A 57,671-nucleotide genomic window follows, 5' to 3' on the forward strand; every position below is an offset into this window, starting at 1 on the left:
CGATCCGCCCTATTACGTGATGGACTTCCTGGAATTCGGGAGTCTCGACGATCTGCTTCGGCAGAAGGGGACGCTTACCGCGGCGGAAGCGCTGGAGCAGTTTCGCGAGATCGCCGTCGCGTTGATGCATCTGCACGGTCGCGGCGTGCTGCACTGCGATCTCAAGCCGGCGAACGTCCTGCTGGACGAGGACCATCACCCGCGGCTCGCCGATTTCGGCCAGGCCCGGCTGCATAACGAACAAAATCCGGCGCTCGGAACGCTCTTCTTCATGGCGCCCGAGCAGGCCGATCTGAAGGCGATCCCTGATGCGCGGTGGGACGTCTACGCGCTCGGGGCCATCTTCTACGTTCTGGTGACGGGTTCGCCCCCGTTTCGGACCGAGCGAACGCTTTCGGAAATCGATTCGGCGGGATCGCTGCCGGCGAGGCTGCGCGCGTACCGGCAAGCCATTGCCCAGTCCCCCCCTCCGCAGGAGCACCGCCAGGTCGAAGGCGTCGACTCGGCGCTGGCGACGATCATCGATCAGTGTCTGGCCGTCGATCCCAGGAAGCGACTCGCCAGCGCTCAGAGCGTGCTGGAGAGCCTGCGTCTGCGGGAACTCAATCGTCAGCGGCGCCCACTGCTGGCGCTGGGGCTGTTCGGACCGGCGATTCTGCTGGGGATCCTGGCTTTCTTCGCCTGGGTCGGCTATCGCGAGGCGACGAGCCGCTCGCGCGAGGCGATCGTGCAGCGGGCGCAGGAATCGAATCGCTTCGCCGCCAGCTACATCGCCGCGAACGTCGCGCGCGGATTGGACGAGTACCTCGTATCGATCGAAAACGCGGCCGTCGATCCGGCGCTGATGCAGCACCTGAAGTCGGTGCAGGAAGATCCCGGGTTCGCGGAACTGCTGGCTGCCGCGCGCGAACCGGGGATCTCGCCGGAAGAGGCGAAGGCTGTCCAGGCGAAGATCATCGCGCACCCGGCGCGTCAGGAGTTTCAGCGCTATATCGAATCGTGGGGCGAGGATGCCGCGCGACCCCCGGCGGCGAGCTGGATCACCATCGATCCGAGCGGCACGCACGTGGCGGACTGGTTTTCCGCCGAGGATTCGGTCAACGTCGTCGGGCGGAATTACGCCTATCGCACGTATTTCAACGGCGGCGACCGCGATCTCGACGATAGCGCACGCCCCTCTTGCGGCGTCGGCCCGGGAGAGACCTATCTCTCGCCCGTCTTCTACAGCACCGCGGACGGGTCATGGAAAGTCATGATCACTCGCCGGGTCGTGGAGGGCGAACGGTTCCTGGGACTGGTCGGCGTCTCGGTCGAGATGGGCGGGTTTCCCCTGGCGCTGAACCGCGCGGCGAAGCGACAGCCCGAGGAAAAGCTTCCGCCGCAGTTCGCGACGCTCCTGGGCGAGCGATCGACGAACGAGGATTTCGCCGTCCTTCAGCATCCGACGCTGAAACAGATTTTCGAGCGAGACGGACGGCTGCCGCTGAAGCTGCGCGAGGCGAATTTGAGCTTCAGCTCGTCGACGATCGATGAACTGAAGCGCGAGAGCGTCCATCCGCATGTCGATCCGCTCGCGAAAGTCGCTTCGCAGATCGATCTGAGCAACGAGGAAGCGGAGGCCCTTCGAGGCGAATGGATCGGCGGCGTCGCCGACGTCGTGTTGGAGCGCGGAAGCGATGCCGAGAAAGCGTCGCGTTCGAAGGTCGTCGACAAGTCGGGACTCGTCGTCCTGGTTCAGGAAAAGGTATCGCACGTCGCCGAGCCGATCGAGGATCTGACCGGCGAACTTCGGGCCCAGGTCCGCAACGCGATCATCTTCGTCGTGCTGGTCATCGTCGCGATGTGGCTCTACGTCGTACGCATGAATCGCGACGTCCGGCGGTCGCTCGTGTCGACCCTTCGGGGCAATCGCCCAGGCGGGTCGGTCGGAGCCGCGACGCCGATGGCGGAGACGCCCGCCTCCGGCGTTCCCACCGGTCAGGCCACCGAGGCCAAGTAGCTGCGTCGGACGACGGAATCACCCGCCAGGATCTTATGACCCTTCTCTCTGCACGCGGCGGTTTTCCCAATCAGGCTTGGACGCGAGAGCTGCCGCCTGATCGACCGGTAGAGGTCGGACGCGCGGCCGGCGAGTGGTCCGCCTCCTGGGATCCGAAGATCTCGCGCGTGCATTTTCGCCTGCGCCTCCATCGCGGCCTGCTGGAGGTCGAGCAACTTCCCGATACGGCCAATCCGATGTTCCATCGGGGGCGCCGCCGAAGGCGGTTCGACCTGAAGCCGGGCGAGAGCTTCGTCGTCGGCGAGACCGTCTTCACGTTCGAGGACGGACGGGCTGCCCTGACCATGCACATGCCGGCGCCCCATCGCGAACTGACGGTCGGCGCGCATGAGTTGCGGCGGATGAACCTCAAGCCGGTCGAGCGCCGCATCGAGGCGTTGTCGCGTCTGCCGGAACTGATTTCGCGATCGGTCTCCGACGTAGAACTCTGCAAGCGCCTGACCCAGTTCCTGATCGCCAACTTTCCGCTCGCCGACGAGGCGATCGTGCTGGAAGCGCCGGTCTCGATGACGGAGGATCAGGATCCGGACGCCGACCCCAGCGAGCCGATTCGCGAACTGGCGTCCATGAAACGAAGCGGGGACGCCCCCGAACGCGGGGCGAGCCCGCGATTGATTCGCCAGGCTCTGCGAACGGGCGAGCCGGCCCTTCATCGCTGGCGGGGAGAGAGCGCGAAGAACGACGGCGAAGGCTCCTGGGCGCTGGCCGCTCCGTTCGATCGCGAAGCCTTTCCCGGCCGGCTGGCCTATCTCCGCGGTCGCGAGCCGCGCGAGGCCGACGATTTCGGCATGGAGGACGCCGCGCAGGATATGAAGCTGGCCGAGCTCGCCGTGCGGCAGATCGAAAGCGCGGCGCTCATCCTGCGGCTGCAGAAGCGGGACGGCGAGTTCCGGCGCTTCTTTTCACCGGTCGTCGTCGAAGCCCTCAAGCAGGAAGATCCGGAACAAGCCCTGGCGCCGCGCGAGGCGACGCTGACCGTGCTGTTCTGCGATCTTCGCGGCTTCACGCGCCGCACGGACGAACGGGCGGACGAGCTTCTGTCGTTTCTGGAAGACGTCAGCGACGCGCTGGGCCTGGTGACGAGCGCCGTGCTCGATCAGGAGGGCGTCGTCGGCGACTTCCACGGCGACGCCGTGATGGGCTTCTGGGGCTGGCCGATCGCGCGACCGGACGATGCGCTTCGTGCCTGTCGCGCGGCGCTCTCGGTCGCTGCGGCGTTCGAGCAGCGTGGAGCGTCGTCGGACGCGCCTCTCAACGCCGGCATCGGCATCGCGACGGGAAAGGGAGTCGCGGGTCGGATCGGGACGAGCGATCAGGCGAAGGTCACCGTCTTCGGACCGCCAGCGAATCGCGCGGCCAGGCTCGAACATTTGAACAAGCCGCTCAGCGCGACCATTCTGCTGGACGAAGCGACCGCCGCGTCGTTGCCCAAGGAGATTGCCGAGTTCGACGTGCGTAAGGTGGCGATGGTTCGACCCGCCGGAGCCCTTCGTCCCGTCTGGACGTACGAGCTGCGCACTCTGCAGCAGCGAAGCGACCTGTCCGTCGACGACCTGCGCGCGTACGAGCGCGGCGTCGAAGCGTTCACCGCGGGGAACTGGGAAGCGGCTCTCTCGGAGCTTCAACGCGTTCCGGCGACGGATCGCGTGAAGGACGTCGTCGTACGCTTCATTCTGGAGCGCCGACGCGTTCCGCCGCCGGGCTGGGACGGCGTGCTGCCCGTGGAGTAGAGCGCTTCGAGTCGGATACGTCGCACGTCGCCTCCTCCACGGAGGGCTCACGCCCTCCGCTCGCCTAGGAGGAACGCCCGACGTCGCGAGCGTCGCCGATCAGCCGCAGACGGCGGTCGAGATCCGGCTCATCATCCAGCGATTCAGCTCGCCGAACATCGGCGTGGCGAGCTCGTCGCCCTGCGGGAAGTGAGCGACCTGCAGCTTCATGCCGGCGGAGTGCAGCAACCGCAGATCGTCGGAGAAGGCGCCGTCCTCGTAACGGGTCGAGCCTTCGCAGCGGGCGATGAACATCGGAAGTTCGCGCGCTTCGAGCCAGCGACCCAGGGGCGCGCCGGAGCGGGGAAAGCGGCCCAGCAGCGACGCGGCGCCGGCGAACCGTTCGGGAGCGGCGAGCGCGACCCGCAGAGCCAACTCGCCCGCTTCATGAGCGCCGGCGAGGAAGATGCGATCCCGCGAGACTTCGCACTCTTCTTCCAAGCGCTCGACGGCGTCCAGGACCCGATCGAGGGTCTCGTACACGTCCGCGGGCGAACCCCAGGAGAAACCGCGACCTCGTTCGAGCGTTCCTCGCGGAGCGGCGCCGACGAAATTGCGGTCGCTGATCAGCGGCATCGCCGTCGTCAGTTCGCGTTCGCTCGATCCTGATCCATGAAGCCAGATCACCGCCGGATAGGCGTAGTTCGTCTCGAACCCGGTCGGCAGGAAGATCTCGCAGGGCGCCGTGTCGGAGTCGTTTCGCGAGAAGCGACCGACGTCGAACGGGCTGGACTGCGGAAAGTAGGACCGTCGGGCTTCGAGAAGAGACAGACGTCGCATCGTTCGCCTACGTCGAGCGGGAATGAAGTCGAGAGACTGCGGCGAGGTCGCAAGCTGCGGGGGCTAAATAGCCGCGGCGTCTCGTGGGCGTCAACCCAGGTTTTCACGCCGGAAGGATCTTCCGGCGGCGACTGCGATACCTGCCGGCTCGTCCGCGAAAACGAACGGGCCGACGCTTCGCAAGGCAAGCGAATCAGGCAGGCGCGGCGGCCAGGAGCTGATCCATCGAGGCGACGAGGCTCTTCACCGCGTCGACGCTCTTCTGGAACGCGGCCTTCTCGGTGTCCGTCAGCTTCAGCTCGATGACCTTCTTCACGCCGCCGTCGCCGAGGACGACGGGAACGCCGACGTAATAGCCGCCGACGCCGTACTCCTTGTCGCAGTAGGCCGCGCAGGGAATGAGGCGATTCTTGTCGCGCACGATCGCTTCGACCATCTGCGTCGAAGCCGCGGCGGGAGCGTAGTAGGCGCTTCCCGTCTTGAGCAGCTTGACGATCTCGGCGCCGCCGTCGCGGGTGCGCTGCACGATCTCTTCCAGACGCGCGGGCTCGATGAGCTGCGTCACGGGGATGCCGCCGACCGAGGTGCAACTCGGCATCGGCACCATGGTGTCGCCGTGGCCGCCCATGAGCAGGGCGGAGACGTCTTCGACGCTGACGCCCAGTTCCATGGCGAGGAACGTGCGGTAGCGCGCCGTGTCGAGCACGCCCGCCTGGCCGATGACGCGTCGCGGGTCGAAGCCGGTGACGCGCTGCATCTGCTGCACCATCGCGTCGAGCGGGTTCGACACGACGATCACGACCGCGTCGGGGCAGGACTTCTTCAGGTTCTCCGCGACCGACGAGACGATCCGGGCGTTGGTCGCCAGAAGGTCGTCGCGGCTCATGCCGGGCTTGCGGGGGATGCCGGCGGTGACGACCACGACGTCGCTCCCTGCGGCGTCGGCGTAATCGGTCGTGCCGACGATGTTCGAGTCGAACCCGACGATCGGCGAGGCCTGCATCAGATCGAGGCCCTTGCCGCTGGGCATGGTCTCGGTCATCGGAATGTCGAGCAGGACGATGTCGCCCAGTTCGGCGGCAGCGCACCAGTGAGCCGTGGTGGCGCCCACGTTGCCTGCGCCGACGATCGTGATCTTCGCTCGCTTCATGAGATTCCTCTTGGGGATCTTTCGTCGATATCGTTCGGGCTCGCTGCGACTTCGCTGGCTGCGAACAGCGTCAGCGACTTCGCGTCCTCATATTGGGCCCGTTCGTTCGCTGTCGTTCGTCGCATGAAGGCGCGACGCGCGAAACGCGAGTTCGACTTCCCTGAAGAACCGCGGCAATGAATATCGTCTTCCGGAGAACATTTTCAAGTAGGGCGTTCGCTGGAACAGCCCTTGAGTTTCTCCCTGCGATGCGCAGCGCTCGAACAAGTCGACATGCATCGCACGAACCTTGCCGTTCACCGCGGATCGAACGCGTCGCGCAGCGCGTCGCCGAGCAGGTTGAAGCCGAGCGCGGAGAGCGTGATCGCGAGGCCGGGACCGATCGCCGGCCAGAGGCTCGCGGTCAGATGTTCCTTCGCCTGATTGAGCATGCTGCCCCACTCAGGATCGCCCGCGTCGCCTCCGATGCCGAGGAACGCGAGGCCCGCGACTTCGAGGATCGCGTTCCCCAGGCCGAGCGTCGTGAGCACGATGATCGGCGACGTCGCCGCGGGGAGCATGACCTTCCGCAGGATGTAGAAGCGACTGGCGCCGATGGCCCGGCAGGCTTCGACGTAGTCGAGATGCTTCGCCACCATCGCGGAGATGCGGACCTGCCGCGCGAAGATCGGCACGTTGATCAGCGCGACCGCGGCGATCACCGGCGCCCAGCCGTTGCGGAACGCGGCGAGCACGAGGAACGCGATCAGCACGCCCGGGAACGCCAGGAAGACGTCCACGCCGCGCATCAGCAGCGAATCGACCCAGCCGCCGCGATAACCGGCCCAGAGGCCGATCGGCACGCCGATCAGCATGGCCGCGAGAATCGACAGACCGCCGGCGAAGAGCGAGAGCTTCGCGCCGTAGATCACGCGCGAGAAGACGTCGTACTCGTTCGCGTCCGTGCCGAGCCAGTGCGCCGAAGAGGGCGGCAGGTTCGAGTCGATGGCGCCGCTCTCGGAGCGAGCCGGCTTCTCGTTGGGTCCGTAGGGCGCGACCAGTCCCGAGAAGAGTGCGAAGCCCAAGAAGATCGCGACGAGTCCCCCGCCGACCCAGGCCTTGACGTTGCGACGCAGCTTGACGAGCGTGCGCAGCCAGGGCGACTCCGGCGCCGCGGGGCGTTCGATCGGCTGTGCAGATACGAGCGCGCTCATGAGCCCGATCCTCGCAGTCGGGGATCGAGCCAGACGGCGAACGCGTCGACCGCGAAGTTGACGATCACGAACGTCCCTGCGACCGCCATCGCCCCCGCCTGCACGACGGAGTAATCGCTCGCCTGCACGCCGTCGACCATCAGCCTGCCGAGGCCCGGCCAGGAGAAGACCGTCTCGGTCAGCACCGCGCCGGAGAGCAGCATGCCGAGTTGAAAGCCGGCGATGTTCGCGACCGGGATCGCGGCGTTCGGAAACGCATGCCCGAGGACCGTTCGGATCTGAGACGCGCCCTTCGCGCGAGCGGTGCGGACGTAGTCCTGCGACAGGACGTCGATCATGCCGCTGCGCGCGATGCGGGAGATGATCGCCGCGGGAATCGTCGACAGGGCGACCGCCGGCAGAAGAATCTGTTTCAGCGCGGCGAAGAATACCTCGAACTGGCCGCGGAACGGCGCTTCCAGCAGGACGAAGCCGGTCGCCGATTCGTAGTCCATCGAGATCGGCAGTCGGAACCCCGCGGGCAGCGACGTGAAGATCGACATCAGCAGGATGCCGAGAAAGAAGACCGGCACGCAGACGCCCAGCAGAGAGCCGATCATTACGACAATGTCCGGCAATCGGTTCCGCCAGACCGCGGCGACGATGCCGGCGGCGATGCCGAGGGGAACCGCGATGAGCGACGCGGCGAGCGCCAGTTCGATCGTCGCGGGGATGCGCTCGCCCAGCAGATCGACGATCGATCGTCCCGGTTCGACCGCGAACGACTTGCCCAGGTCGCCTCGCATGAAGACGCCGGTTAGAAAGGCGCCGACCTGCTCCAGGATTGGGCGGTCCCAGCCTTGCTCCGCCATCTCGCGGGCGACGCGCTCAGGCGACGCGTGCTGACCGAAGCGCGCGAGCACGGGGTTGTTCGGCAGCGTCCGGATCGCGATGAACACGGCGAGAAACGCCACGAACATCGTCAATGCGGCCTGCAGCGATCGGCGGAGCAGAAAGCTCACGGAGCGCTCGCCTCGGTCGCGAAGCGGGCGTGACGCAGCTTCGTCAGCCCCGTCGGATGCAGGTCGAAGCCGTCGACCTCCTTACGCTGGGCGGTGCGAACCTCCGTGTAGACCAGCGGCACGAGCGGCGCCTGGTCGTACACCAGTCGCTGAGCGTCGCGGTAATACGTCTCGCGCTTCGCCTGGTCCATCTCCGTCTGCGCGGCGATCAGCCAGCCGTGCATCTCTTCGTTCCGGAAGCGGCTGAGGTTGTTGCCGCCGTCGTCGTGGATGTGGTCGTAGTCGAGCAGGTTGTAGAGAAAGTTTTCCGGGTCGTTGTTGTCGCTGGTCCAGCCCGCCAGCGCCAGGTCGTGCTCGCCCCGCTGCAGACGCTGCCAGTACTGACGCAGATCGATCGGGACGATCTCCACCTCGATGCCGATCGGCTGCAACGCGTCGCGAATGAAGTTCGCCGTCTCGAGCGGCTGCTGCATGTAGGGTCGCGGCTGATTCATCTGAAACAGACGCAGCTTCACGGGGAGTTCGAATCCGCCTGCCTTCGCCGCCGCTTCCATCCGCTCGCGCGCGGCTTTGGGGTCGAAGGGGCGTTCGGCTTCGGAGAGCGAGGCGATCTCCGTCTCGTGCGCCGTGACGGTCGGCGGAACCAGCGTGTACGCCGGCGCCGCGTGCCCCGCATAGACCACGTCGACCAGTCGCTGCCGGTCGATCGCCTGCCAGATCGCGCGGCGGACTTCGACGTCGTTCAGCGGAGCCTTCTCGGTGTTGATCGAGAGGTAGCCGACGTTCTGCCCCGGATCGGACAGAATCTCGATCGCAGGGTTCTTCGCCAGTTCGTCGAGCGCCGAGGGAGGCAGGTTGTCCGCGATATGAATCTCGCCCCGCTCGAGCATCTGGATCCGCGAGGCGTTCTGATCGACGGGCACGATCACCACGCGGTCCGCGCCGGGCGGTCCGCGCCAGTGCTCTTCGTTGGCCGCAAGCGTCAGCTTCTGCTTCGGCTGCCAGGAGACGAAGCGAAAGGGGCCCGTACCGACGGGGTTCTGCGCGAAGCCGTCTTCGTCTTCCTGGATCGCGGTCGGGCTACCGATCGACGCGGCGAAAAGCGCGAGGTTGTTCAGCAGGATCGGAGTCGGCTTCGACAGCCGGAGCGTGATCTCGTGCTCGCCCGTCTTTTCGATCGACTCGATAGCCGCAAAGTTCGCCGCGTAGGCGACCCCTTCGTCGCGGCAGCGCAGCAGGTTGAAGACCGCGGCGTCGGCGTCGAACGGCGTCCCGTCGTGAAACTCGACCCCTTCGCGGAGCTTGAACGTCCAGACCAGGCCGTCGTCGCTGGTCGTCCAGCTTTCCGCGAGCGCGGGGACGATCTTCAGCTTCTCCTGCGGCGACAGCCCGGGCGTATCGTCGTACGTGACGAGCGTGTCGAAGACGTTGGTCAGGACGGTGACCGACTCGCCGCTGGATGTCTTGACCGGGTCCAGACTGTCGGCGTCGCCGCCCCGTCCGTAGACGAGCGTCTTGCCGGAACCGCCGCCGGAAGAGGACGACGATCCGCCGAAACAACCGGCGAACAGAACGAGCGGAGCGAGCGCCGCGGCAAGCGCGAGCGACAGCGCAGAGGGACGGAGCATGCGCGACGACTTCTCGATGGCTTAGGGCAGAAGCGACGATCGCGAGAGGATGTGCCCCATCGTAAGGCTCGCGCGGCGAACGCACAACGCGAGCGAGGCATCGCGGAACCGTTCGACTCGCGATCAGCGGTTCAGCGATCGGCCAGAAAATACGCCCTTCGCGGAGTCGGCGACGTGGTGTGCCATGGCTGGCTTGTCCAGCCGTGCGCAGCGGGATCCGACCCCGACTTCGCCGAAACGCCCGCTCGAACCAGCGTTTCGAAATCGTCAGATCGACGGGGAAGCTCTCGCCTGACCGGACGACGGTTGCCGGCGCCCGGCACGGCTGGACAAGCCAGCCATGGCAAACGGGCCGAACGAGCATATTGCGAGGCAGCGCGCGGACCGGGCCGGCTAGCCGTCGGTCAAGTGTTCGGCGTCATGCTTCGACTTCTGTGTGCCATGCCCACATCGCCGAAGGCAGGGTGGGCATGCAAAGGGCAGCCCGAACCTAACATGCCCATGTTGCTGCGCGACGTGGGCATGGCACCCATGCCTGACGTCGGACGACAGTCGAGCCACTAGGTGACGCAGTCGAACCGTCTCCGGATCCGGCTTACGGCGAACGCTTCTTGAGCTTCCGCTGCAGCGAACGGCGATGAATGCCGAGCCGTCGCGCGGCTTCGGAGATGTTGTTGTTGCAGTCGGTCAGGACGCGGTGGATGTGCTCCCACTCCGCTTGGGCGAGCGAAGGCGTCTGGGCCGCGTCGTCCTCAGGCGCTGAAACGCGAATCGGCTGCGGCTGGTCGGCCCGTTCGAAGGCCGCGAGAATCTCGTCGGCGTCGGCTGGCTTGGGGAGATAGTTCACCGCCCCGCGCCTGACGGCATCGACGGCCGTGGAGATGCTGCCGAACCCGGTTAAAACGAGCACTTCGACCTGAGGATGGAGTTCCTTCAGATCGTCGATCAACTCCAGCCCCGACTTGCCCGGCATCTTCTGATCGACCACCGCCCGGTCGAGCGTGCGACGCTCGCGGTTGAGCCGGGTCGCGGTCTCCATCGCCTCGTCATAGTTCGACGCGGCGAGCGTCTCCCAGCCGCGAGTGCGGAACGCCCGGGCAAGGCGCTCTCGAAACATGTCGTGGTCGTCGACCACCATCATGGTGCCGACGGCGGCTTCGCCGGAGAACGGATCGCTCATCGCTTCGGACCGCCTGACGTCATGTGCGGGGGCTGACGCCGAAAAGAAGTCGCGAGTCGCCGGGAGAGCGGCTCGACCGACGTCGCCGAAAGTCGTGTGCAGGGATGCGTTCATATTAACACGACCGCGTCCGCCGCCCCGCCCTAACGCTTCCGCATGCGGCGTTTCGCCGCGAGGCTGGGCGGAAGCGGATCGAGACTCCACCGCCGGTATCGCTTGCCTGAATGCCACGGCTGGCTTGTCCAGCCGTGCAAGCGACTTTCACGATTCGGCACGGCTGGACAAGCCAGCCATGGCACACGATCGCCTCATGCGACGGCCCTACAGGACGATCTCGTCGGCGACCGGCGGTTCCGCCGTTTTAGAATCCCAGACGTCGTCTCGTTCGATCGGCAGTTCGATCGTGGCGATCGTGCCGCGGTCCGTCGCCGGCGCCAGCGTGAGCGTCCCGCCCATGCGTTCCAGAACGGAGCGAGCGAGGTAGACGCCCAGACCCATTCCGGAACCGGGTTCCTTGGTGGTGAAGAAGGGCTCGCCGACGCGCGGGAGGTTCTCCCGCGAGATTCCCCGACCCCGGTCGCGAACCTCGAATCGAATCCGCATCCCCGCGCGGCCAACGACGACCTCGACTCGTTCGCCGGACGGCGTGGCGTCGAGCGCGTTCTGCAACGGAACGCGCAGCGCCTGCGCCGTCGCGACCAGCGGCACGCACAAACGCGACGTTTCCGCTCTCCCTTCCCAGACCAGGTCGATCGATTCCCGGGCGAAATCGGGAACCTCCGCCAGAGCTCGGGAGACCAGTTCCGCCGCCGTGAGCAGCCGCTCGGTCTCGCCCACCTGCTGACCGACGCGACCGCTCATGCGGTCCAGAATCGTCCGGCAGCGCCCCAGTTCGGTGCGTATCAGGTCGACGTCAGCGAGCACGTCCTGCGAGGCGTTCTCGCGCTCCAGCGTCATGGCGAGTTCCTTCGCGACGACCGCGATCGTCGACAGGGGCGATGCCAGCTCGTGACCCGCGCCGGCGGCAAGCGTGGCGAGCGACTCCAGGCGGTGCATCCTCTCTTCGCGTGCGCCGGCCTCCCGCAGTTCGTCGTCGATGCGTTGCAGTTCGACGTGCAGCCGCGTCACGAAGTAAACCACGATGCCCGATCCGACCGCGAACGAGGCCAGCAGACCGACCTGGTACAGCGTCAGCGGCGAGTGCTGCAGCAGGCCGCCGGCGCGGGCGGGCTCTCGCAGTTCCTCGACCGGAACGTGGACGAGAAAGAGGGACGAAAACCCGAGAACGGTCGCCCCCAGCACGGCCCAGACGTATCGGGAAGGCAACGCCACCGCCGAGAGCGCCAGATTCACGAAATAGAAGAGCGCGCAGGGATTGCTCGGGCCGCCGGAAAAGAACAGCAGCGCCGTCAGGCTGAAGACGTCGAACAGCATGACCGCGAACAGAATGCCGGGGTCGGTCGACGCTTCTTCGTCGGTCGCGCCGCCGGTGGAGTACCAGCGATGCAGGGCCCATAGAAAGGCGTTGCTGCCCGCGGTCAGCCCCGCGATCGAGAGCAACGCCCCGGTCGGAAGCTCGACGCCCAGCACGCCTGCGGCGAAGGCGATGGTCGTGACCTGGCCGAACACGGCGACCCACCGCAGGCGGATCAGCCAGTTCAGATTCACCTCGTGTTTCCCGTGCATGTACGGGTCGAAGGTGAATTTGGCGATTCCGGAACTGCCGGTGCGGGCCATAACTTCGAGCAAAACAGGATCCGAAGGGCGATCCGTCCATTCTACTCCCCGCCCGCTCCCCGCGAGGAATCGGGTTTTTCGGACGGGTCATGCAATAATCGGTCGCCGAGGTGCATTGATCTATTCGTACCGAACGCAGGAGTCGCATGTCCGCGAGCGAAGCGTCACTCGAAACGGCAGACGGCAAGACCGTCCTCGCCGATTGGATCGAGAGACACGGACCATCCGTGTACGGATTCCTTCGTGCGCGGGTCCGCGACCCGAACCAGACCGACGACCTTTTTCAGGAAACCTTCACCCGCGCGCTGCGTGCGTTTCGTTCCTACCGCGACGAGGGCAAGCCGAGGGCGTTCCTTCTCAAGATCGCCGACCGGCTGATCGCGGAGAAATTTCGCAAGCGGAAGCGGGAAGGGGCTCTCGACACGGCAGCCGAACTGGAACTCGCCGCCGCGGAATCGGGACCGGTCCGGAAGGCTTCCCGTTCGGAGGCGCGTCTGCGACTGGAACAGGAACTGGACGCTCTGACCGAAGATCAGCGCCGCGTGCTGTTGCTGCGGTTCTACGGAGATATGACGTTCGCGGAGATCAGCCGACTTCTGGAACAGCCGCTCGGCACGGTGCTGAGCCATTCCCGGCGCGGGCTGGCCGCTCTCAAGAAACGTATGGCGGAGAATCCGCTATGACTCGAAAACCTGATCGCGGCGAACGCGAGTCCGGCGTGCTGTCGCGAACGGCGCCGCATGTTACCGGTCCGTCAGTCGACGAAACGCAGTCGACGCGACAGGGCGCGACCGCGCCGCAGCCGAAGGTGGGCTTCGACGACGAACTCGACGACGTCACGGGCGACGAACTGGACGAAGCCTGGGCCGGCCTGACGCTCGCGCTGAAAGCGGCAGACGAAGACTTCGATTCGACCGCCGCGTTTCTGCGTCTGTCGCGATCGCTACCGGCGGATCTGGTTGCGATGCCGCTCGTGGAGCGGGCGGCGGCGGTCGATGCGGGAGGCGCGCGTCGGGAACTCCGCAATCTGGCGCTCGGTCTGGTCGCGATGGGCGCCGTCTGCGCGGGGCTCGCGGGCATCGCCTTCTTCGGGCCCGGACTGGAGAAGCTCTCCCGACCCGAACAGGAAGTCGCCGAACGACCGATCGAAGCGTCGCAAGTCACCGAACCGTCGCCCGGTGCGGGAGAGGTCTGGAACGACCGGCGTTGGGAAGAGGACCTGCTGGCGTTCGCGCACGAATTGGAATCCGAACGCCGGCGACTGCGCGATCTCGATCGCGGTCCGTTCGAAGGGCCTCGCGATGGAATCGCACGACTGGAACATGACTTCGCTCGAGCAATGCAGGAATTCGGCGACCGCGCCGAGTTTTGAGCGACGCCGCGAAGCAGTGACGTATTAACGAGGAACTGACGATGACCTGTCGATTCGCGCCGTGGATGCTGGCCGGGGCTCTTGCATGCAGCGGAGCCTCGAATCTGTTCGGTATGCAGCCGCCGGGCGAAGGGCCCCCCCGCGATGGTCGCGGCGGCGGCGGTCCGCCCCAGGGGCCGCCGGCAGGCGAGCGCTTCCGCCCGAACGACGGTCCTCCACCGCGCGGTCCGGGGTTCGACGATGGCCAGGGTCCTCCGCGCGGGCCGGGCATGCGTCCGGAAGGACCTCCAGGACCGGGCGCCCCGCATGGCCCAGGCGGACGTCCGGGACCTGACGGTCCGCCGCCGCTGACGCCGCTGGAGGAGCGGGACGAGACGCTCCGAAAGCTGCTTGACGAGGAGGCGCAGCTTCGGGGCGACTGCGACCGCACGGCGGAGGAAGCCCGACGCGATCAAGCGAAGGTGGAAGACCTCCGCACGCTGGTCGAGCGCCACTTCGAAGTTCGTCACGAGATCCGGGCGCGCAAGGTCGAACTGCTCGAGCAGGAACTTGCTGCGCTCAAGGAATCGCTCGCACAGCGGCAAGAGCGTAAGCAACTTCTGGTGGACGACCGGGTTTCTGAACTGTTGGGCAAGCCGTCGCCGCTCGACTTTTAGCGAGTCGAACCGACGGGCTTAGAAGCCCCTGAAATCGTTCCGCTGCCCGACGCTCGTCGCCGCGGAATCTAACCTCGCGAGACGCCTGCATCACGAAGGTCAGGCGAAGCTCCTCGCACTCGTGCCCCCGTGACTTGACGCGGTTCGGAAACAGATCCGAATCGCCGGCGCAGAGCGTACGCGCGGACCTCTCGCCGATCGCCCCTTGCAACGACTGACCCGTACAACGACGACCTTACCCCTCTCTCTCAAGCAGGAAGACGAAGCGATGCGAACTTCACTTTTCGGAAGCCGAGCAGGCTGGACAGCGACCGCGGTCGCCCTGCTGCTCGGCGCTCACGGCGCTGCCCAGGCTCAGGACGGACCGGAGCGTCCCGAGGGCGATCGCCCGCGAGACGAACGTCCCGATGACGACGGACCCCGCGGACCGCGGGTCGATGGCGACGATCCCCGCGATCGTCCTCCCGGCGGTCCGCCTCCGCACCGTCGCGGCGAATTCGAAGGCCGGGGCCCCGGAGGATTCGGCCCCCCGCCTCGTCCGCACGGATTCGATCCTCAGGGCGAAGGTCGTCCCGGCCCCGGTCGTCCGCCGGGACCTCGCGACGGCGAGCGACCGCAACACGGACCGCGCGACATGCAGGGACCTCCGCATCGCGGCCCCGAACAGGGACCTCCGCATCGCGGACCGGAACAGGGACCTCCGCATCGCGGACCGGAACAGGGACCTCCGCATCGCGGACCGGAACAGGGACCTCCGCACCATGGACCTCGTGACATGCAGGGACCTCCGCATCGCGGACCGGAGCAGGGACCTCCGCATCGCGGACCGGAGCAGGGGCCTCCGCGTCGCGGACCGGAGCAGGGACCGCCGCATCGCGGACCTCGAGACATGCAGGGACCTCCGCACCGGGACAGGGCGATGGGGCCTCCTCCCGGCCCTCGGGATGGTCGCGGTTCTGAAGGACGTCCGGGAGGCGAGTTTCGCCCGGGACCTCGTCCGCCGATGGGACCTCCCTCGTTCGCAGATCGCCATCACGGCCAACGAAGTCCCGGCTTCCGCGGCCCGCACGGTCCCGGATTCGGCGGACCCGCGCCGGGGCGGTTCGCTTCGGAAATCGAGCGACGACTGGAAGAGATCGAACGGAAAATCGATCGAATCCTCGACGAACTGGAGGAAAGCGACGGCGAACAGGAGGATGGGGACGACGATCGCGAAGAGGAGACGGACGCTCCCGTCTATGAAGAACTGACGCTGGACGAGGCGGCCTTCGAGTCCTACTGAACCGCGAACGGATCGAGCTGCTGCAGGGGCGGGGCTTTCGGGTCTCGCCCCTTTTTCGTGCCGGAGCGCGAGCGCCGCATTACTCGTCTGGCGGGTTGATCGGGATTTCAGTAGAGTTCGCCGCGCAGAGAGGGCGAAGCTCTTCGTTTCGCGCATGCGCCCGCACTTCGGATCGTGGCAGATCGTCGGTCCTGAACCCGGCGATTCGTCCGCTTCGGCATGCGGGGGAGTCAGGCTTTCGAACGCGTTCGTGAGAGGCGTCGGCGATTCAGGATGAATGCCGTCCGGACCATCGCATCTCGCCGACGAATCGCGGCCCCCCTCTGCGCCGTCGTCGCGGTCCTGTCGGCGCTCGGGAGCGCCGCGACCCGCGCGGCCGATCCGGTTCGCGTGCAGGTCCTCTGGTCCTCCGCTTCGCCGACGATCTGGCAGGGAACGATCGCGTCCGACGGAGCGTCGATCTCGGACTTTCGACCGCTGGGCGTGTCCCCGGACGAGTCGAACGTTTTTCGCGTCGAGGGGGGGCGTATCGAAGCGCTCCCCGGCGTCGCGAGGCGAAGCGACGGCTGCGAATTTCTCGTCGATGCCGATGCGAACCTCGTCGTCGAGATAACGCCTGCCAGGGCGTCTGGCGAAGAGGCGCTGGCCGCTGAAATTCCCGTCGCTGAACTTGTCGAGCAGCTCGACGGCATGAGCGTCGACGGCGGCGAGAGTTCGTTGACCATCCGCCGTGCTCCGCAGGATCGCCTGAACGTCGAGCCGCTGGAGCCGAAGGCGATCTACGGCGCAGGCGACGTGATCGCCTTCGCATCGCGCCATCGCATCGAAGCAGCGACGGCGCTGCCGCTCGACTGGAAGGCGTCGCTGATTTCGCTTCGCGACGGCGCCGTCGTATGGTCCGAAGATCGCACGACCGAGCCACAGGACGAAGGCTCCGAATCGCGGCTCGAATGGGAGGTTCCGCTTTCCGAGACGGAAGGCGTCTACCGGCTCGCGATCGAGGCCTTTCCCCGAAAATTCGGCTCCCGGTGGTATCGCGGCGAGGCCGTGCTGAGCGGCAGCTACGATCTGGTCGCGTTGGCGGAGGCGCCCCCGGTGTCCGCTTCGGACGGCGCGCCCGCGCTGGTCATCCGGCCGGGCGATCGCTCCTGGAGAGAACGCGTCAGTTCCGTTTCGCCCGTCCGCTGGTTCGGTTTCTCGGCGGAAAAGGCGCCGGGCGACGAAGGCGAAGCCAGCGCCGAGCAGCAGGGCGAGCGCTCGTGGCTCGTCCTGGAGCCGGGCGCGGTCCGGAACTTTCCGCTGCCCGCGAATCCCGCACGCAAGGGACGGGCCGTCGAGATCGACGTAGCGTCGGGAGAGCCAGGCACGATCGAAGTCGCCTGCGGTCCAGGCGTCTCAGGCGGCGGAATGACTGCGGAGCTTCAGGCCGATTCTTGGCGCGTGGCGCTCGTCATTCCCGACCTTCCCGCGCCGGCGCCGGCTTCATCGCCGGTCGAGACGCTCCGCGTTCTATTGCCGGTCGCGGCCGAGGATCAGACGCTTCTCGTGCGTGCCGCCGATCCGAAGCGGCCCGTTCGCCTTGCAGAGATTCGCGTCGTCGACGAAGCGCTGGTCTCAGCCGCGTCGACCGAACGCGAACTCGCTTCGTCGTCTACGTCTCGCCGCGCGACGCTCCTGATCGAAGACGTGAACTGGCCGAGCCGCCTGTCCGACGGCATCGTTCCGGCGAACCTTTCGCCGCGGCGATCGATGCGGTTGCGATGGTACGAGGCGACGCTGCGACTGGCCCGCTACGCGAAGGCGGAAGGCTACGACACCGTTTGCCTGCCCGCGATCGGCGAAGGGAGCGCGCTCTTTCCGGCTTCGGACGCTTCCCCGCGCCTGATCGAAGGCGCAGGCGTCGCTCCGTCCGACGTCGGACCGCCGATCGACGCGCTGGAGATTCTGCTCGCCGTGTTCGATCGCGAACGGATCGACGTCACGCTCGCCTACGCGCCTGCCGAGGATGAAGCTTTCGATCCGGCGACCCTGTCCCATCGCTGGCAACACCTGCTCGACCGCGGCGCCCGGCATTCGTCGTTTCGCGGCTGCGTCCTCCGCCTGCCGGAGAGTCGATTCGACGCACGCGCCTCGGCGCAGAAGGCATCGTTGGAAGACTTTCAGGCGTTCGAGCGCGATCTGGGACTGACTCTGCCGACGGATCGAGCGCTGCGGGAGAGCTTCCTGTCGCGGAACCGCGGGCTCTGGCGCGAATGGCAGGCGGTTCAGGCGGCGGACGATCTGGAGGAACTTCGTCTCGCGGCAGAGGCTCGCAAGGCAGACCTCGCGATCGCGATCGGATCGGGTGCGAACTCCTCGGACGGCGACGAGCCGCCGGCGTCGCTTTCGGTTCTGGAGCAGTCCGGATGGACGCTCTGGCGACGGGGAGAGATCCATCCGACCGCGCCCGTCGCGATCGCGACCCGGACCGTTCGCTTCGCAGGTCCCGCTCCTGCGTTCGACGCGCCGCCTCCTGCGCTCTGGCTGCGACGCGTTTCGTCAGAAGACGCTGCGTCGGAGTTCTGCGCCGCTCGCGTCGACTTCGCTGGCGAACGCGGCCTGCTGCACGAGTTCGCGCTTCGCGACTCCCGAGGATCAGTCGAGAGCGATCGAACCTTCGCCCCGACGATCGATCCGGAACTTGCACAACTGCGCAGGACGCTTTCATCGCTGCCGACGAAGACCTCCGCGCCGGTGTCGCGTCGTACGCCGCTGGGCGACGAACCGTTGCGAGTTCGTGCCGTGCGATCCGAGGCAGGCCTCTTCGTCAGCGCGACCAATCTGGCCCCCTGGCCGATTCGCGCAGCCATCGAATTCGGCGCCGGCGAAGTCGGCACGATGCGCAGCCTGACCGACCGGTCGCTCGCACCTCCTGCTTCTACCGGTGGCGTCAGGATCTGGACGATCGATCTGGCGCCCTACGACATCGCGGCTGCACGGTTCGAGGGAGGAGCGGCCGAAGTCGCTGACTGGAAGCTGATCGAGCCTCCCCCGCCCGGCATCGAGCCGGCGACCGTGCGCGCGGCGATCGACGATCTTTCGCGGCGGCTGACGGTGGCGAGCGATCCTGCCGCGCGGCCCTCGCTCTTTCGCGATTCGTTCGACCGACCCTCCATCGAAAGCGCCGGCTGGCGAATCGCGCAGACGGAGTCGGCGAAGTTACGCGCCGAGTCAGGGCAGGGGAGCGAGGACGGGCTCATCGGCATCGCCCCGGGCGGAGGCTCGCTGCGACTGACCACGCCCGCGCTATCGGCGCCGACGACTCGCTCCGCGACGGTTTCGATCGTTGCGCGGGTCGATTCATCTTCGAGCGAAACACCCTCGGTTCGGCTGGTCGCGCTCTCGGGCGCACCTTCGGTCACGACGCACATTTCCGCGCGGGTCGATCTGGCCGCATCCGCGCCGACCGGTCGACTGTCCGACGATTTGGAGTGGCGCCAGATCTACGTTCCGATCGAGAACCTGCCCGAGGCGTTCTGGCAGGACTGGACGGTGACTCTGGAGGTCGTAGGCGACGGGAAGGCGCTCATCGACGAGTTCGCGATCCTCGACGGTTATCCTTCGCCCGAGCGTCTGAGCGCCTGGCGGAAGCAACTGGCGATCGCGGAGTACGCGTTGCGGGAAAAGCGTCTGTTCGCGGCGTACGAGGCGCTGAACTCTCCCTCGATGCGTCTCATCCGAAGCAGCTTCGATTTGGAGAAGACCGCCGTCGCCTCCGCAGCGCCTTCTTCCGTCGCGCAGGAGGTCCCTGAACCGGAAGCCCCTTCGCCGGCCATGCCGCAGGACGACCGCGGTATGTGGGAGCGGCTCTGGAACTGGGCGCCCGAGCCGGTCTTTCGGTGATCGTTCACGCGAGCAGATCGTCTATCACGCGTCCGCCGACGTCGGTCAGACGATAGTCGCGACCCTCCCGGCGATAGAGCAGCTTCAGGTGGTCGACGCCCAGGGCGTGCAGCATCGTCGCCTGCAAGTCGTGAACGTGGACCGGGTTCTCCGCGACGTTGCACGAGAAGTCGTCCGTCTGTCCGTAGACGAAACCGGACTTGAAGCCGCCGCCCGCGATCCAGGCGGAGAAGCATCGCGGATGGTGATCGCGGGCGAAATCGTCCTGCGTGAGTTCGCCCTGGCAGTAGGCCGTGCGCCCGAACTCGCCCGCCCAGACGACGAGCGTCTCGTCCAGCAGCCCCCGCCGCTTCAGGTCGGTCACCAGCGCCGCGGAGGCCTGATCGGTCAGTTCGCACTTCTCGCGGAGGCGTGCCGGCAGGTTCTCATGGTGGTCCCAGCCGCGGTGGTACAGCTGCACGAAGCGAACGCCGCGCTCGATTGCACGTCGCGCGAGCAGGCATTGCCCCGCGTAGGAACCCGGCTCCCTTACATCGCGGCCGTAGAGCGCGAGCGTCTCCTCGCTCTCGTCCGAAAAGTCGACGAGGTCGGGGATCGACGCCTGCATCTTGAAGGCCAGTTCGTACGGCGCGAGTTTCTCGAGCGATGCGGCATCGTCCTTCGCGGCCGCGACGCGCGCGATGCCGGCATGCAGGCGAGCTTCGAGGTCGCGCGACAGACTGCCCGGGCGCGACAGGTAGGGGACCGGATCGCCGCTCGACTGAAACCGCAGGCCGTCATACCGCGAGGGAAGAAAGGCCGAACTCCAGAGTCGCTGGTACAGCGGCTGGTCGCCCGGCTTACCGCCCGAGACGAGGACCAGAAACGCGGGCAGGTTTTCCGCCTCGCTCCCCAGGCCGTACGTCACCCACGATCCGATCGAAGGGCGGCCCGGTTGCTGATGGCCCGTCTGCATCAGCGTGACGCCGGGGTCGTGATTGATCGCCTCGGTATGCAGCGACCGGATCAGGCACAGGTCGTCGGCGACCTTCCGAAGATGGGGCATCAGTTCGCTGATCTCGAGCCCCGACTGACCGCAGCGCTCGAACTTCCAGGGCGAACCGACGATCGGCTTGGCCGACTGCTCTGCCGTCATCGTGGTCAGGCGCTGTCCCGCGATCGCCTCGGCAGGGATCTCCTGGCCGTTGCGGCGCACCAGTTCGGGCTTCGGATCGAACAGGTCGATCTGCGAAGGTCCGCCCGACTGGAAGAGATAGATGACCCGCTTCGCCCTCGGGCGGAAGTGCGGAAGTCCCTGCAGCGTCGGATACGACGAACTCGCAGGCGACGGGTTCGCGCGCAGTTCGCTGCCGGAAAGCTGCGCGAACGCCAGCGAACCGAGCGCGATGCCGCCCGCCTGGAGAAAGCTTCTTCTTCCCTGCTTCGGGTCCACGATCAGTACTCCAGCCCTTCGGGAAGATTCATGACGAGCGCGGCGATCAATGACCAGGCGGCTCGCTCCGCTTTTCGTTCCCGTTCCGGAAGCGGCGCGAATCCGCCAGCCAGAGTCGCCTCGACGTCGGACGAGTTCGCGGCCAGCGCATCGCGGAAGGATTCAAGCTCGCCTTGAAGCGCCGCGACCTCCGCGGTCGAAGGCGTGCGGGACGTGGCGAGTCGAAAGAGTTCGACTAGGCGATCGGCGTCAGCACGCACATCTTCATCGGCCAGTCGACCGCCCAGCGCGCGGTAGGCATCGAGCGCGGCAGGATCGTTCAACGTCGCGAGCGCCTGCAACGCTGATCGCGATTCCCCGCGAACGAGCTGGCACGTCTCGCGCGCCGTGACGTCGAACAGCGACAGCGTCACGGGCGGCGAAGCGCGCTTCCAGAACGTGTAGAGCGCCCGGCGGTAGAGATCTTCGCCGATGCCGCTGCGGTAGGTCTGGGCCGAGAGTTCGCCCGGCTGGTAGGAGAGTTCCTTCCAGCGATCGCCCGGTTCGAGACCGAAGACGGATCGTCCGCCGATCGGTGCGTGCAGCGTGCCGGCGACGAACCGGGGTCGATCGACGATCATCTCCGCTTCGAGCCGCCGCGCCGGGAAGCGGGCGAAGAGGCGGTTGTCCGGATCGCTCCCCAGCGTCGCGGAAGGAGCGTCACCTGATAACGCGAACGCTCGCGACAGGACGATCCGCCGGAGGAGGGCCTTCACGTCCCAGCCCGAGTCGACGAACTCGACGGAGAGCCGATCGAGCAGTTCGCGATGGACCGGAGGCTGACCCCGCAGTCCGAAATCCTCAGGCGTCGCGACGAGTCCCTGGCCGAACGCGATCCGCCACAGGCGATCGACGGCGACTCGTGCCGTTCGCGGATGATCGGGACGGACCAGATTCTCCGCCAGGCCGATCCGATCAGGCCGCGAGACGTCGCCCGAGAACGATCCGAAGTCGAGCGAACGCGGAGACACGAGCGCCCCGGGCGAATCGTAACGCCCGCGAAGCAGGACGTGCGTCGCGCGCGGCTGGGGCAGGTCCCGCGCCACCATCGCCTGCGGGATCGCCGCAATCGCCGAGGACAACTTGGCGCCCGCCTCTTCTCGACGCTTCAGCAGATCGCGCGCGATCGGATCGACGTTGCGGCGGTACCAGTCGGATAGCGAGCGACGCTGCGCGTCGGAGCGGGAAGCCTTCTCGACCGCGAGCGCGTCTGCGATCGCGTTTCCGCCTGTGACTGCATCAAGTTCGGCGAGAGACAGCGCGCGGTCGAAAAGCGCCGCATCGTCCACGATTCCCGCAACGCCGGTCGCTTCCTTCGCCCCGCCGAAGCTGAAGCGGGAGAAGCCGAAGTCGCGGAGTTGGGACCGTTCGAGAGTCTCAGCTTTCCGCGGCGCTTCTTCGACGCTCGCCGCTGCCGCGTCGGATTTCGCTTCGACTTCGAAAGGGCTGAGCCGCTTCCCTCCGGCGAAGGCCTCGATCGCGGGCTCTCCCTCCGAATATCCGAAGCGAAGCGCCATCGGCGTCCTGGCGTTGCGCTCGACCGTCAGCTTCCACGCGAGCTCGGCTTGTTCCTTTTCACCTTCCAGAAGAACCAGCCGCAGCCGCTGCGTTCGGGGAGAAGCGACCAGTCGGAGGCGCTGCGTCGTCGAGCCGCCGTCCGCGCTGGCGCCGATTTCCCAGAGCGTTGCCTCCTCGTCGCCGGTGAACTGAAAGTCGCCGCAGACCGTGGCTCCGCCCGTAAGTTCGATCTGAGCTGACAACGTCCAGGCGAGGTACGAATTGCCGTCGACGAGCAGTTCGCCCCCTTCGCGTCCGGGCAACAGCAGCGGCGATCCCACGACTTCGAGCACTGGTCGCGCTGCCGTGGCATGGCTCATCTCTTCCAGGCTCGCTTCGTCGAACGTCAGCCGCACGAGCGCGTCGTTCGGCGTCGCGACGAACGTTCCCGCCGCTCGAGTACGGCGCTCCCACACGAGCTGCCCCTGGACGAAGTCTTCTTCGCGAGCCTCCAGGGCGCGGTCGATCTCGGCACGATGACGTTCCAGTTCGGCGATCCGTTCACGTCGCTGACGCGTCGGCGCAGTCCCGATCGGTTCCGCGTTGCCGCGATCTCCGGCGAGCCCCTGTTCGTCGATCGAGTTGAAGAAGGCGAAGAACTGGTAGTACTGCTCGGTCGTGATCGGGTCGTACGGATGATCGTGACACCGCGCGCAGGAGAGCGTCGTCCCGAGAAATGCCTGGGCGACGGTATGCACCCGGTCGGCGACGTACTCCGCCCGGTACTCCTCCGCGAAGGCGCCGTTCTCGAAGTTGATCATGTGGTTGCGCAGGAATCCTGTCGCGAGCCGGCGGTCCGCCGCGTCGCCGAGAACGTCCGATTCCTGCGCCGCTCCCGTCAGGTCGCCGGCAATTTGATCGCTGACGAACCGATCGTACGGCAACCCGGCGTTGAACGCGTCGATGACCCAGTCCCGCCAGCGCCATTGGTCGCGATGAGCGTCGGCGTGGTAGCCGTGCGTGTCCGCGTACCTAGCCGCGTCGAGCCAGAGCGCGGCCATGCGCTCGCCGAAACGAGGCGAGGCCAGCAGCCGATCGACCGCCCGCGCACTAGCATCGACCGAGTCGTCGGCGAGGAACCGGTCGAGTTCTTCGATGGTGGGCGGAAGCCCTGTCAGCGTGAACGTCACGCGGCGAAGCCAGGCCTCGGGAGAAATCTCCGTTGCCGGCATCGCTCCCGCTTCCATCCAGGCGCGTGCCAGCAGGGCATCGATGACGGGGTCGGCGGCCGCGTCAGGTCGACGCGGGTCAGGCGTCGAAGAACTCTTCGACCCATAAACCTGCGGGGGAACGTCTGCCCAGAAGGGTTCCGCCTTCGCGCCTTGTTCGATCCAGCGTTTCAGCCGCGCGAGGTCCTCTTCCGACAGCGCCGGCCCGTGATCGACCGGCGGCATGCGAAGGTCGGCATCGGTCGAGGCGACGCGTCGCCAGATTTCGCTCGCCTCCGGATCGTTCGGCGCGATCCAGCGGCGGTCGACGTCGCCGGAAAGCCCTGTCGCCAATCGATCGGCCCGAAACCGCGGCGCCTCGGCGGAGGGTTGTGGCTCTCCTGCGGCCGCCTGCGAATGGCATTCCAGGCAACGCTCCGCGAGCAGCGGCTGCACGAAGCGCCGGTACTCGTCGGCGTCCGGAGTCTGGCCGTACGCCGTTCCCGACCAGCCGATCACGAACGCGAGGGCCGCCCCGACCGACGGTTCGACCCGGCGCAAGAATTCGATCAGCGACCAGGAGGCCAAAGCGCAGAACCGGAGGCAAGTGGCGACAGAACGACGAAGGAGACGCTTCGTCCATCTTATTCATCGGGCGTTTCCGCGGACAAACCGTCAGCCCAGTTCGTGCGCCTCCGGAAACAGCGCCGGACAAGTCTTCTGCGCCTGCGCATTTCGTGGGCGAAAGCGCACGCGTCCGGCGCTCTTGCTATGAGCTGCAAGTCGCGGCTGCGTAATCGTTACGACCGTTTCTGCCAGCGCCGCATCTGACCTTGCTGCTTTGGTTTGCGCTACGGTACTCTCCGCCGCCCGGTCGAATTGTTATCTCGAGACCGCACTCGATTTTGTTTATGGATTGATGCTTAGTACGGCCAGATTCTTCCCTGCTGAGCGAAATTCCTGTCGGCATGTCGCAAGATCGCAGACGAGCTGAAGGATTCCTTGCCGCCTGCGGGATGCATGCGCAACGGTTCCTGGCCTATCGAAGAGGATCGCTGCACCGTCAGGCCCTCGCTGCCGTCGCGCTGGCGCCGGTTTTCGCCGTTTCGCTGCTGGCCGCGTTCTGGGCCAGGTACGAGAACGAATTCGACGCTTCGGCGTGGGACGCTTTTCGGCAGCTTCTTCCCTATGCGGTGGCGGCGAAGGTCGCCTGCTTCGCCGGGGCCGGGTTGCTGCGCGGGTGGAATCGATTCGTCGCGTTTCAGGACGTCCTCGCGATCTGCAAGGCGGCGGCCCTGGCGTCGCTGACCCTCGCGGCAGCGAAGTACGCGATCGCTCAGGACGTGGCCGTTCCGCGAACCGTGTTCGTCCTGGACTTTCTGTTCACCGTCGCCGCGATCGGCGGCCTGCGTTCGATCGCGCGCCTGCTCACGGAGCGGCAGAGCCTCGGCATCGGCGGTCATCGTCGCATTCCGACGATCATCGTAGGCGCGAACGATTCGGGCGAGGCGTTGCTCCGGGCCATTCGCAAAAATCCGCGATCGCCGTACCGGGTGGTCGGTTTCACGACCGAGAACCGATCGCTTCTGGATACGTCGATCTCCGGCGTGCCGGTGCTGGGGCCGATCGAACGAACCTGTCAAATCGCCCGGCGACTGGACGTGCGGGAATGCCTGATCGCCGGCGAGCTTCCGGGCAAGAAGGTCCGCGCTCTGATGGAGGAGGGGGGGCGCTGCGGCGTCAGCCTGAAGGTCATGCCGAGTTGGGGGCAGATGCTCTCCGGTCAGCTTCACCTTCAGCCGCGTAAGGTCGAAATCGACGATCTACTCCGCCGCGAGCCGGTGCAACTCGATCAGACCGCGCTGCGCGGCTGGCTGGCGGGGCGAACGGTGCTGGTGACCGGATCGTCGGGGAGCATCGGATCGGAGCTCTGCCGGCAGTTGCTCGCTTTTCAGCCGGCGAAGCTGGTGCTGGTCGACCGGTCGGAGACAGGACAGTTCTTTCTCGAACGCGAACTCGCGGCACGCGCGGGCGACGTGCGGATCGAGGTCGCGCTCGCCGATCTGAACGATCGCCGCCGGATGCGCTCCGTCTTCGAAGAGCACCGTCCCGATGTGGTGCTCCATGCCGCCGCGTACAAGCACGTGCCGCTGATGGAGCGTCATTCGGGGGAGGCGCTGAAGAACATCGTCTTCGCAACGCAGGGGGTGGCCGATCTGGCCGAGGAGTACGGCGTCGATTCGTTCGTGATGATCTCGACCGACAAGGCGGTCAATCCGACGAACGTCATGGGCTGCTGCAAGCGCGTCGCCGAACTCTACGTCCAGAGCCTGGCCGGCGCCTCGTCGACGCGGTTCGTCACGGTGCGATTCGGCAACGTGCTCGACTCCGCCGGCAGCGTCGTCCCGATCTTTCGCGATCAGATCGCGGCAGGCGGACCGGTGACGGTGACCCATCCCGACATCGTCCGCTACTTCATGACGATCCCCGAGGCGTCGCAACTCGTGCTGCAGGCCGGCGCGATGGGCCGCGGCGGCGAGATCTTCGTGCTCGACATGGGCGAGCCGGTTCGCATCGTCGAACTCGCCCGCGACATGATCCGCCTTTCTGGCCTCGTCGAAGGCGAAGATATCGAGATCGCATTCTCCGGGCTGCGACCGGGCGAAAAGCTGTACGAGGAACTCCTCGTCGAAGGGGAGCGCCACCTGCCGACGACCCACGGAAAGATCCTGGTCGCGGAAGGGGCCGTCGCCGACGAGGCGACGCTGCAACGCATCGAGGAGTTGCGACTTCTCATCGACGCGACGCGGCCCGAGGTCGTCGAAGCGCTGAACCGGATCGTTCCGCAGTTCGCGCCGTCCGACCTGATTCTCAGGCGGGCCGCCTACCGTCAGGCCGCGTAGTCGATGATCCGCTGTGCCGCGGGCTAGTAAAACAGGCCGCGGCCAACTCCCGTCAAGACGATCAGCAGCCAGGCCGAGAAGGCCAGCGCGAACGTCGCCAGCAGGCCCCAGACCGCGTTGAGGGCCAACCACGCGTACCACCCCAGCGACGTCCATCGTTCGGACGCGATTCCCGGGGATTCGCCGGGAGCCTGATAGGGATTCGTCATAAGGCGCAGTATAGCGTCGCTAGCGGCGACTTTCGAATCAGGCGGCTGGCTGCTCCCGAGGCGGGTTGTCCATTCGCGGGCATGCGTGCGATATTGGCGGATCGGCGAGGTCGGTCGTCTCCTCGCTTATGGAGTTCTGTTCCGCCGCGTCCTGCCGCCTGCCCTCTGCCATGGTCGAAGCGTTCGTCGAGTGGGGACTGCCGGTCGAAGCGGCGCACGTGACCGCGGCGCTGGTCAAGGCGTTCCTGCTGCTGAACGTCGTGGCGGTCGGGACGCTCGTCTTCATCTGGATGGAGCGGAAGGTCTCCGCCCGCATTCAGGATCGGCTCGGTCCAACCCGCGTCGGCGGCAGTTTCGGCTGGCTGCAGAGCGTCGCCGACGGCATCAAGCTGCTGACCAAGGAAGACGTCACGCCGGCGACGGCCGATCCGCTGCTGTACAAGCTGGCGCCCTACGTCTCGTTTTCTGCCGCGTTCGCCGCGTATATCGCGCTGCCGTTCTCGGCGGGTTGGTCCGCCGTGCCGATGAACTGCGCGGCGTTCTACATTCTCGCCGTACTGGGCCTCGAAGTCTTCGGCGTGATCCTGGGGGGCTATGCCTCGGGGTCGAAGTGGTCGCTGTTCGGGGCGATGCGCGAATCGGCCCAGGTCGTCAGTTACGAGGCTCCCCTCGCTCTCTGCGTCGTGGTTCCGACCTATCTCTGCGGTTCGATGGACCTCCACGTCATCGGCGAAATGCAGGCCGGCTGGTTCACCAACTGGCTGATCTTTCACGATCCGTTCACGTTCCTGACCTTCTGGGTCTTCTTTACCTGCGCCGTCGCCAGCGTGAACCGGGCGCCCTTCGATCTGGCCGAGGCGGAAAGCGAACTGGTCGCCGGGTTCCATACGGAATACTCCGGCCTGCGGTGGAGCCTGTTCTACATGGCGGAGTACGGGTCGATGACGCTCGTCAGCGGGCTCGCGGCCATCCTGTTCTTCGGCGGCTGGAACGGACCGATCCCGGTCTTCCACCTGCTCGGGTGGGCGAACGGCTCGGCGGGGGAGGGGCTGCACTTCGTCGCGCTGCTTATGGGAGCCGTCAATTTTCTGTTGAAGTGCTCCCTGGGCGTGACCGCGATGATGTGGATCCGCTGGTCGCTTCCGCGGTTGCGGATCGATCAGGTGCTGACGACCTGCCTGAAGTACTGCATTCCGATCGCCGCCGTCTGCTTCGTCGGCGCGACGCTGTGGGATCTGTTCGGCGTGCCGTTCGTGAACGATCTGGCGCCTCATCCCTACGGAGAGCGGGCGAACGTGCGGGAACGCTGGACCGCAGCCGGGGCCGTCGCGGTCGGCGATGGCGATTCGCTGCGATCGAGCGGGTTGTCGGTCGCGACCGCTGCCGATACGATGGCCGCCAGTTCGCCCGAAAGCGCCCCGGAATAAGAGCTTACGTTGGACTGGTCGTTCCTCGTTTTCCTCTTCTTCGCATCGCTGACCTGCGGGTTCGCTCTGGCGGCCCTACTGGCTCAGAACGTCGTGCGAATGGCGTTCTTCCTGATCCTGTCGCTCGGCGCCAGCTCGGGGCTGTTTTTTCTCGCCGGCGCCGAGTTCGTCGGCGCGATGCAACTGATGATCTACGTCGGCGGGACTCTGGTCCTGCTGATCTTCGGCGTGATGCTCACGGCCAGCGACGCGGCGATCACGATGCGATCCAGCGTCAGCGACTGGTTCTTCGCCTGCATCCCGAGCGGGGCGATCTTCATCCTGCTCGCATCGTCCGCGCTGGCGGTTCCGCGGTGGAACGAGCGTCAGCCGGAACCTTCGCCCGAGTTCGTCGCCGCGGCGAACGATCAGACCGCGCGGCTCGGCCTGGCGTTTCTCGGGCTTCGACTCGAACCGGGCGAAGAGGGCGCCGCGGCAGGCGCGCGGGCAGGATATCTCTTCCCGTTCGAGATGGTCTCCGTCCATCTGCTCGTGGCGCTGGTGGGAGCCGCGCATCTCGCGCGGGCGAAGCGCCGGGAGATCACGCCCCTGCCGGAGTCGATCGCGGCGCAGCCGGCGATGCCCGGCTGGTATCGGGTCGCGTTCGACATTCTGCTGGCGCTCGCCGCGCTGAAGACGGTGCTCTATCTGTTCGCGCCGCAGGCACTGTTCGACCTGACGGTCGCCTACGGCGCGCCTCCTCCCATCGCGAATGAGTTGACCGCGCTGAATCGGGCGTTGGAGCATTGGCGGCTCCCCAGCGCCGCGGCGATTGCCGTCGTGGGACTCGGCTTCGCGCTGCTCCGCTTTCGCAAGGTCTCCGGCCTGTTCGTCGAGACGCTCGGCTTCGTGATCGCCATCGCGCAGTTCTGGTACTGGGGCGCGACGACGACGGCGCAGATCGCCGCCGTCTCGTGGTTGGTCCTGACGATGCTGCTGGCGTTCGCTTACTTCACCGTCGCCGATCGACGCGATCAGGCCACGGGGGTCGCGCTATGACGAGCGACGGCGCCATGACCTGGATCCTTTCCTTCGACGCACTATCGAGCGGCGGCGTCCTGGCGGCGGCGACGACCGGGCACTACCTGGTCGTCGGGGCGGCGCTCTTCGCGATCGGCCTCGCCTGCGTGATCGTGAAGCGGAACCTGCTCGGCGTACTGATGGGTCTGGAACTGCTGCTCAACGCGTCGATCGTCAACTTCGTCGCGCTCGGCAGCCCGTTCGTTCAGCCGGGAGGCCTGGGCCTCGACGGGTCGCTCTGCGCCGCGTTCACGATCGTGCTCGCGGCCGCGGAGGCGGCGGTGGTTCTCGCGATCGTGCTTCACTTTTACAACGCCCACGCTTCGATCGACGTCGATCGAGCGGACGACCTTAAGGGATAGCGCGCGAGCGCGGCCGCGGAGACTCGTCGTTTGGAATCCTGGATCCCCTGGTGCCTATCGCTGGCGGCGCTCGCGCCGCTGATCGCGTTCTTCGCGATCCTGGCGACCGGGCATGCGCTTTCGGCAGGGGGCAGGCCGGCGTTCTGGATTTCCATCGGGGCCATCCTGTTGAGCCTGGCTCTTTCCTCGGCTGCCGCCTGCGTCTGGTGGTCGACGGACGAGAGTTCGCTCGCGGCGGTTCCGCATTTCCAAGAGCCCGTCGCGGAAGACCTGCAGGAAGAGGCGCCGGCCGGTCGCGTTCCGGCGGTCGATGCGCTCGCGGAGGAGGAGCCTTCGCCCGCTCCGCGTACGCTGTCCGGATCGCTGCTGTTCTTCGCGCAGTTCGGCGAGCTCCGTTTCGAGCTGACGTATCTTATCGACGGACTGACGATCCTGTTCTTTCCGTTGATCGCCGGCGTCGCGACGTGCGTCATGCTCTATGCCGGCTCGTACATGCAGGACGAACTTCGTCAGGTGATCGACGAGCACGCGACCGGCGAGGACGACGGTCCCGTGAAGCGGCCGGGCAGGTACGCGCGCTTCTTTCAGTTCCTCTGCCTGTTCTGCTTCAGCATGCTGGGACTCGTGCTGGCGGGCGATCTGCTAGGCGTCTTCATCTTCTGGGAACTCGTCGGCGCCGCGTCCTATTTCCTGATCGGCTTCTACGTCGAACGGGAGGCGGCGAATGCCGCGGCGAACAAGGCCTTTCTCGTCAACCGTATCGGCGACTTCGGCATGCTGACCGGCATCGCCATGTTCGTCGGCGCGTTCGGAACGCTGAGCCTCGCCGATCGAACGCCGATCGCGGCTGGAGGAACCGCGGAAGCGGGCCTGATCTCGCTCGTCGCGGAGCGAACGAACGGCGGATCCGGAACCTCGACGGTCGTCGCCCCTTCGTCCGAAAGAGCCGAAGCCGGATCGACGATCGTTTCCGCAGGCGAGGCGCCGATCTGGCCCTTCGTGAACTGGCACACGTATTTGACCGTCGCAGGGCTGCTCCTGTTCTGCGGATGCGTCGGCAAGAGCGCGCAGGTTCCGCTGCATGTCTGGTTGCCCGACGCGATGGAGGGGCCGACGCCCGTCTCCGCGCTGGTGCATTCGGCGACGATGGTTGCGGCGGGCGTGTACCTGCTTGGACGGATCTACCCGCTGCTGCTGCCCGACACGCTAGTCGTGATCGCGATCGTGGGAATCGTGACCGCGCTCGCGGGCGCCGCGATGGCGACGGTCGCGACCGATCTAAAGAAGGCGCTCGCCTTCTCGACGATGAGCCAGCTCGGGCTGATGACGTTGTCGATGGGCGTCGGCGGCTGGTTCGCCGGACTGTTCCATTTGGCGACGCACGCCTTCTTCAAGTGTCTGTTGTTTCTCAGCGCGGGCGCCGTGCAGCATGGCGCGGGAACGCTCGACCTCGAACGGATGGGCGGCCTCGGACGCAAAATGCCGCTGACGGCCGGCTTGACGCTGACCGGCGCGATCGCGCTGAGCGGACTGGGACTGCCGCTGATCGTGCTGCCCGGGCTCGGCTTCGCGGGTTTTCATTCGAAGGACGCCATCCTGGAGCAGGCGTTCGTCTTCGCGCAGGAGCGTTCGTGGGGGTGGATCCTGTTCGGCCTCGCCGCCTGCGTCAGCGCGCTCACGGCCTATTACATCGCCCGGCTGTGGCTGCTGATCTTTCTCGATCGGCGAGTCCCGCATCACGACGCCGACGTCCATGATCACGACCACGATCATGCGGTCCATGCCCACGATCCAGGCGCGGCGATGCTGCCCCCGATGGCGATCCTGGCGTTCCTCGCCGTCGTCGCGGGATGGACCGGCTGGCAGAGCGTCGTGGGGAGCGCGCTCGCCGCCGTGATCGCCTCGATCGTTTCGCTCAGGCTGTCCGAAGCTTCCGCGTGGAAGCGTCCGGCGCTGTTCGCGGCGTTCGCCTTCGGAGGTTGGACGCTGCTCTCCGCGACGCAGACGCTTTGGTTCCCCGGGGTCTCGATGCAAAGCATGCTGCATAGCGCGATGCCGCCTGATCTGGCCGCGGTAGCGACGCATGGAGAAGGAGCGATCCTGGCGCGAGCTGTCGCCGGCGTCGTCGCGCTGCTGGCCGCGCTCGCGGGCGCCGCGCTCGCGTGGCTGCGATTCGGACGACAGAGGCATATCGCCGTGCTCGATTCGGCGCTCGCACGCCCTGCGCGGCTCGTGCTGTCGAGGCGGCTCTATGTGGACGATTTCTATCGAACCGCGATCGTCGGCCCGTATTTCTCGCTGACGCGCGGCGCGGCCTGGCTCGACCGGTGGATCTTCGATCGGGCAGTCAACGGAATCGCAGCGGGCGTTCGAGCGACCGCGCGATTCGGAACGACGTGGGTCGACGAGCGCTTCGTCGACGGCGGCTTCGACGGATTCGGACAAGCGACCCTTCGCGCGGGGAGCCGATTGCGGCAGGTGCAAACGGGGAGCCTGCGACAATACGTCTTCTTTCTCGCCGCAGCGGCGGTCGCGCTGTTCGTGATCGTTTTCTTTTTTCTGGACGCGGAAGCCGCCTTGGACGCATTGCGGCAGTCGAGAGAATCTCGCTGAACGGCTCACTCCACGGAGGGCTTACACCCTCCGCTCGCCCTTCTTTCCTTCGCGACGAACTGCAGAGACTGACCCGTCCGCATGGAACCTTCCGCTTTCATTCTTCTGCTGACGCTCTGGCTGCCGGCGCTCGCCGCGATCGTGCTGGCGTGCGCCCCGACGTCGGCGGAACGCTTCGCCCGGGGCTGGATCTTCGCGGCGTCGCTCGCGGTCTTCGTGCTGGTCGTCGTGGGCTATCTGCTGCCCGGTTCGCCCGCCCGGTTCGACGTCTCCACGCCGACGCTGCAGCATGTGCTGGACGTGCCCTGGCTCGATTCGTTCGACATTCGCTTCGCGATCGGGCTGGACGGGATCAGCTTTCCGCTCGTCGTGCTTTCGGCGCTGATCGCCGTGCTCGCCGCCGCGGCGAGTCGCTCGATCACCAAGGGAGTCAAGGCCTACGGCATCCTGTTCCTGTTGCTGCAGACGGGCATCCTGGGGGTATTCCTCGCGCAGGACTTCTTTCTCTTCTACGTCTTCTGGGAGGCCATGCTCCTCCCGATGTACTTCCTGATCGGCATCTGGGGAGGCCCGCGGAAGGAGTACGCCGCGATCAAGTTCTTCCTCTACACGCTCGTCGGCGGCGTGCTGATGCTCGTCGCTCTGCTGGTCCTCTATTTCCAGAGCGATCTGCGAGCCCTCGCGGATGCGGCGGTCGTGTCGACCTCCGCAGCGGAGAAGCTCGCCGAGCTTGCTGACGACCCCGAACTCGGTCTCGAACTCGGCGTCGCGGTCGTCGAAGATCCGGACGGGACGAAAGCGCTGCTGATCCGCCGCGAGTGGGAACCCCTGCGAGCGCTGTCCATCGTGCGACGAGTCGCGGAGGAAGGCGCAGATCCCAAGAGCGTCTTCGACGAAGTCGACGGCGAGATCGAGGTCTCCCTGCCGCGCGATCCGACCGCTGCCGATCTCGTCCAGGCAATCGAGACGAATTCGCTGCTCGCGCAGGCGCTCGATGCGGTCCTGCTGCTACCGAATCCGAATCGCCCTGACGATGCATCTGGGTCTGCGCCTGCCGAAGCGACGGCTTGGCTCCGCAGCTTGCCCGAAGGCGCCGCACGGACCGTCACGACGTTCGAAGATCGCCAGACGCTTCGTCCGATCCATACGTTCTCGCTGCCCCTGCTGGCGGACCTCGCGCTCGAGACGGAGTGCTTCTCCCCGACGGTGCAGCGGTGGTGTTTCCTCGCGCTGTTTCTCGGCTTCCTGATCAAGCTCCCGGGCGTGCCGTTTCACACGTGGCTGCCCGACGCCCACGTGGAGGCGCCGACGCCGATCTCGATGATTCTCGCCGGCGTGCTGCTCAAGATGGGCGGCTACGGCTTGATCCGCGTGGCGTTCCCCCTCTGTCCGTTCGGGGCGCATGAATACGCGTGGCTCGTGGCGACGCTCGGAATCGTGAGCATGTTCTACGGCGCCCTGGCCGCGATGGCGCAGACGGACTTCAAGCGCCTCGTCGCGTACAGTTCGGTCAGTCACATGGGCTACGTGCTGCTCGGTCTCGGCGCCTGGTCGGCGAGCGTGGAGAACGGCTTCGACCCGTCCTACTGGAACATGGGAGCGCAGGGCGCCATGTTCCAGATGCTCGCCCACGGGGTCAGTTCCGCCGGGATGTTCTTCGTCGTCGGCGTGCTGTACGACCGGGTGAAACATCGCGATCTGAACGAGTTCGGCGGCGTCTACGGACGGATGCCGGCGTTCGCGGCGCTGGCCTTCGGCATCTTCTTCGCCGGGCTCGGGCTGCCCGGGCTGTGCGGATTCTGGGGCGAGGTCTTCGTCGTCTTCTCCGCCTGGAAGTATCAGGCCGCGCTGGCCGTCGCGGGAGCGTTCACGACCGTGCTGACGGCCGCCTACGTGCTTACCTGCCTGCAGAAGGTCTTCCTGGGCGCTGAGTATCGCGGGCCCTACTCGGAGAAGCTCGTTCCGCTCACGCTGCGGGAAGGGCTGATCGCGGGAACGCTGTTCACGCTCGGCATCGCGATGGGCGTGGCTCCTTACCACCTCGGGTTCCGCTGGTTCGACGCGACCTTCGACCGGCAGTACGCTCGCCTTTCCGCATGGACCGAACGGCTGCTTCCCGTCTACCTGGAACGCGAAGCGAACGAGCTCGAATCGCAACGAGCCGCGGGCGACGCTCAGGCGGAAAGCGAAGGCGAAGCGGAAGCGATCTTGTTGGACGAAGCGCCGGCGCGCGACGGCGCACTGGACGCTCCCGCTGAAGATCCGCCGCGAAATGCCGATCCCCCGGCAGCGGACCCGTAGACCGCCACTTCACGTCGTCGCGTACCGGCATCCGATTTCGCCTGCCTCCGATTTTCCGAAACGATTCGTCCGGTGGAAACGTTCTTCGATTCTCTGCGAGCGCTGATCGTCGACACGAAAGGCGACGTTGCAGGAATCGGTTTTACGTGGGAGTCGAGCGTCGGACGTCTCGCGCCGGAGCTTGCGCTCTGTGCCGGGATCGTGCTGATCCTGCTCGCGCGGTGCCTGCGCCTGACGCAGAGGGTCGAGAGCTTCTGGATCGCGATCGTCTCCGCCGGCGCCGCGTTCTGGCTCTGCGCTCCCTGGCAGGCGCTTCCGAACGGCGGCTACGTCAGCGGCGAAGCGTTCACGGGCATGCTCGACCTGGACGGATTCGCGCTGGTCATGCGCGGACTGCTGCTGCTCTATCTGGTCTTTCAGATCGGCTTCACGCGACTCTCCGGCATCCCCGATCGGGAGGACGGGCCGGACGTCTATACGCTTTATCTCGGCGCGTCGGTCGGGATGTGCCTGATGACGTCGGCCAACCACCTGCTCGCCATCTTCCTGGCGGTCGAGATGGCTTCCGTGCCGTCGTACCTGCTGGTGGGATCGCTGAAGGGGCGACCCCGCAGCAGCGAAGCGGCGGTGAAGTACGCCGTCTTCGGCGCCGTCTCCTCGGGAGCCATGCTGTACGGGCTCAGCCTGCTTGGGGGACTCGCGGGCACGGCACACCTCCCCAGCGTCGCCCGCGCGCTGGCGGATCAGACGCTGGCCGGTCTCGGCTTCGAAGAAGCGGCGACGCTGGCCATCGCGGGATTGATGATCCTGGGGGGACTGGGGTTCAAGGTCTCGCTCGTGCCGTTTCACTTCTGGTGCCCGGACGCGTTCGAGGGAGCGCCCGCCGAAGTGGGCGCCTTTCTCAGCGTCGCGTCGAAGGCCGCCGCCGTGGCGCTGGTCTTTCGTGTCCTGATCGGCCTGGGCACCGTGACGGAGCTGCCGGTCGAACCAGGCCCGGGAAGCGCGGTCGCGGCGTCGACCGTCGCGGCGGAGGAGATTCGCGCGTCGCGGCCCGCCGACGACGGACCCGCCGGCGAAGGGCCGACCGTCGCGCTGGAAGATCCCGACACGCTGCACGATGCACGCCTTGCGGCGCTGCGACCATTCCGCGTCAGCGCGGGGATCGTACTGGCGGCGCTGGCGGCGATCACCTGCACGTTCGGGAACCTGGCGGCCTTCGCGCAGACGAACCTCAAGCGCCTGATGGCGTACTCCACGATCGCGCATGCCGGCTACCTGCTGATGCCGGCGTGCGTCGCCGCCGAGATGGCGGATCAATCGCACGAGGCGGCGGTGCAGGCGGTGGCGTCCGTGACGATCTATCTCGGATCGTATTTCCTGACCAACCTGGGAGCGTTCGCGGTCATCGCCTTCGTTCGTAACGATTTGAAGAGCGAATCGCTCGACGACTGGGCCGGGCTGGTCCGGCGCCGACCCGCGCTCACCAGCATGCTGGCCATACTCTTCTTCAGCCTGATCGGCCTGCCGCCGTTCGTCGGTTTCCTCGGGAAGTTCGCGATCTTCGCCTCGCTGGCGGAAGGTTATCGCGCGTCGGGCGAACTCGGCGATCCGAAGCCTTACTTCCTGTGGCTGCTCGTGATCGGCTGCCTGAACACGGCGCTCAGCCTGTTCTATTACATTCGCGTCGTGAAGCGGACCGTGTTCGACGAGCCGTCCGAGCGCACGGAGCAGACGCCGTTGCGGAAGTGGTTCAACCCCGAGACCGCCTTCGTCGCCGTGCCGGTCGCGGCCAGCGTTCTGCTGTTCGTCAACGCGACGCCGCTGATCGAGTTCGCCGAAGCGGCCGCCGAGAGCCTGTTGCGTTCGGTCGCCGTATGATGCCTCTAGCCTTCGCCGTCGTTTCTTTCGAGTCTTCATGAGCGCCGTCGAACGCACGCTGGCCCGAATTCACGCGCGACTGCGGTTCTCCGCGCCGGCCTATCTCGGTTCGGCCGCGCCGGCGGAGATTCACGGCCAGGAGGCGTACCGCGATTATCTCACGCGCTTGCGGCAGGCGTACGCCGAGGCGGAGCGAGGCATCGCCGAGGCGCTTCTCGATCGCCGCGCGCCGACCGATACCGGCACCTTTCCGATGCGGTTCGCCGCCTGGAACGACCTGTCGCCGAAGTACCTCGCCGGGCGCCTTCGCCAGGAACTGATCGCCGATCGCGACGCGCTCGCGGCGCTTCGCCGGGCGCTTCCGGAGTTTTCTCCGGAGATCCGCATCCTCGACGAGTTCGCCGTGCAACTGGAGGACGCGCTTCGCGAAGCGGACGCTCTGCTCGCTCCGGCGAAGAAGACCTAGTCGGCAGCCGCTATCCCTCCCGACGAAACGAAACCGACCCCGAGAATGCGGACCTTCGACACCCACGCGCATCTCAACGACGAAGACTTCGCGAGCATCCTCGACGACGTCGTCGCCGAAGCCGTGGCCGCGGGCGTGAGGCGGACGCTCGTGATCGGCATCGATCGCGCTTCGAGCGAACGCGCCCTCGAGATCGCTTCGCGGCACGAATCGCTGTACGCCGCCGTCGGCATTCAGCCCAACGTCTGCGGTCCGGCGACGGAGGAGGACTGGGCGGCGATCACGGCGATGCTCGACCGTCCGAAGGTCGTCGCGCTGGGCGAGACGGGGCTCGACGGTTACTGGCAGACCGTTCCGATGGAGGCGCAGCGGGTCTGGTTCGATCGCCATCTGCGGCTGTCGCAGGAGCGCGACGTACCGTTCATCGTACACCTCCGCGATTCGGCGGAACCGATTCGGGAAATGCTGGAAGAGGCAGCGCGGCGCGGTCCGCTGCGCGGCGTGATGCATTCCTTCACCGGCGACGAAGCGTACGCGGCGCGGTGCGTGGAACTGGGTCTGTACATCAGCTTCGCCGGCATGGCGACGTTCAAAAAATCGGACGATCTCCGTCGCGTCGCGGCGACCGTTCCGGAGGATCGTCTGCTGATCGAAACGGACGCGCCTTACCTTTCGCCTGAGCCTTATCGCGGCAAGAAACCGAACCGGCCCGCCTGGGTCGTCCATACGCTCGCCAAGCTGGCGGAAGTCCGCGGCGTAAGGCCCGAATCGCTGGCGGAGGCGACGTACCGCAACGCCTGCCGACTCTTCGGCCTCGACGCCGACGCCGAGTGATCGGGCGCACAATCCGCTTCCGCGGCGGCTCGTTTCGTTCGACGAAAACTGGTCGCGGAGCCTGCCGGGTCTTGGAACCGGGCCGCGGATACTCAATAGTGGCGAATACTTCGAGCGGCTCTTCCGTGCGGAAGAGCGTTCGCACCGCGAACCTTTCCCCGCGGCTGACCGACCTGGAACTCAGCCTTTTTTCTGCGGATGGAGACCGAGATGACTCGTTCGTTCCCGACCCTTCGTCGATGGCTCGCGCTGGCGACGTGCGGCGCCGCCCTCGCATTCGCGATCCCCTTTGCGGCAGCCGACGATCCTGCGCCTCCTGCGAAGGAAGCAGCGAAGCCCGACTCCGAAGACTCGCCCGCCGAAGACGCTCCGGAGCCGGAGAAGTCGAAGGGCGAAAAGATGTTCGAGGAGGCGATCGCGACGATCCAGGCCCGTCACGCGTCGCCGGAGGAACTCGCCGCCGCCATCCGCAAGGCTCGCGGCGTCTTTCAGCAGATCGCCGACCTTTCGGAAGCAGACGCCGACGCCGAACTGCGAAAGAAGGCGTCGTCCCTCTTCGATCGCATGACCCTGGCGCTGCTAACGTACGGAACGGACGAGGAGAAGAAGGAACTCGTTCCCGCGATGGTCGAGCAGATCGTCAGCGCCGAGGAACTCGGGCCGGCGCAGTATTCGATGATGGGCAACCTCCTGGAAGCCTCCGCGGAAATCGATCCGAAGCTGGCCGAAGATACGATGGCCACGTTCAAGACCGCCATCGAATCGAAGGGGGGCGAGAACGGAGCGAAGGTACTCGCCCAACTGGAAGCGGTGATGCGCCGCGCGACGCTTCTCGGAGAAGAGCTCCAGCTGACGGGCACCACCTTCAAGGGCGACAAGTTCGACATCGATAACCTGAAGGGCAAGGTCGTCCTCGTCGACTTCTGGGCGACGTGGTGCCCCCCCTGTCGGGCCGAGCATCCGAACATGCTCACGAACTATCGCAAGTACAAGGACAAGGGCTTCGAGATCGTCGGCGTGAGCCTGGATCAGGATCGCGAAGCGCTGACCGAGTTCCTGGAAGAGTCGGAAGGCGACTGGATCATCCTGCATGACGAAAAGGGCGATAATCCGGCGACGGAGTACTACGCCATTCAGGGCATCCCGACGATGTTCCTGGTCGACGAAAACGGCGTCGTCATCTCCACCGCCGCGCGCGGCGAAGAACTAACGCGACTGCTCGAAGAGCGCTGGGGCAAGGTCGAACTTCCGGCAGAGGAATCGAAGGAAGAATCGGACGACGAAACCAAGGAAGAGTCGGAAGAGAAGTAGCGCCGACGCTCTGCCTCGCTGCTCTCTGTTTTCGCCGACGCTCCCGCCGCGACCTAACCGCTGCCTGAGTTGCCCGACGTCCCTTCCGAGCGAACAATGCTTCGCCGGAAGGGCGTTACGCAGCAGGAGGCGATGGGCGGTATGGAGATCGAACTGTCGGGAGTCCGTCTCACGGCGCTTCCCGAGGGAGCGCTGTACGCGGCGGGCGAAGCGACGCTGTTTCTGGCCGATCTGCATCTCGGCAAAACCGACGCCTTCCGTGCGGGAGGCGTTCCGCTGCCTGACGGAGCGGGGGCGAGCGATCTGGCCCGGCTCGACAGTCTGCTGGATCGCCTGAATGTTCGCCGGATGTTCGTGCTCGGCGATCTGATCCACTGCTCGACCGGGATGACCGACGGCGCCGTCGCCAGCTTCGCCGTGTGGCGCGCCCGGCGACCGGGTCTTTCGCTGCTGCTGGTCCGCGGCAATCACGACCGCCGCGTCGCCTCCCTGCCGGACGAATGGGGCGTGCAGCCCGTGGAGGAGCCGTTCGCCTGGAACGGCATCGACCTGCGGCATCACCCGACGGGGGAAACGTCCGTGCCGCAGCTTGCGGGGCATGTCCATCCGACGGCAAGGCTGTTCGGCCTGGGGGGCCAGTCGGTGAAGCTCCCCTGCTTCTGGCTGCGCGGCCAGCGGCTGATCCTGCCGGCTTTCACCGAATTCTCGGCTGGCGGCCGGATCGAACCCGCCGAAGGCGATCGCGTCATGGTGATCGCGGACGGCGAAGTGATCGACGCACCGTTTCAGCGCGGCGACGCCTTGCCCGACGCGGCGGCTTGAGGAGAGGTTCCTTCGTCAGAGCGAGGGGCGGGAGGCAGTCGAATTCGTTCGTGTGCCACGGCTGGCTTGTCCAGCCGTGCCGAATGGAGGACGTCGCAGGCACGGCTGGACAAGCCAGCCGTGGCACACCGTCGTAGATCCTCCTCGCCGTGCAATCCCGGGGATCTTGTCCTACGCTCGATCGGTCGGCGGGGGCGTCGAGGGAGGGGCGCCGGTCCGGACGTCGCGGAACCGCGGAAGCCAAGCGGCGGGGATCGCGAGCAGCACGATCCCCATGCAGAACATCGCGAACCAGTCGCCCGTCGCGGCGTAGAGGCTCTCCCGTCCGTCGAGCGGCACGGAGTCGATCAGCGCCTCGCGGTCGCGGCGGGGACCTTTCGTCCTCACGACGCCGTTCCCGTCGATCGTGCCAGAGAAGCCGGTATTCGCCGCGACCAGCATCGGGCGACGGTGCTCGACCGCGCGGAAGATGTTGGCGTAAAAGTGCAGGTCGAGCAGGCTGGATCCCCAGAACCAGCCGTCGTTGGTCAGGTTCACCAGGAAGTCCGGATCCTCGCCGCGCTCGGCCGCCTCCTGCCGGGAAGTCAGCACGTACTGCGGCACGATGCTCTCGAAGCAGATCAACGGCATCAGGCGCTTGCCGTCGATGGTGAAGATCTCCGCCCGGTCGCCGACGTCGAGACCCCGTCCGTTCGGCGACAGCGTGTAAACCCACGGCACGATCGTGCCGCCCGGGATGTATTCGCCGAACATGACGAGGTGGCGTTTCGAGTACCGCCCCAGCGCTTCGTCTTCGCCGATCCAGACCGCAGAGTTGTAGCCGCGATAAGTCGGCAGGCCGTCGAAGGCGTCTTCCGCCTTCGGATAGATGACGGTGTGCGTCCCCATCACAAGATCAGGCCAGGGCTTCGGCGGCGGCTCCGAATCTTCCGGGTCGAAACCGTGGGCGAGATAGACGAGGAAGTCCCGCTGTCGCTGGATCCGTCGGATATCGGAGTCGAGATCCCCCTCCTCGAACAAAAACTCCGGATAGGGGAACGCGCTCTCTGGATAGAGGATCACGTCGGCGTCGGGAGCCAACGCCCGCGCTTCGACGGCGAGCGATCGATATTCTTCGAAGATCTCGTCCGGCGTGGCGCGATCCTCGTTGAAGTGCGTGTCGATCTTCCCTTGCAGGAGGACGACTTTCAGCGGATCGTCGTTCGCCTGCGGCGGCGTCTGGTTCATCCGCCACGAACCGTAGGTCAGAGCGGCGACCATCGCCGCCGCGGCGAGCGCGGTCGGCGCGTACGATCGCTTCCGTTCGCCGCCGAGCGGAAGCAGCCCCGCGACGGCGCAGTTGACGATCACGACCAGCAGCGAAACGGTGTATCCGCCGAACAGATCCGCCGTCTGAATGAGCAGCGGGAACGGGGCGAGGGCGTGACCCAGCGTGCCGAGCGGCATCCCGGTGAACATCCAGGCGCGAAGCCACTCCAGCCCGATCCACACGACCGGACAGGCGAGCGCGAACGACCAGCGCCGCCGATGGACGAGAAAGCGGCTGATCCAGACGAACGCGACCGGATAGACGCCCAGGTAGAGCCCCAGCGCCAGCAGTCCGAACCAGCCCGCCCAGTGAGGCAGGCGGACGAAGTGCAGCATCATCGCCCAGTGCACCGCGCCGCAGGCGTAGAGGACCAGATAGGGTCGTTTCCCCGGCAGACGGTCGAGGCGAACCAGCGCGATCCAGCCCGCCAGCGCGAACCAGACCAGCCACGACCAGCCCGCCGGCGGAAACGCGAGGAAGAGCGCGACCGCGGTGAAGAGCCCGCCGCCCCAGAGAGCGTAGCGCCGTCGCTGCGAATGCGGCTGCTCGGTCGTTTCCGCGTGCATGCCTTCCATGGCTCGATTCCGGCGTGCGGCGCTTAGCGGGACGATCCGAAGAAATTGAAGCCGCGGCGCGGCTTCGCGATCGGTCCGGGCTTCGTCGTCAGGTAGACCTCGGTGAACTCTCCGATGACGCCGTGGCGGTGATCGTGATACCGCACGACCTCGACGTCCAAGCCCGACCAGGTCGAGAGCAGCTCGGCCAGATCGTACCCGTAGTGGAACGTCACGAGCGACCCTTCGTCGCTGACCGGGTTGCCGTGGTACTCCGGTTCGGCGAAGTGCTCGACGGAGCCGTCAGGCTTGTAGAGGGCGCGTCGCTCGCCGACGGTCCGTTCCTTGTAGGTCGGGACGGTGAAGAGATAGGCGCCTCCCGGCTTGAGCGTGCGCGCGATCTCCTGCATGACCTTGTCGGGATGGTTCACGTGCTCCATCACGTCGAGGCTGACGACCAGATCGAAGCTCGCGTCGGGGAAGGTTTGAGCCTCCAGATTCTCGTTCTGGAAGCCGCGAACAATGTTGCCGAGATCTTCGCCGGGAAAGAACTGCGTAGCGAGGTAACCCGGGCATTCGCGGGCCATCCTGGCGGAGATGCCGCGGTTGACCGGCGACGACTCATGAATGGCGAACTTCCGCCAATTCGGCAAGCGTCGCTCCAGCACGAGCGCCAGGCCGCGTTCCCGCGGAATCGATCCGCATCCGGAGCAGAGCAGGTAATCGCGATACCAGTCGCGGGTCGCCGTAAACTCGGCCTCCGCGTCGCAGATCGGGCAGAAGCCCTTGCGACGGTAGACGATCTCGGGCTGTTCGGCAGGGGACGACATCGAGGATCCGAAAGAGAAAGCCGCAGGACGAAGCCGAGACAGACCAGTTCAGGGAGCGAGTCAGGCGGCGCCTTCGGCATCGCGAGTCTTCGTCGCCCAGCGTTCCAGCAGAGCCGCCGCGGCGCCGCTGTCGACGGCGCTGGTCGCCTGTTCGACGCCTTCGCCCAGCGACGCGACGCGATCCGCTACCAGCAGCGTCGCCGCAGCGTTCGCCAGCGCGACGAATCGGGCGGGCGACTTCTCGCCGGCGAAGACGTCGCGGATGACGGACGCGCTTTGCGACGGACTCTCTACGCACAGGAGTTCCTTCGGCACGACGGGCAGGCCGAAGTCCTCGGGCTGCCAGGTCATGTGCCGGATGCCGGCGGGCGAGGCCTCGGTGACGAACGTCGCGCCGCCCAGCGTCACTTCGCCCAGGCCGTCGTCGCCGTGAATGACGAACGTCCGCTCGGTTCCGAGCCGCACCAGGGCTTCGGCCAGCAGATCGCGATGCTCGGCCTTGCCCGCGCCGAGAAGCTGCCGCTTCGCTCCCGCGGGGCTGCACAGGGGCCCGAGAAGGTTGAAGATCGTAGGGAAGGCGAGCGCCTGACGAACGTTCGCCACGTGCCGCATGGCGGGGTGAAACTTCCGCGCGAAGCAGAAGCAGACGCCGAGTTCGTCCAGGCACTCCGCCGCGCGTTCGAGCGACACGTCCAGATGGACGCCGAGCGCTTCGAGCACGTCCGCGCTGCCGGACTTGCTGGTCGCCTTCCGATTGCCGTGCTTGGCGACGGGGACGCCGCAGGCCGCGGCGATGATCGCGGCGGCGGTGCTGATGTTGAACGTGTCGCAGCCCGATCCGCCGGTTCCGCAGGTATCGACCGCGTCCGTGCGCCGGGTCGGCAGACGGTTCATCCGGGCCCGCATCGCCGCGGCGGCGCCGGCGACTTCGTCCGCGGTGACGCCCTTTTCCCGCCAGGCGGTCAGCAGCAGAGCGATCCGCTCTTCGGGCATCTGGCCGTCGAGCACGGGAAGCAGCACGCCTTCCGCCTCTTCCGCGGAAAGATCCGTTCCCCCCGCCAGTCGGGCGAGCAATGCATCAGCCGTCGCGAAAGACAAAACCGCCGCCTGTCGACGAAAGAATCGGGCCGCACGCCCCTGAGAAAGAGGCGTTCGGCAAATTCTAGTTCACGAGCCGCCAAGGCGGGGAGACGAGTCGCTGGGGGGCTTTCGTGGCAAAGTGACGATGAACTCGCTCGGAAGTCCGTGTGCCATGGCTGGCTTGCCCAGCCGTGTTTCGGAATCCCAGGTTCATGCGAGATTCTTGCGCAACAACGCAACATCGACGCAGCGGCCCGCACGGCTGGGCAAGCCAGCCGTGGCGCATGGATCGTGTCGGCCAGGACCGCTGAAGGTCGGCCCATCACTCAAGGGCGGTCCATCACGTCCTTCGGATGACCGCCATCCTCTTGTCGACTTCGTCGACCCCGATAGCGGAGCTATCGGGGCCAACCTGCTCGACGGCGGCTGGCCGCGGTCGAGCAGGAATTCTTCGAAGCAGATAACTTCATCGAACTGGTGTACGAAAAAGGCCGACGTCGGCTGGCGGGGGCGCGCGGTCGTCGTGGGCCAGTCGAGGGTCGATATCCGGAATCTCGACCGCGACGCCTGGGCCGGCGCTTATCCCCGCCGAAGGAACGATACGCGTTATCCACTTCCGAAGGCGACACTTTTCTATCGGGCTCGCCTGACCGGACTGCCGACCGGCGCCGAAGCGCCTTTTCCTCAGGCAGAAGTCCGGTATTCTGAGGGCGCTCGCGACGCGACCGTTCAAACCTCCTTCGCCGCCCGCCGGAACCTGACGATGAGCCTCGACCTGCAGGAACGCAAGAACCAGTTGAGGGAGCAGGCCCACGCCAATCGCAAGGCCCAGCCGGACAAGGAAGAGGTCAGTCAGCGGATCGTCGAACGACTCGTCGCGCGGCCGGAATACGCGGCGGCGAAGACGGTCATGTACTACATCGACGTCCGGACCGAGGTGAAGACGCGGCACGCGCTGCCCGACGCCCTCGCCTCGGGCAAGCGGATCGTCGTGCCGTACTGCGTCGAGGGGGAGCTGGAACTCTTCCTGCTGGAGTCGATGGAGGAGCTTTCCGTCGGCATGTACAAGATCCTGGAACCGCGAGAAGATCTGCGTCCCGTTCCGGAAAAACGAGTCGCGGTCGAAGAGCTCGACCTGGTCGTCGTGCCGGGAGTCGCGTTCGACCCCCGCGGCGCCCGGATGGGGCACGGCATGGGCTATTACGACAAGCTGCTGGAGCATGCCCAACCCGACACGCCGCTGATCGCCCTGGCGTTCGATTGCCAGGTCTTTCCGGAGATCCCGACGCAGGAGCACGACGTCTTCATGGACCTGATCCTGACCGAATCGACCGTCCACGTAGGGCGGGGACGTCAAGGCGGCGGGGCGGGGGCGAAGGAATGAGCGACGGATCGCAGGCGGTCGTCGTCGACACGTACGCGGAAGCGTTCCGCAGCGTCTTCGCGGAGGTTCTCGTTTCCGCCGCGAATCTCCGCTGGCTGACTCATGCCGCGAACGCGGCGACCGGGAACGCCTCCAGCACGATCCTGTGCGACTGCGAGGCGGCCGTCGACCGCTACGGCGGGCCGGGGACGGAGCATCTGCCGGGACACGATCCGGAGCTTCGCTCGCCGGACGGACGCACCTGTGCCGTTCTGCAATTTCACGTTCCGGCGTTCAAGAAGAACGCGGCGGAACTGCTCGAGCGGTCGCTGCTCGTCCGGATGAGCCAGAACGTGCTGACCTGTCCGACGGCACGGTGCTTCGGCTGGACCGACTCGCCCGATTACTTCCGCCTGGGGCGGAAGATCAGCTTCTTCGGCGACAAGCACGAGTACCGCGACCGGCGTTTCGACCGGGACGTCTGGATCATCCCGATCATGTCCGGCGAGTTCGTCATGGACCGCCGCTTCCCCTGGCGGAAGGGGATCATGGGCGGGAATCTGTGGTTCCTGGCCGAGAACGAGGAGGCCGCGGTCGAAGCAGCGGAGCGAGGGATGGTCGGCGTCGACCGGTCGCACGGCGTGATTGCACCCTTCCCGGGCGGCGTCGCGGCCAGCGCCTCGAAAGCGGGGAGTCAGTACAAGTTTCTGTTCGCCAGCACGTACGAGAAGTACTGCCCCAGCCTGCGGGAGAAGCTGGGCGAAGCGTCGGGCGTGCCGGAAGGCGTGAACTCCATCGCAGAGATCGTGATCAACGGGCCCGATCTGGAAACGATTTCCCGCTCCATGCAGTCCGCGATCGAGGAGAGCCGCTCGACGCCGGGCCTGCGGTTCATCTCTGCCGGAAACTACAACGGTCGCTTGGGCAAGAACTTTATCTACCTGCTGCCCGAGGCGGAGCGGGGCGCCGCGCAAAATACCTGACTCCGCCAGCCGCCGCGGCGAAGACGACTAAGGCGGCGTATTCCGTCTTCATCGAAAATACCGGATGACGGGCGGGCGCCGGGTAAGGTAAACTGCGGCCTGCACTTCGAGCGGCACGAACCCCTCGCCCTGGGAGCGCTTAGCGGCGACTTGTGTACGGAGGAGCATCGCCGAAGCAGCGATTGCGGGTCGCGCATTCCTTCGCGGATCCACGCGGCGACGGAACGACTCCCCCGATTTGCGATTATTTTCGGAACGCTCCGGCAAGAATCGCCCATCTGAGAGTAACTAACAGGGGCAGCCCATCCGCTCACCGGAATGGTTTCCCTCGCGATGCCCTGATCGGCGATCGCGAGGATGCCTCCGGAGTGCCTTTGAATTCCCGCCTTGATCGCCCGCCTGAACCCCGGCGTTCCACGGATCGCCCCTTCGCCGTCACGATCTTTTACGGACTCGTGACGCGACGTTTACCCATCCATCGCGTTTCATAAAAGACTCGCGTCGTTTTACGGAACGCCGCCGGTTTCCGATTCGTCCAAACCGAAACGGACGGCGTCCCCGCAGCGGAGATTCGACGAATGTTTAATCCGTATAGTCAGTGGCTCGGTCTTCCCGCGGATATCGAGAAGCCGAACTACTTCCACATTTTGCGGATCAAGACGGACGTCGCCGATCCAGAGGCGATCGCCAAGGCGGCTCAGCGGGCGACGCTGAAGGTGAAGTCGAATAAGCCGGGCGAGAACCTGCTGGAATGGAAGCAGCTCGTCGGGGAGATCGAAACCGCACGCGAGGTCCTCTCCGATCCGGAGACGCGGAAGGCGTACATCAAGCGCCTGCTCGCGGAGAAAAAGGCCCGCGACGAAGCGAAAGCGAACTCCGTCGAGTCGTCCGCGTTCGTCGAGGCGGCTGAGGAAGAAGCGGAGGCGGACTCCTACGCTTACGACGACGAGCCTGCGGAATCGGACGACGACGACGATCCGATGGCCGCCTGGAGCGCAGCTTACGGCGCCGCCAAACCGGCGAAACCTGCCCGTCCGGCCGGTCTGAAAGGCATCGGCCCGAAAGGCGCCCCGTCCAAGGGCATCGGGCCCAAGGGTATGTCGGAAGCGGAAGACGCTACGGGCCCGGTGCAGGTACGTCGGGCGGTTGCGGGACGCAAGAAGCCGAGCGCGCTGGCTTACGCCGCGATCGGCATCGTGTTTCTGCTCGCCATCGGGGGAGCGGCCTTCGGCGCGATGGTCGCCTTCCAGATGTTCGGGGACGAGGTCGTCGCCGTCGTCGATCCTGACAAGGCCGGCGGTCGACCCGCGGTTAATCCCGCGCCCGCAGCGCCCCGAGAAACCGAACCGGTCATTTCGCAAGCCACCGGTCCGGCGACGATCGCGGTCGGCGCCGAAGACGGCGGCGGGTTCGGTCGACCGATCGAAGCTGATCCGGCGATGGAAGAGCCGATGATGGAGGATCCGGCAACGGCGGACCCGACGATGGAGGATCCGGCGATGCCCGAGACGGGTAGTCCTGCGGCCGATCCGTTCACGGCGGCGATGCCCGAGGCTGACCCCGAACTCGCCGCGGCCGCTGCGCCCGACGATCCGTTCTTCGTCGAGCCGACGCTAAAGAAGTTCGGGTACGAATACGATCCCGAAGCCGCGGTGTCGGTCGCGATGACGGAAACGACGCCGGGCGCCGAGCCGATGGGCCGTGAACTGACCGACGAAGAGAAAGCGGAAGTGAACGCGGAACTGGCCGAGGTTCGCGAAATGCTGATTCGCCGCGAGGTGCCCCAGGCGGAGCAAAAGATCGCCGCGCTGCTGCCCAAGTTCGAGGGATCGCAGGCGGAGCAGAAGATCCAGGCGGTTCAACTCCTCACGCAGAAGTTCCGCGAGTTCTGGGTCGCCGTCGTCACCGGCTCGATGCGGACGACGACGGGCGTGCCGCTCGATTATGCAGGAACGTCCTTCTCGCTCGTGGAAGCGACTCCGCAACTGGTCGTCGTTCGCGTCGCGGGAGAGAACAAGCGCTGGGCGCCGGTAGCTCTGCCGGGCGGCCTGGCGAAGTTCTTCGCGGAGGCTAGTCTCAACGACGGTTCGGCCAACGCGGAGATCGTCATCGGCACGATCTACGCGCTCGAGAACGCCGGCGCCAAGGCCGATCAGGCCCGCGACCATTGGGAGCGGGCCGCCTCTGCCGGCGAAGAAGAGACCGTGGAGAAGCTGCTGCCGCTGCTCGCGGTCGAGGGGTGGAGCGTTCCCTGACGTCCTGCTTCGGGGGTTCTGATCGTCAGTCGATCGCGACGACGATCTTTCCGAAGTGGTCGCCGGTCTCGAGATAGTCGAACGCCTTCGCCGCGTCGGCGAAAGGGTAGACGCGATCGATGACGGGACGCAGCGGCTGCGTTTCGAGAAACGCGTTCATCGCCTCGAAATGCGATCGGCTGCCGACGTAGATGCCGCACAGGTTGGCGTTCTTCGCCATCAGCGGGAAGAGCGTCGTGTCGGGCGGACCGAAGCCCGTCAGCACGCCGATGAGCGCGATCGTTCCCCCCGGCGCGACGCTGGCGAGCGATTTGCCGAGCGTGCCTGGTCCGCCGACCTCGATCACGACATCGGCTCCGCGCCCCTGGGTAAGGCGTCCGACCTCCTTCTCCCACTCCGGCGTCGTGCGGTAGTTGATCGTTTCCGCCGCGCCGAGCCTCTTCGCTTTCGCAAGCTTTTCGTCGCTGGAACTCGTCACGATCACGCGGGCGCCCATCGCGGATGCGAACTGCAAGGCGAAGACGGAGACGCCGCCGGTCCCCAGCACGAGGACGGTCTGCCCCTTCTGCAGAGCCGCTCGTTCGACCAGTGACTGCCACGCGGTGAGCGCGGCACAGGGTAGACACGCGGCTTCCTCGTACGAGTAGGACGACGGAATCGGTACGACTCCACCCGCGCGCAGAACGACCTCCTCGGCCAGTATCCCGTCGAGCGTCCCGCCGAGATCGTTCTTATGGGCGGACATCTCGAACGGGCCGCTCTCCCAGGTCTGGAAGAAGCAGCCGGCGACGCGGTCGCCCGGTCGCACGTTCGCGACCCCTTCGCCGACCGCGACGACTTCGCCCGCCCCGTCGGACAGGGGAATGCGTCCCGCGACGTCGCGACCCGCCTTGTTCCGCACCGCGATGAGATCCCGATAGTTCAGCGAGGCGGCGTGGACGCGAACGCTGACCTCGCCTGGTCCGGGAGTCTTCGGCGGCGTTTCGCGCATCGCCAGGGCGTAGGCATCTCCGGAACGTTCGTAAACGTAAGCTCGCATCGCAGACCTCGAAGCGCCTCGGCGCCGTAACGGAACTGGCTGTAGTGGTCCGACATGGTCAACCGTCCTGTGTGCCATGCCCACATCGCGCCAGCAGGGTGGGCATGCAAGGTTCGGCCGGCCCTGAAGCATGCCCACCCTTCCTTCGGAGATGTGGGCATGGCACAGGGAGCGATCGAACCTGACGGTTAGAGGTTGATCGACCAGTAGGGTATCGTAACGCCTGGCGACGAATCGTTCGCTTCATCCCCGTTCACGCTGACCCGCGCCATGTCCGACGATCTGCTGCCCGAGGAAGACGACCTCACGGTTCCGAGCGAGTCGGGCGATCAGGCCCGGACGCGCCTGGCGGGCGAACGCACGTATCTCGCCGGCGAACGGACGCTGCTCGCGTGGGTGCGTACGTCGGTGGCGATGATGGGGTTCGGCTTCCTGGTCGCACGGTTCGGGCTGTTCCTGCGCGAGATGGCGGAGATGCAGCACGGCGAGCCGCGCACGGGCGTCGTCTGGTCGGCGCTGATCGGCACGGCGCTGGTCGCCGTCGGTGCGACGATCAACGTCTACGCCGTCGTCGAGCACGTCCAGTTTCTCCGGCGATTCCGCGACGATCGCACCGGCTTCGCGAGGCGATCGCTCTTTCCGCTCGCGCTGGCGGTGACGATGTCGGTCCTGGGCGCCGCGCTCGGCATCTATCTCATGAGCGCCGCGTAGCCGGTCGGCTCGCTCTCGCGGCGGGTCGCCTGATTCCGCGCGCCGGTTCGCATCCGGCGTAACGGTCGGAGGGCGGAGCGCCATCTTCGGCTATGCCTCGATCGCATGCACGTCCTGCGATCGGTTCGTAAGCCTCTCGAATCGTTCGTGAGCTAACGTGCTCGGTCGCCCCGTAAAAATGGTCGCAAGGCAGGCGATTTAATTGTTGCTGTCCAGGCGGTCGATCTCTATAAAACAATCGACCTGCCTCGATGAGTCGTCCGGCGCCGCCGGACGGCTCCCCGCCCGCTCCGCCATCCGATAGGAGACTCTGACGTGATCGACTTCAAGTTCGGTCGTACGCGAGGGAACTGCGAGGGGAGTTCTCGCCGCGATTTTCTGCGAGTGGGAACGCTGGGCATGGGGGCCGTCACGCTCGGCCAGACGATGCAACTGCGGGCCGAATCGGTCGCCTCCGGCCGGTCGCTCTCCGAGAAGTCCGTCATCTGGCTCTGGCTCAGCGGCGGTCCGACGCAGATCGAAACGTTCGATCCGAAGATGACCGCGCCGTCGGAATATCGCAGCGTCACGGGCGAGGTTCCGACCTCGCTCCCGGGCGTCACGTTCGGCGGCAACTTCGAACGAACGGCCAAGGTCGCCGACAAGATGGCGATCGTCCGCTCGTTCGCCCACACGAACAGCGGCCACTCGGGCGGCACGCACTACGTGATGACCGGCTACGACAACCGTCTGGCCGATAACGGCGCGGTGCCGGATCGTCCGAGCCTGGGCTCGATTCTGGCTCGCGTTCGAGGAACGAATCATCCCGAGACGGGGTTGCCGACCTACGTCCGCTTCGGCGGAATTTACGCCGACGGGCCGTCTTTCCTGGGCGCGGCCTACGGCGCGTTCGATCCCGCGGGCGAAGCGCGCCGGAACATGTCCCTGGTCGTCGATCGGGCGCGGCTGGAAGACCGCCGGGAGATGCTCGCCGGCATCGACAACGTCCGCCGGGACATCGACCGGAGCAAGCTGATGGAGGGGCTCGACTCCTTCGAGAAGCAGGCCTTCGACCTGATCCTGAGCAAGTCGCAGCAGGCGTTCGATCTGAAGTACGAAGATCCCCGCGTCGTCGATCGCTACGGCAAGGGTCTGGGCGAACAGATGCTGCAGGCCCGGCGGTTGTGCGAGGCGGGCTGCGGCTTCGTCACGATCAACTACGGCGGCTGGGACATGCACAGCAACATCAAGACGGAGATGGACCGCCGCGGGCCGGAGATCGATCGCGCTATCTCGGCCCTGGTCGAGGATCTTCACCTGCGCGGCCAGCTCGATAACGTGCTGCTCGTCGTGTCGGGCGAGTTCGGACGCACTCCCAAGATCAACGGCAGCGCCGGACGCGACCACTGGGCTCCGCTCAGCACGCTCGCGCTCGCGGGCGGCGGACTCAAGATGGGGCAGGTGATCGGCGAATCGGCGGAGAAAGCGGACGTCCCCAAGACGACGCCCATCACGCCGCAGGACCTCTTCGCGACCGTCTTCGAAGTCCTCGGCATCGACCGCCGGATGCAGTTCACCAACCAGTCGGGACGGCCGACCTACCTGATCGAGAACGGCAAGCCGATTCCGGAACTGGTTTAGCCGAATCGAATCGGATCGGCCGCGTTCGTTCGTCAGCGCGAGAGACCTCCCGGTCTCTCGCGCTTTTCGTCGCGGCCGAAGTTCACGCCGTCATCAGCAGAATGGCGTAGGCGACGACTCCGACGGACAGCAGTCCCGCTGCAGGCGCCCAGACGAGCGCGTGGGAGAGGGCGTTCGATCGCTGCCCCGCGGGTCCGTCGAACTGAGCGACGATCTTCTGCCTGCTGAGATAGACGACCTGGAACAGCAGCCAGGTCAGAGTGACTGCGAATAAGGCTGTGTAGAACGCTAACACGATCAACCCCACATCGAACTCCGCCTCAGCCGGCGCGATTCCTTCAGCCGCCACGTCGGCCACGATCTCCTCGTAGCTCAGCGGGACATAAAAACGAGCTACGTACGGCATATCGGTGACCAGCATCGCGAGCGAAGCCCAGCAGGTTCCGACGGTCAGCGAGCGTCCCCACGGCTGGCGAAGCAGCATACCGACGCTTGCCAGCAGAGTAATCGCGTAGAGCGCGTAGGCGAGATACATGCTGACCGTTTCCCAACTCCTCCACATCGCTCCGGCAGATTCCGGAATCAGGTTCGGCTCCGGATCGCCGCCGATCGCGAACATCAGCGCTACCGCGGTGAACAGGTTCACGACCGCGATGACGTAGACGGCGAGGGAAAGCGACGGGGTCGCTTCGGCGACGGGGAAAGCGTGGGGCGACCCGCCGGCGAAGAACGCTCCTTCGCCTTTCTCCGAGATCGTACGAAGTTCGCTCGTGATCTGGCTGGCCTGCTGCCAGCGCCGTTCGGGTTCGCGCTCGAGCGAGCGGAGTACGACCTCGTCCAGCCGCACGTCGATCCGCGCCTTCTGCGACGGCGGCGGAAACCTGCCCGCGGGCGTCTCGCCCGTGAGCAGTTCGTAGAACACGACCCCGAGGGAGTAGATGTCCGCGCGGTGGTCGATCCGTTCCGAGCCGTCCATTTGCTCAGGCGCCATGTACCGCGGGGTGCCCATGACCTGGCGCGTGGCGGTCAGCGACGGCTGCGGTAACTCGCGTCCCAGCAGCTTCGCCAGCCCGAAGTCGGCGATCTTCACGCGACCGCGTCGGTCTAGCAGCACGTTCTCCGGCTTGATGTCGCGATGCACCACGCCTTCGTCGTGCGCATATTGCAGCGCGTCGCAGATCTGCGGCACGATCGCCAGCGCCTCCGCAGGCGAGAGCGAAGCCTTCATCGCCCGACGAAGATCGGCGCCGTCGACGTACTCCATCAGGATCCAGCAGAGCGATCCCGCCTGTCCGAAGTCGTAGACGCCGACGACGCCCGGATGGCTGAGCTTGGCCAGCGCCCGGGCTTCCCGCTTGAAGCGTTCCGCGAAGGCGGCGTCCCGTCCGACCTGCGGGGGCAGAATCTTCAACGCCGCGAACCGGTCGAGCCCGGGTTGCCGGACCTTGAACACCGCCCCCATGCCGCCCTGGCCGAGCAGTTCCAGGATTTCGAGCTGCGGAAAGAGCCGGCGCAATTCCTCGACGCTGGGCGGCTCGAAACGACCGTCCGGTCCCGCCGTCGCGGCGACGGAGGGATCGCCGGCAAGCGAATCGGAGGCGAGCCCGGCACGCAGCAGACAGCGGGGGCAGATCCCCTGCGGAGCGTCGGCGGGGACGGGGGAGTGGCACTGCGGGCAGAAAAGCGAGGTCGACATCGTTCGGCGATCCGGTCGAGGAGGGTTCTCGCTCTTCCTTACGGCTTTTCCGTTGCAGCGTAACGCGCACTCGCTGAATATCTTCGCGGCGCCGGGGAATCGCCGCGATCGGACCCGGTTCAGTCGCCCAGCGACTCCATCAGCCGGGCGATTTCGTCGTCGATCGATTCGTCGTCCGCGACGGTGCGACGAACCTCTTCGCGAAAGATCTCGCGGTAGCGCCGGCGGAGGCGATAGGCGGCCTGCTTCGCCGCGACGGAGGAGACGCCGAGTTCGGCTCCGACGTGCTCGTAGTCCTCGCCGTCGCCGACCCCGGAAATCGTCCGCTTCAGAATCTCGAACGCCGCTCGCTTGTCAGCCCGAGTCCATTCCTGTTCGAGCGTCGCGAGCGCCTGCTCGATCAGCGTCACGGCCCAGCGTCGGTCGTACAGCCGCTCGGCCGTCGAGTCGTGCGACGGCTCCCGCAGGTAGCGCGACTCGCCCGCCGCGAAATCGAGGGAGAAGGTCCGCTGTCCGCCGCCTCGCTTGGCGGCATTCGCTTTCGCCCGTTCGTCGGCGAGAAAGTTCGAGATGGCCGCCCGCAGGAAGGTGCGGAAGCGTCCTCGCGTCGGGTCCGCCTTGGCGAGCGTTCCCTTTTCGATCGCGTGCGCGAAGAAGGCCTGCGTCAGATCCTGGGCATCCTGGGCCGAGCCGATCCGACCGCGAACGAAGGCGTAGACGGGATACCAGTAACTCCGGCAGAGTTCTTCGAGCGCCTCGCGGCGTTCGGCGCTGTCCGCGTCGCCTGCCGCGGCGACGACGCTCCAGCGGGTCGTGGCGAAACGGCCCGGCATGTCGTCCGACGGATAGGCGTGCGCATCGTCCATGCCGGCATTCTATTCCGCTGCATGGATTCCTTCGCCAGCGAAGCTCTTACTTCGCCGCGACGTCGGCGGTCGCCTGGGCGTCGCCTTCGGAGGGAAGTTCGAGCACGTGCAGCGGCTGGCCGTTCTGGCCGTTGAAGAGATAGAGCCTCCCCTCGGCGTCGCCCGCTGCGACGACCGTCCCGTCCGGGGTGACGTCGACGGCATGCAGCCAGGCCTTCGCTTCGGGGAAGTTGCGGACGTCGCCTCCGTTGGCCGAGTTCCGCATGCGAACCCGGCGGTCGCCGCCCGAGGTAACGAACTCGTCGCGATCGGCGAGAAAGCGGATCGCGGTGACGTGCTTCACGTAGCCCTGGTCGATGGTCCGCTGCTGATCGCCCGTCGCGGCGTCCCAGACCTTCACCGCGGCGTCGGCGCCGGCGCTGGCCAGGGTGCGCCCGTCGCTCTTCCAGTCGACGCCGAGGACGTAGTTCGTATGCCCTTCGTAACGGCGAATCTGCTGGCCCGCGGCGACGTCGAACGAGCGGAGGTACTTGTCCGCTCCGCACGACGCGATGCGACTGCCGTCGGGAGAGAGGCGGGCGGAGTAGATCACGTCGTCATGCGCGGCGGGCAGATGGAATTCGCGAACACCGTCTGCGACGCGAAAGAGGGCGAGTTCTCCGCTGCGCGAGGGGACTCCGCTGCCGACGAGCAGGCGCTGCGAATCGGCGGAAAAGTCGACCGCCGTGACGCGATGCACGATCGTCGCGGGATCGTCGACGGAGCCGATCGTCCGTTCGAGAATCCAGCCGGGCTGAGCCGCCCAGACGCGGAGCGTACCGTCCGCCGACGCCGAGACGACCGAATCGTTTCCGGCAAACATGGCATTCGAGACCGCCGCCGCGTGACCGGCATAGGCCGCGAGCGCGGCGCCGGTCTCGCCGTCCCATGCATGAACCGACCCGAAGTCGCCTCCCGTGACGAGCGTCTCTCCGTCGGGCGAGAAGGCGATCGAGCGGGCGGGCTTTTCGGCCTCCTTCATTTTCAGGTCCGCCGCCGCGAGCGCTTCGTCCGCCAATTTCAGCGCTGCCTCGGCATCGGTCGCCTCCTGCTTGCGAACGGGCACGAGATCCTGCGCCTCCTTCAGTTCCCGGGCGGAGATCGCGTTCTGCTGCGAGGCGAGATTCTGCGCAGCCGCGGCCTTCTCGAGGGCGGCGAGAGCTTCCGTATAGGGCTTCAGCGCTTCGGCGACCTTCTTGGCGGCTTCGTCCGCGGCGGTCGCCGCGGTCATGGCGGCCTGCGTCGGCGCCTGAATCGCGGCGGTCTTCTGCGCGACGGCCTGTTGCAACGCCTCGAGTTCGGTCTTCGCCTGATCGAGTTTCGCCTGCATGGTCGTCGGGTCGCCGAGCGCTGCCGCCGCCTGTTGCAGCCTGGTCTGACGCTCCTGGGCGCCGCGGACGGACTCGGTCGCCAGCTTGGCCTCGTTCTCGGCCTGCTCCTTCGCGGCCAGAGCCAGCTTCGAAGCCGCGGCGGCGTCGATCGCCGCTTTCTCCGCTGCCGTCTTGGCGGTCTTCAGCGTTTCGAGCGCGGCCGTCTTGTCGGCCACGTCCTTGTTCGCGACCGCGAGCGTTTCGGCGATCTTGCGATCGGCCTCGGTCTTGAGCGGGACGTCCTTCTCCGCCTCGTCGAGCAGACGCTTCGCCAGTTCCAGCCGGCTGTTCGAGGCGTTGCGATGTCTCTGGGCGTCGGCGTGAGCGTTCTTCAACCGGATGTCGCCCCGCATTTCGGCGATCTGCTGCGTGTTGCGATTCCACAGCCGGATCGTTCCGTTCTCGCCCGACGCCGCCAGCCGCTGGCCCGTCGGATGAATCGCGACCCCCGTGACGGCGGCGCCATGATTGAACGTCGCGTCGGCCTGGCCGTTCTCCAGGTTCCAGCGGCGAACGGTCGCGTCACGACTGCCCGACCAGACGCGCTGAGCGTCGACAGGATCGGCGACCAGCGACGTAATCGGCTGGGTGTGTCCCGCGATCGTTTTGCGGGCTCTCATCGTCGAACGAACGCTGCTTGAAGGCGCCGCGACGATGACGCGGTTCCCCGCAGTCGACGTCAGCGCGAGAGCGGGCTCCGCCGGCTCAGGAAGGCGTTCCAGCAGGGTTCCGGTCGCGACGTCGAAGACCTGCGTCTGCGGAGTAGGGCCGCCGAGGGAGATCGCCACGCGCGTCGCGTCGGAGGAATAAGCGACAGCGACGGGAGGGCCGGGAAGATTACCGATCGCCCCGACGCCGAGTTGTCCGCCGTCGCTCCGCCACAGGCGGACCTGGTTGTTCTCGCCTGCCGTCGCGAGCGCGGTTTCGTCATGCGAAACGGCGAGGTCCCGAACCGCGGCGCCATGTCCTGTGGCGAGCGCCTGGGCGCCGGTCGCGACTTCGTGAGCTCGCAGCGTGCCGTCCTTCGCCAGCGAGTAGAGTCGCTGGCCGTTCGACGTGAAGGCGAGTTCCGCGACGGGCTGCGTCGACCCCTCGATCCGCCTCACGAACCGCAGCGATCGCTCCAGAACGCCTTTGTCGCCCGACGCCAGGAGCAGGCGGTCGTTCGCTTCGAGGAAGGTCGCCCCGACGACGCCCGCTTCCGTGAACGCTTCGAGCGTTCGACCCGTCGCCGCATCCCAGACGCGAACCTCGCCGCCGTCGGAATTCGCGACGACCCGCGTGCCGTCGGCGGAGAAGGCGATCTGCTTCGCCGGCTTGGAGAGCCCGAGCAGTTCGACCGGCACGCCGCCGTCCGCCGCGTTGACGATGCGGACCTTGCCGTCCTCCAGCGCGAAGGCCATACGGTTCTCGTCGGCAGTCATCGCGAACGCGGTCGGGACTGCCGGCAGATCGATCGCCCGCAGTTGGGCGCCGTCGGCAGGATTCCAGAAGCGAACGGACTTGTCGCGTCCGACGGACCATGTCTGCCCCTGACGAAAGCCGATCGCGAGCGCCGGCGCCGTGTGCCCCTTCGACTCCGACAGGAGGGCGCCGTCCGGCACGTTCACCAGCTTCTGCGCTCCGTCCGGGAAGCCGAGCAGCGCCTGCGTCCCGTCGGGATTCAGCGCCAGCGCGACGGCGCTCGCAGCGATCGCAGGATGAGCGGAAATCTTCTTCGCTTCCGGCGTCGTCAGGTCGAGCGTACGGAGCGAGCCGTCGGCGCCGACGATCGCCAGTCGCGCGTCGTTCGTCGAGATCGCGACGAGGGCGCCGGCAGCGTCGGGCAGGACGACTGTCTGTCGGGGCTGCCCCGAAGCAGCGTCCCAGACCGTCGCCGATCGTTTGCCGTCGACGAGGCCCGTCG

At 66.5% G+C, this 57,671-nt stretch carries 40 protein-coding genes (2 of these 40 running past the window's edge); 23 read left to right on the plus strand and 17 right to left on the minus strand.

Going from position 1 to position 57,671, the window contains the following annotated elements; genetic code table 11:
* A protein-coding gene (locus SH602x_RS16065; protein ID WP_479473270.1) for a protein kinase domain-containing protein crosses the window boundary here: on the plus strand, positions 1–1,999 show its 3' portion. 326 nt of this gene lie to the left of the window's left edge; the window shows 1,999 of its 2,325 coding nt (coding positions 327–2,325); its start codon lies beyond the left edge, outside the window; it ends in the stop codon at positions 1,997–1,999.
* Between the two features lie 35 nt (positions 2,000–2,034).
* Complete coding sequence (locus SH602x_RS16070) at positions 2,035–3,789, plus strand: adenylate/guanylate cyclase domain-containing protein (protein WP_479473271.1); 1,755 nt, start codon at positions 2,035–2,037, stop codon at positions 3,787–3,789.
* Positions 3,790–3,888: 99 nt separating this feature from the next.
* On the opposite strand, the gene SH602x_RS16075 is transcribed toward SH602x_RS16070, so the two are convergent.
* From SH602x_RS16075 to SH602x_RS16105, 7 genes are all read right to left on the minus strand, one after another.
* Complete coding sequence (locus SH602x_RS16075; RefSeq protein ID WP_479473272.1) at positions 3,889–4,608, minus strand: alpha/beta hydrolase; 720 nt, start codon at positions 4,606–4,608, stop codon at positions 3,889–3,891.
* 193 nt (positions 4,609–4,801) lie between these two features.
* On the minus strand, positions 4,802–5,758 hold the full coding sequence (mdh, locus tag SH602x_RS16080; protein ID WP_479467189.1) for a malate dehydrogenase: 957 nt from the start codon (positions 5,756–5,758) through the stop codon (positions 4,802–4,804).
* A gap of 296 nt (positions 5,759–6,054) precedes the next feature.
* Positions 6,055–6,951: an ABC transporter permease gene (locus SH602x_RS16085; RefSeq protein WP_479473273.1), complete on the minus strand. Its 897-nt coding sequence runs from the start codon at positions 6,949–6,951 to the stop codon at positions 6,055–6,057.
* Complete coding sequence (locus SH602x_RS16090; RefSeq protein WP_479473274.1) at positions 6,948–7,952, minus strand: ABC transporter permease; 1,005 nt, start codon at positions 7,950–7,952, stop codon at positions 6,948–6,950. Before SH602x_RS16090 ends, SH602x_RS16085 begins: the two co-directional genes overlap by 4 nt.
* Positions 7,949–9,580, minus strand: a complete 1,632-nt coding sequence (locus SH602x_RS16095; RefSeq protein ID WP_479473275.1) for an ABC transporter substrate-binding protein — start codon at positions 9,578–9,580, stop codon at positions 7,949–7,951. The genes SH602x_RS16090 and SH602x_RS16095 overlap by 4 nt, the downstream gene beginning before the upstream one ends.
* A gap of 595 nt (positions 9,581–10,175) precedes the next feature.
* The gene (locus SH602x_RS16100) at positions 10,176–10,760 is read right to left on the minus strand and encodes a response regulator transcription factor (RefSeq protein ID WP_479473276.1); all 585 of its coding nucleotides are present in this window, start codon (positions 10,758–10,760) and stop codon (positions 10,176–10,178) included.
* Positions 10,761–11,081: 321 nt separating this feature from the next.
* Positions 11,082–12,509 carry a sensor histidine kinase gene (locus tag SH602x_RS16105; protein ID WP_479473277.1) on the minus strand — a complete coding sequence of 476 codons (1,428 nt, stop codon included), beginning with the start codon at positions 12,507–12,509 and terminating at the stop codon, positions 11,082–11,084.
* A gap of 134 nt (positions 12,510–12,643) precedes the next feature.
* On the opposite strand from SH602x_RS16105, the gene SH602x_RS16110 reads away from it, so the two are divergent.
* The 5 genes from SH602x_RS16110 (at position 12,644) to SH602x_RS16130 (ending at position 19,689) form a co-directional block, all read left to right on the plus strand.
* Entirely contained in the window at positions 12,644–13,180 is a 537-nt protein-coding gene (locus tag SH602x_RS16110; RefSeq protein ID WP_479473278.1) for an RNA polymerase sigma factor, read from the plus strand.
* Positions 13,177–13,869, plus strand: coding sequence for a hypothetical protein (locus tag SH602x_RS16115; protein ID WP_479473279.1), 693 nt, complete (start codon positions 13,177–13,179; stop codon positions 13,867–13,869). The genes SH602x_RS16110 and SH602x_RS16115 overlap by 4 nt, the downstream gene beginning before the upstream one ends.
* 41 nt (positions 13,870–13,910) lie before the next feature.
* A complete protein-coding gene (locus SH602x_RS16120) occupies positions 13,911–14,525 on the plus strand; it encodes a hypothetical protein (protein ID WP_479473280.1) in 615 nt (204 codons plus the stop codon).
* Positions 14,526–14,932: 407 nt separating this feature from the next.
* Entirely contained in the window at positions 14,933–15,775 is an 843-nt protein-coding gene (locus SH602x_RS16125; RefSeq protein WP_479473281.1) for a hypothetical protein, read from the plus strand.
* 305 nt (positions 15,776–16,080) lie between these two features.
* Positions 16,081–19,689, plus strand: coding sequence for a hypothetical protein (locus SH602x_RS16130; RefSeq protein WP_479473282.1), 3,609 nt, complete (start codon positions 16,081–16,083; stop codon positions 19,687–19,689).
* 4 nt (positions 19,690–19,693) lie between these two features.
* Here the strand turns inward: SH602x_RS16130 and SH602x_RS16135 are convergent, their stop codons facing one another.
* Both SH602x_RS16135 and SH602x_RS16140 read right to left on the minus strand, forming a co-directional pair.
* Positions 19,694–21,121: a DUF1501 domain-containing protein gene (locus tag SH602x_RS16135; RefSeq protein ID WP_479473283.1), complete on the minus strand. Its 1,428-nt coding sequence runs from the start codon at positions 21,119–21,121 to the stop codon at positions 19,694–19,696.
* 2 nt (positions 21,122–21,123) lie between these two features.
* A complete protein-coding gene (locus SH602x_RS16140) occupies positions 21,124–24,453 on the minus strand; it encodes a PSD1 and planctomycete cytochrome C domain-containing protein (RefSeq protein ID WP_479473284.1) in 3,330 nt (1,109 codons plus the stop codon).
* Between the two features lie 428 nt (positions 24,454–24,881).
* Between SH602x_RS16140 and SH602x_RS16145 the strand changes: the two genes are divergently transcribed.
* Positions 24,882–26,768: a polysaccharide biosynthesis protein gene (locus tag SH602x_RS16145; protein WP_479473285.1), complete on the plus strand. Its 1,887-nt coding sequence runs from the start codon at positions 24,882–24,884 to the stop codon at positions 26,766–26,768.
* A gap of 23 nt (positions 26,769–26,791) precedes the next feature.
* Here the strand turns inward: SH602x_RS16145 and SH602x_RS16150 are convergent, their stop codons facing one another.
* Positions 26,792–26,977, minus strand: coding sequence for a hypothetical protein (locus SH602x_RS16150; protein WP_479473286.1), 186 nt, complete (start codon positions 26,975–26,977; stop codon positions 26,792–26,794).
* A 170-nt stretch (positions 26,978–27,147) separates the two neighbouring features.
* Between SH602x_RS16150 and SH602x_RS16155 the strand changes: the two genes are divergently transcribed.
* The 10 genes from SH602x_RS16155 (at position 27,148) to pdeM (ending at position 40,050) form a co-directional block, all read left to right on the plus strand.
* Positions 27,148–28,404 (plus strand): complex I subunit 1/NuoH family protein, encoded by a 1,257-nt coding sequence (locus SH602x_RS16155; RefSeq protein ID WP_479473287.1) that lies wholly within the window; start codon positions 27,148–27,150, stop codon positions 28,402–28,404.
* A gap of 9 nt (positions 28,405–28,413) precedes the next feature.
* Positions 28,414–29,442 carry an NADH-quinone oxidoreductase subunit J family protein gene (locus SH602x_RS16160; protein ID WP_479473288.1) on the plus strand — a complete coding sequence of 343 codons (1,029 nt, stop codon included), beginning with the start codon at positions 28,414–28,416 and terminating at the stop codon, positions 29,440–29,442.
* Positions 29,443–29,456: 14 nt separating this feature from the next.
* A complete protein-coding gene (nuoK, locus tag SH602x_RS16165; RefSeq protein WP_479473289.1) occupies positions 29,457–29,825 on the plus strand; it encodes an NADH-quinone oxidoreductase subunit NuoK in 369 nt (122 codons plus the stop codon).
* A 30-nt stretch (positions 29,826–29,855) separates the two neighbouring features.
* Positions 29,856–32,438 carry an NADH-quinone oxidoreductase subunit 5 family protein gene (locus tag SH602x_RS16170; protein ID WP_479473290.1) on the plus strand — a complete coding sequence of 861 codons (2,583 nt, stop codon included), beginning with the start codon at positions 29,856–29,858 and terminating at the stop codon, positions 32,436–32,438.
* Positions 32,439–32,519: 81 nt separating this feature from the next.
* Entirely contained in the window at positions 32,520–34,739 is a 2,220-nt protein-coding gene (locus tag SH602x_RS16175) for a complex I subunit 4 family protein (RefSeq protein ID WP_479473291.1), read from the plus strand.
* A 72-nt stretch (positions 34,740–34,811) separates the two neighbouring features.
* Entirely contained in the window at positions 34,812–36,617 is a 1,806-nt protein-coding gene (locus SH602x_RS16180; protein WP_479473292.1) for an NADH-quinone oxidoreductase subunit N, read from the plus strand.
* 37 nt (positions 36,618–36,654) lie between these two features.
* Positions 36,655–37,083: a hypothetical protein gene (locus tag SH602x_RS16185; RefSeq protein ID WP_479473293.1), complete on the plus strand. Its 429-nt coding sequence runs from the start codon at positions 36,655–36,657 to the stop codon at positions 37,081–37,083.
* A 45-nt stretch (positions 37,084–37,128) separates the two neighbouring features.
* Positions 37,129–37,917 carry a TatD family hydrolase gene (locus SH602x_RS16190; protein ID WP_479473294.1) on the plus strand — a complete coding sequence of 263 codons (789 nt, stop codon included), beginning with the start codon at positions 37,129–37,131 and terminating at the stop codon, positions 37,915–37,917.
* Between the two features lie 210 nt (positions 37,918–38,127).
* A complete protein-coding gene (locus SH602x_RS16195) occupies positions 38,128–39,228 on the plus strand; it encodes a TlpA family protein disulfide reductase (protein WP_479473295.1) in 1,101 nt (366 codons plus the stop codon).
* A gap of 96 nt (positions 39,229–39,324) precedes the next feature.
* On the plus strand, positions 39,325–40,050 hold the full coding sequence (gene pdeM, locus SH602x_RS16200) for a ligase-associated DNA damage response endonuclease PdeM (protein ID WP_479473296.1): 726 nt from the start codon (positions 39,325–39,327) through the stop codon (positions 40,048–40,050).
* Positions 40,051–40,221: 171 nt separating this feature from the next.
* Here pdeM and lnt read toward each other — a convergent pair whose 3' ends face one another.
* Genes lnt through trpD form a run of 3 tightly spaced genes read right to left on the minus strand, consistent with a single transcriptional unit; the run spans position 40,222 to position 43,817 of the window.
* Entirely contained in the window at positions 40,222–41,934 is a 1,713-nt protein-coding gene (gene lnt / locus SH602x_RS16205; protein WP_479473297.1) for an apolipoprotein N-acyltransferase, read from the minus strand.
* Between the two features lie 23 nt (positions 41,935–41,957).
* Positions 41,958–42,743 carry a methyltransferase domain-containing protein gene (locus SH602x_RS16210; protein ID WP_479473298.1) on the minus strand — a complete coding sequence of 262 codons (786 nt, stop codon included), beginning with the start codon at positions 42,741–42,743 and terminating at the stop codon, positions 41,958–41,960.
* Between the two features lie 60 nt (positions 42,744–42,803).
* Complete coding sequence (trpD, locus tag SH602x_RS16215) at positions 42,804–43,817, minus strand: anthranilate phosphoribosyltransferase (RefSeq protein ID WP_479473299.1); 1,014 nt, start codon at positions 43,815–43,817, stop codon at positions 42,804–42,806.
* Positions 43,818–44,586: 769 nt separating this feature from the next.
* Here trpD and SH602x_RS16220 point away from each other — a divergent pair.
* The 3 genes from SH602x_RS16220 to SH602x_RS16230 all read left to right on the plus strand — a co-directional run bounded on the left by SH602x_RS16220 (position 44,587) and on the right by SH602x_RS16230 (position 48,424).
* Positions 44,587–45,207 carry a 5-formyltetrahydrofolate cyclo-ligase gene (locus SH602x_RS16220; RefSeq protein ID WP_479473300.1) on the plus strand — a complete coding sequence of 207 codons (621 nt, stop codon included), beginning with the start codon at positions 44,587–44,589 and terminating at the stop codon, positions 45,205–45,207.
* Positions 45,204–46,169, plus strand: coding sequence for a hypothetical protein (locus tag SH602x_RS16225; RefSeq protein WP_479473301.1), 966 nt, complete (start codon positions 45,204–45,206; stop codon positions 46,167–46,169). The genes SH602x_RS16220 and SH602x_RS16225 overlap by 4 nt, the downstream gene beginning before the upstream one ends.
* Before the next feature lie 578 nt (positions 46,170–46,747).
* Positions 46,748–48,424 (plus strand): hypothetical protein, encoded by a 1,677-nt coding sequence (locus SH602x_RS16230; RefSeq protein ID WP_479473302.1) that lies wholly within the window; start codon positions 46,748–46,750, stop codon positions 48,422–48,424.
* A 25-nt stretch (positions 48,425–48,449) separates the two neighbouring features.
* Here SH602x_RS16230 and SH602x_RS16235 read toward each other — a convergent pair whose 3' ends face one another.
* Positions 48,450–49,463, minus strand: a complete 1,014-nt coding sequence (locus SH602x_RS16235; RefSeq protein WP_479473303.1) for a zinc-dependent alcohol dehydrogenase family protein — start codon at positions 49,461–49,463, stop codon at positions 48,450–48,452.
* A 270-nt stretch (positions 49,464–49,733) separates the two neighbouring features.
* Here SH602x_RS16235 and SH602x_RS16240 point away from each other — a divergent pair, with 270 nt between their 5' ends.
* Both SH602x_RS16240 and SH602x_RS16245 read left to right on the plus strand, forming a co-directional pair.
* Positions 49,734–50,174, plus strand: coding sequence for a YidH family protein (locus tag SH602x_RS16240; RefSeq protein WP_479473304.1), 441 nt, complete (start codon positions 49,734–49,736; stop codon positions 50,172–50,174).
* 315 nt (positions 50,175–50,489) lie between these two features.
* Positions 50,490–51,794: a DUF1501 domain-containing protein gene (locus SH602x_RS16245; RefSeq protein ID WP_479473305.1), complete on the plus strand. Its 1,305-nt coding sequence runs from the start codon at positions 50,490–50,492 to the stop codon at positions 51,792–51,794.
* 82 nt (positions 51,795–51,876) lie between these two features.
* Here the strand turns inward: SH602x_RS16245 and SH602x_RS16250 are convergent, their stop codons facing one another.
* The 3 genes from SH602x_RS16250 to SH602x_RS16260 all read right to left on the minus strand — a co-directional run.
* The gene (locus tag SH602x_RS16250; RefSeq protein ID WP_479473306.1) at positions 51,877–53,490 is read right to left on the minus strand and encodes a serine/threonine-protein kinase; all 1,614 of its coding nucleotides are present in this window, start codon (positions 53,488–53,490) and stop codon (positions 51,877–51,879) included.
* Positions 53,491–53,609: 119 nt separating this feature from the next.
* Entirely contained in the window at positions 53,610–54,356 is a 747-nt protein-coding gene (locus SH602x_RS16255; protein ID WP_479473307.1) for an RNA polymerase sigma factor, read from the minus strand.
* A gap of 46 nt (positions 54,357–54,402) precedes the next feature.
* A protein-coding gene (locus SH602x_RS16260) for a c-type cytochrome domain-containing protein (protein ID WP_479473308.1) crosses the window boundary here: on the minus strand, positions 54,403–57,671 show its 3' portion. The gene runs 1,660 nt beyond the window's last position; the window shows 3,269 of its 4,929 coding nt (coding positions 1,661–4,929); the start codon falls outside the window, past its right edge — the gene reads right to left on this strand; its stop codon occupies positions 54,403–54,405.

This window comes from Lignipirellula cremea (genome assembly GCF_056501455.1).

Coding starts and splice junctions, on each gene's coding strand:
- SH602x_RS16070 (WP_479473271.1), top strand. CDS start 2,035: ATGACCCTTCTCTCTGCACGCGGCGGTTTTCCCAATCAGGCTTGGACG.
- SH602x_RS16075 (WP_479473272.1), bottom strand. CDS start 4,608: ATGCGACGTCTGTCTCTTCTCGAAGCCCGACGGTCCTACTTTCCGCAG.
- mdh (WP_479467189.1), bottom strand. CDS start 5,758: ATGAAGCGAGCGAAGATCACGATCGTCGGCGCAGGCAACGTGGGCGCC.
- SH602x_RS16085 (WP_479473273.1), bottom strand. CDS start 6,951: ATGAGCGCGCTCGTATCTGCACAGCCGATCGAACGCCCCGCGGCGCCG.
- SH602x_RS16095 (WP_479473275.1), bottom strand. CDS start 9,580: ATGCTCCGTCCCTCTGCGCTGTCGCTCGCGCTTGCCGCGGCGCTCGCT.
- SH602x_RS16100 (WP_479473276.1), bottom strand. CDS start 10,760: ATGAGCGATCCGTTCTCCGGCGAAGCCGCCGTCGGCACCATGATGGTG.
- SH602x_RS16110 (WP_479473278.1), top strand. CDS start 12,644: ATGTCCGCGAGCGAAGCGTCACTCGAAACGGCAGACGGCAAGACCGTC.
- SH602x_RS16115 (WP_479473279.1), top strand. CDS start 13,177: ATGACTCGAAAACCTGATCGCGGCGAACGCGAGTCCGGCGTGCTGTCG.
- SH602x_RS16120 (WP_479473280.1), top strand. CDS start 13,911: ATGACCTGTCGATTCGCGCCGTGGATGCTGGCCGGGGCTCTTGCATGC.
- SH602x_RS16125 (WP_479473281.1), top strand. CDS start 14,933: ATGACGACGGACCCCGCGGACCGCGGGTCGATGGCGACGATCCCCGCG.
- SH602x_RS16130 (WP_479473282.1), top strand. CDS start 16,081: ATGAATGCCGTCCGGACCATCGCATCTCGCCGACGAATCGCGGCCCCC.
- SH602x_RS16145 (WP_479473285.1), top strand. CDS start 24,882: ATGCATGCGCAACGGTTCCTGGCCTATCGAAGAGGATCGCTGCACCGT.
- SH602x_RS16150 (WP_479473286.1), bottom strand. CDS start 26,977: ATGACGAATCCCTATCAGGCTCCCGGCGAATCCCCGGGAATCGCGTCC.
- SH602x_RS16155 (WP_479473287.1), top strand. CDS start 27,148: ATGGTCGAAGCGTTCGTCGAGTGGGGACTGCCGGTCGAAGCGGCGCAC.
- nuoK (WP_479473289.1), top strand. CDS start 29,457: ATGACCTGGATCCTTTCCTTCGACGCACTATCGAGCGGCGGCGTCCTG.
- SH602x_RS16175 (WP_479473291.1), top strand. CDS start 32,520: ATGGAACCTTCCGCTTTCATTCTTCTGCTGACGCTCTGGCTGCCGGCG.
- SH602x_RS16185 (WP_479473293.1), top strand. CDS start 36,655: ATGAGCGCCGTCGAACGCACGCTGGCCCGAATTCACGCGCGACTGCGG.
- SH602x_RS16190 (WP_479473294.1), top strand. CDS start 37,129: ATGCGGACCTTCGACACCCACGCGCATCTCAACGACGAAGACTTCGCG.
- SH602x_RS16195 (WP_479473295.1), top strand. CDS start 38,128: ATGACTCGTTCGTTCCCGACCCTTCGTCGATGGCTCGCGCTGGCGACG.
- pdeM (WP_479473296.1), top strand. CDS start 39,325: ATGCTTCGCCGGAAGGGCGTTACGCAGCAGGAGGCGATGGGCGGTATG.
- lnt (WP_479473297.1), bottom strand. CDS start 41,934: ATGGAAGGCATGCACGCGGAAACGACCGAGCAGCCGCATTCGCAGCGA.
- SH602x_RS16210 (WP_479473298.1), bottom strand. CDS start 42,743: ATGTCGTCCCCTGCCGAACAGCCCGAGATCGTCTACCGTCGCAAGGGC.
- SH602x_RS16220 (WP_479473300.1), top strand. CDS start 44,587: ATGAGCCTCGACCTGCAGGAACGCAAGAACCAGTTGAGGGAGCAGGCC.
- SH602x_RS16225 (WP_479473301.1), top strand. CDS start 45,204: ATGAGCGACGGATCGCAGGCGGTCGTCGTCGACACGTACGCGGAAGCG.
- SH602x_RS16230 (WP_479473302.1), top strand. CDS start 46,748: ATGTTTAATCCGTATAGTCAGTGGCTCGGTCTTCCCGCGGATATCGAG.
- SH602x_RS16235 (WP_479473303.1), bottom strand. CDS start 49,463: ATGCGAGCTTACGTTTACGAACGTTCCGGAGATGCCTACGCCCTGGCG.
- SH602x_RS16240 (WP_479473304.1), top strand. CDS start 49,734: ATGTCCGACGATCTGCTGCCCGAGGAAGACGACCTCACGGTTCCGAGC.
- SH602x_RS16250 (WP_479473306.1), bottom strand. CDS start 53,490: ATGTCGACCTCGCTTTTCTGCCCGCAGTGCCACTCCCCCGTCCCCGCC.
- SH602x_RS16255 (WP_479473307.1), bottom strand. CDS start 54,356: ATGGACGATGCGCACGCCTATCCGTCGGACGACATGCCGGGCCGTTTC.